This window comes from Rhodococcus sp. NPDC059969 (assembly GCF_042738325.1).
Lineage (GTDB): Bacteria > Actinomycetota > Actinomycetes > Mycobacteriales > Mycobacteriaceae > Rhodococcus_F.
The window spans coordinates 112,397-170,067 of sequence record NZ_JBHWUF010000010.1; the positions used below are offsets into that span (position 1 = coordinate 112,397).

The 57,671-nt window shown below is 63.4% G+C and carries 47 protein-coding genes (2 of these 47 running past the window's edge); 32 read left to right on the top strand and 15 right to left on the bottom strand.

The window, feature by feature from the left end:
• From gmd to ACFWAD_RS23915, 4 genes are all read left to right on the top strand, one after another.
• Window positions 1-57: the end of a GDP-mannose 4,6-dehydratase gene (gmd, locus tag ACFWAD_RS23900; protein ID WP_378548375.1), read on the top strand. The gene continues 975 nt to the left of window position 1, outside the view; 57 of the gene's 1,032 nt are visible here — the last part of the coding sequence; its start codon lies beyond the left edge, outside the window; it ends in the stop codon at window positions 55-57.
• The gene (locus tag ACFWAD_RS23905) at window positions 54-1,022 is read left to right on the top strand and encodes a GDP-L-fucose synthase family protein (RefSeq protein ID WP_378548378.1); all 969 of its coding nucleotides are present in this window, start codon (window positions 54-56) and stop codon (window positions 1,020-1,022) included. Before gmd ends, ACFWAD_RS23905 begins: the two co-directional genes overlap by 4 nt.
• A gap of 55 nt (window positions 1,023-1,077) precedes the next feature.
• Complete coding sequence (locus tag ACFWAD_RS23910; protein WP_378548381.1) at window positions 1,078-2,403, top strand: UDP-glucose dehydrogenase family protein; 1,326 nt, start codon at window positions 1,078-1,080, stop codon at window positions 2,401-2,403.
• Window positions 2,404-2,533: 130 nt separating this feature from the next.
• Window positions 2,534-3,958 (top strand): polysaccharide biosynthesis tyrosine autokinase, encoded by a 1,425-nt coding sequence (locus tag ACFWAD_RS23915; RefSeq protein WP_378548384.1) that lies wholly within the window; start codon window positions 2,534-2,536, stop codon window positions 3,956-3,958.
• Here ACFWAD_RS23915 and ACFWAD_RS23920 read toward each other — a convergent pair.
• Complete coding sequence (locus ACFWAD_RS23920) at window positions 3,930-4,454, bottom strand: low molecular weight phosphatase family protein (protein WP_378548387.1); 525 nt, start codon at window positions 4,452-4,454, stop codon at window positions 3,930-3,932. The two genes, ACFWAD_RS23915 and ACFWAD_RS23920, sit on opposite strands and share 29 nt — an antisense overlap.
• A gap of 108 nt (window positions 4,455-4,562) precedes the next feature.
• Here ACFWAD_RS23920 and ACFWAD_RS23925 point away from each other — a divergent pair, with 108 nt between their 5' ends.
• Window positions 4,563-5,882 carry a UDP-glucose dehydrogenase family protein gene (locus ACFWAD_RS23925; protein ID WP_378548390.1) on the top strand — a complete coding sequence of 440 codons (1,320 nt, stop codon included), beginning with the start codon at window positions 4,563-4,565 and terminating at the stop codon, window positions 5,880-5,882.
• Window positions 5,883-6,031: 149 nt separating this feature from the next.
• A complete protein-coding gene (locus ACFWAD_RS23930; protein ID WP_378548393.1) occupies window positions 6,032-7,711 on the top strand; it encodes an Hsp70 family protein in 1,680 nt (559 codons plus the stop codon).
• A gap of 10 nt (window positions 7,712-7,721) precedes the next feature.
• Here ACFWAD_RS23930 and ACFWAD_RS23935 read toward each other — a convergent pair whose 3' ends face one another.
• Complete coding sequence (locus ACFWAD_RS23935) at window positions 7,722-8,984, bottom strand: YibE/F family protein (RefSeq protein ID WP_378548396.1); 1,263 nt, start codon at window positions 8,982-8,984, stop codon at window positions 7,722-7,724.
• Window positions 8,985-9,499: 515 nt separating this feature from the next.
• Window positions 9,500-10,753, bottom strand: coding sequence for a pyridoxal phosphate-dependent aminotransferase (locus tag ACFWAD_RS23940; RefSeq protein ID WP_378535989.1), 1,254 nt, complete (start codon window positions 10,751-10,753; stop codon window positions 9,500-9,502).
• A gap of 76 nt (window positions 10,754-10,829) precedes the next feature.
• On the opposite strand from ACFWAD_RS23940, the gene ACFWAD_RS23945 reads away from it, so the two are divergent.
• On the top strand, window positions 10,830-12,767 hold the full coding sequence (locus ACFWAD_RS23945; protein WP_378548399.1) for a prolyl oligopeptidase family serine peptidase: 1,938 nt from the start codon (window positions 10,830-10,832) through the stop codon (window positions 12,765-12,767).
• Here the strand turns inward: ACFWAD_RS23945 and ACFWAD_RS23950 are convergent.
• Window positions 12,757-13,683 carry a hypothetical protein gene (locus ACFWAD_RS23950; RefSeq protein WP_378548402.1) on the bottom strand — a complete coding sequence of 309 codons (927 nt, stop codon included), beginning with the start codon at window positions 13,681-13,683 and terminating at the stop codon, window positions 12,757-12,759. The genes ACFWAD_RS23945 and ACFWAD_RS23950 overlap by 11 nt on opposite strands.
• Window positions 13,684-13,927: 244 nt before the next feature.
• Here ACFWAD_RS23950 and ACFWAD_RS23955 point away from each other — a divergent pair, with 244 nt between their 5' ends.
• Window positions 13,928-15,106 carry a DUF6745 domain-containing protein gene (locus ACFWAD_RS23955; RefSeq protein WP_378548405.1) on the top strand — a complete coding sequence of 393 codons (1,179 nt, stop codon included), beginning with the start codon at window positions 13,928-13,930 and terminating at the stop codon, window positions 15,104-15,106.
• A gap of 40 nt (window positions 15,107-15,146) precedes the next feature.
• The gene (locus tag ACFWAD_RS23960) at window positions 15,147-15,602 is read left to right on the top strand and encodes a hypothetical protein (RefSeq protein ID WP_378535997.1); all 456 of its coding nucleotides are present in this window, start codon (window positions 15,147-15,149) and stop codon (window positions 15,600-15,602) included.
• Window positions 15,603-15,776: 174 nt separating this feature from the next.
• On the opposite strand, the gene ACFWAD_RS23965 is transcribed toward ACFWAD_RS23960, so the two are convergent.
• Window positions 15,777-18,797, bottom strand: coding sequence for a (Fe-S)-binding protein (locus tag ACFWAD_RS23965; RefSeq protein ID WP_378548408.1), 3,021 nt, complete (start codon window positions 18,795-18,797; stop codon window positions 15,777-15,779).
• Window positions 18,798-19,156: 359 nt separating this feature from the next.
• On the opposite strand from ACFWAD_RS23965, the gene ACFWAD_RS23970 reads away from it, so the two are divergent.
• Complete coding sequence (locus tag ACFWAD_RS23970) at window positions 19,157-19,807, top strand: glycine zipper family protein (RefSeq protein ID WP_050655717.1); 651 nt, start codon at window positions 19,157-19,159, stop codon at window positions 19,805-19,807.
• A gap of 79 nt (window positions 19,808-19,886) precedes the next feature.
• Here the strand turns inward: ACFWAD_RS23970 and ACFWAD_RS23975 are convergent, their stop codons facing one another.
• The 5 genes from ACFWAD_RS23975 to ACFWAD_RS23995 all read right to left on the bottom strand — a co-directional run bounded on the left by ACFWAD_RS23975 (window position 19,887) and on the right by ACFWAD_RS23995 (window position 28,457).
• Window positions 19,887-21,197, bottom strand: coding sequence for a S1 family peptidase (locus tag ACFWAD_RS23975; RefSeq protein WP_378548413.1), 1,311 nt, complete (start codon window positions 21,195-21,197; stop codon window positions 19,887-19,889).
• A 225-nt stretch (window positions 21,198-21,422) separates the two neighbouring features.
• Window positions 21,423-22,763: a S1 family peptidase gene (locus ACFWAD_RS23980; protein ID WP_347871605.1), complete on the bottom strand. Its 1,341-nt coding sequence runs from the start codon at window positions 22,761-22,763 to the stop codon at window positions 21,423-21,425.
• Window positions 22,764-22,872: 109 nt separating this feature from the next.
• Window positions 22,873-24,174, bottom strand: coding sequence for a hypothetical protein (locus ACFWAD_RS23985; protein ID WP_378548416.1), 1,302 nt, complete (start codon window positions 24,172-24,174; stop codon window positions 22,873-22,875).
• A 111-nt stretch (window positions 24,175-24,285) separates the two neighbouring features.
• Window positions 24,286-26,721, bottom strand: coding sequence for a LuxR C-terminal-related transcriptional regulator (locus ACFWAD_RS23990; RefSeq protein WP_378548419.1), 2,436 nt, complete (start codon window positions 26,719-26,721; stop codon window positions 24,286-24,288).
• Window positions 26,722-26,735: 14 nt separating this feature from the next.
• A complete protein-coding gene (locus ACFWAD_RS23995; RefSeq protein WP_378548422.1) occupies window positions 26,736-28,457 on the bottom strand; it encodes an Hsp70 family protein in 1,722 nt (573 codons plus the stop codon).
• A 346-nt stretch (window positions 28,458-28,803) separates the two neighbouring features.
• On the opposite strand from ACFWAD_RS23995, the gene ACFWAD_RS24000 reads away from it, so the two are divergent.
• The 5 genes from ACFWAD_RS24000 to ACFWAD_RS24020 all read left to right on the top strand — a co-directional run bounded on the left by ACFWAD_RS24000 (window position 28,804) and on the right by ACFWAD_RS24020 (window position 36,960).
• Window positions 28,804-31,119, top strand: coding sequence for an IniB N-terminal domain-containing protein (locus tag ACFWAD_RS24000; RefSeq protein WP_378548425.1), 2,316 nt, complete (start codon window positions 28,804-28,806; stop codon window positions 31,117-31,119).
• Window positions 31,120-31,242: 123 nt separating this feature from the next.
• Complete coding sequence (locus ACFWAD_RS24005) at window positions 31,243-33,111, top strand: dynamin family protein (protein ID WP_378548428.1); 1,869 nt, start codon at window positions 31,243-31,245, stop codon at window positions 33,109-33,111.
• Entirely contained in the window at window positions 33,108-34,592 is a 1,485-nt protein-coding gene (locus tag ACFWAD_RS24010) for a dynamin family protein (RefSeq protein WP_378548431.1), read from the top strand. Before ACFWAD_RS24005 ends, ACFWAD_RS24010 begins: the two co-directional genes overlap by 4 nt.
• Before the next feature lie 104 nt (window positions 34,593-34,696).
• A complete protein-coding gene (locus ACFWAD_RS24015; protein WP_378548434.1) occupies window positions 34,697-36,292 on the top strand; it encodes an MFS transporter in 1,596 nt (531 codons plus the stop codon).
• A 23-nt stretch (window positions 36,293-36,315) separates the two neighbouring features.
• Window positions 36,316-36,960, top strand: coding sequence for an FMN-dependent NADH-azoreductase (locus tag ACFWAD_RS24020; RefSeq protein ID WP_378548437.1), 645 nt, complete (start codon window positions 36,316-36,318; stop codon window positions 36,958-36,960).
• 31 nt (window positions 36,961-36,991) lie between these two features.
• Here ACFWAD_RS24020 and ACFWAD_RS24025 read toward each other — a convergent pair whose 3' ends face one another.
• Together ACFWAD_RS24025 and ACFWAD_RS24030 are read right to left on the bottom strand one after the other, a co-directional pair.
• On the bottom strand, window positions 36,992-37,996 hold the full coding sequence (locus ACFWAD_RS24025) for a TIGR03617 family F420-dependent LLM class oxidoreductase (RefSeq protein WP_378536019.1): 1,005 nt from the start codon (window positions 37,994-37,996) through the stop codon (window positions 36,992-36,994).
• Window positions 37,993-38,568, bottom strand: a complete 576-nt coding sequence (locus tag ACFWAD_RS24030; RefSeq protein ID WP_378536021.1) for a hypothetical protein — start codon at window positions 38,566-38,568, stop codon at window positions 37,993-37,995. The genes ACFWAD_RS24025 and ACFWAD_RS24030 overlap by 4 nt, the downstream gene beginning before the upstream one ends.
• Window positions 38,569-38,830: 262 nt before the next feature.
• Here ACFWAD_RS24030 and dnaK point away from each other — a divergent pair, with 262 nt between their 5' ends.
• The 9 genes from dnaK (at window position 38,831) to ACFWAD_RS24075 (ending at window position 49,158) form a co-directional block, all read left to right on the top strand.
• Entirely contained in the window at window positions 38,831-40,684 is a 1,854-nt protein-coding gene (gene dnaK / locus ACFWAD_RS24035; RefSeq protein ID WP_019749384.1) for a molecular chaperone DnaK, read from the top strand.
• Window positions 40,681-41,277 (top strand): nucleotide exchange factor GrpE, encoded by a 597-nt coding sequence (gene grpE, locus ACFWAD_RS24040; protein WP_249037189.1) that lies wholly within the window; start codon window positions 40,681-40,683, stop codon window positions 41,275-41,277. The genes dnaK and grpE overlap by 4 nt, the downstream gene beginning before the upstream one ends.
• A gap of 22 nt (window positions 41,278-41,299) precedes the next feature.
• The gene (dnaJ, locus tag ACFWAD_RS24045) at window positions 41,300-42,472 is read left to right on the top strand and encodes a molecular chaperone DnaJ (protein ID WP_050656306.1); all 1,173 of its coding nucleotides are present in this window, start codon (window positions 41,300-41,302) and stop codon (window positions 42,470-42,472) included.
• Window positions 42,469-42,879 (top strand): heat shock protein transcriptional repressor HspR, encoded by a 411-nt coding sequence (locus ACFWAD_RS24050; protein ID WP_003944355.1) that lies wholly within the window; start codon window positions 42,469-42,471, stop codon window positions 42,877-42,879. The genes dnaJ and ACFWAD_RS24050 overlap by 4 nt, the downstream gene beginning before the upstream one ends.
• Before the next feature lie 330 nt (window positions 42,880-43,209).
• The gene (locus ACFWAD_RS24055) at window positions 43,210-44,424 is read left to right on the top strand and encodes an ABC transporter substrate-binding protein (protein ID WP_378548440.1); all 1,215 of its coding nucleotides are present in this window, start codon (window positions 43,210-43,212) and stop codon (window positions 44,422-44,424) included.
• Window positions 44,421-45,278: a branched-chain amino acid ABC transporter permease gene (locus ACFWAD_RS24060; RefSeq protein WP_378536030.1), complete on the top strand. Its 858-nt coding sequence runs from the start codon at window positions 44,421-44,423 to the stop codon at window positions 45,276-45,278. The genes ACFWAD_RS24055 and ACFWAD_RS24060 overlap by 4 nt, the downstream gene beginning before the upstream one ends.
• 1 nt (window position 45,279) lies before the next feature.
• Window positions 45,280-47,130 (top strand): ATP-binding cassette domain-containing protein, encoded by a 1,851-nt coding sequence (locus ACFWAD_RS24065; protein ID WP_378548443.1) that lies wholly within the window; start codon window positions 45,280-45,282, stop codon window positions 47,128-47,130.
• Window positions 47,130-47,849, top strand: a complete 720-nt coding sequence (locus ACFWAD_RS24070) for an ABC transporter ATP-binding protein (RefSeq protein WP_138870008.1) — start codon at window positions 47,130-47,132, stop codon at window positions 47,847-47,849. Before ACFWAD_RS24065 ends, ACFWAD_RS24070 begins: the two co-directional genes overlap by 1 nt.
• Window positions 47,850-47,982: 133 nt before the next feature.
• On the top strand, window positions 47,983-49,158 hold the full coding sequence (locus tag ACFWAD_RS24075) for an NADH:flavin oxidoreductase (RefSeq protein WP_378536035.1): 1,176 nt from the start codon (window positions 47,983-47,985) through the stop codon (window positions 49,156-49,158).
• Between the two features lie 88 nt (window positions 49,159-49,246).
• Here ACFWAD_RS24075 and ACFWAD_RS24080 read toward each other — a convergent pair whose 3' ends face one another.
• On the bottom strand, window positions 49,247-49,708 hold the full coding sequence (locus ACFWAD_RS24080) for a hypothetical protein (RefSeq protein WP_283305945.1): 462 nt from the start codon (window positions 49,706-49,708) through the stop codon (window positions 49,247-49,249).
• A gap of 176 nt (window positions 49,709-49,884) precedes the next feature.
• On the opposite strand from ACFWAD_RS24080, the gene ACFWAD_RS24085 reads away from it, so the two are divergent.
• Window positions 49,885-50,544: a response regulator gene (locus ACFWAD_RS24085; RefSeq protein ID WP_378536037.1), complete on the top strand. Its 660-nt coding sequence runs from the start codon at window positions 49,885-49,887 to the stop codon at window positions 50,542-50,544.
• Between the two features lie 7 nt (window positions 50,545-50,551).
• Here ACFWAD_RS24085 and ACFWAD_RS24090 read toward each other — a convergent pair whose 3' ends face one another.
• Window positions 50,552-50,992, bottom strand: coding sequence for a hypothetical protein (locus ACFWAD_RS24090; RefSeq protein WP_378548446.1), 441 nt, complete (start codon window positions 50,990-50,992; stop codon window positions 50,552-50,554).
• Window positions 50,993-51,301: 309 nt separating this feature from the next.
• Between ACFWAD_RS24090 and ACFWAD_RS24095 the strand changes: the two genes are divergently transcribed.
• From ACFWAD_RS24095 to ACFWAD_RS24115, 5 genes are all read left to right on the top strand, one after another.
• Complete coding sequence (locus ACFWAD_RS24095; RefSeq protein WP_378548449.1) at window positions 51,302-52,927, top strand: flavin-containing monooxygenase; 1,626 nt, start codon at window positions 51,302-51,304, stop codon at window positions 52,925-52,927.
• A complete protein-coding gene (locus tag ACFWAD_RS24100; protein ID WP_378548452.1) occupies window positions 52,924-53,721 on the top strand; it encodes a mycofactocin-coupled SDR family oxidoreductase in 798 nt (265 codons plus the stop codon). Before ACFWAD_RS24095 ends, ACFWAD_RS24100 begins: the two co-directional genes overlap by 4 nt.
• 4 nt (window positions 53,722-53,725) lie before the next feature.
• Window positions 53,726-54,556 carry a mycofactocin-coupled SDR family oxidoreductase gene (locus tag ACFWAD_RS24105; RefSeq protein WP_378548455.1) on the top strand — a complete coding sequence of 277 codons (831 nt, stop codon included), beginning with the start codon at window positions 53,726-53,728 and terminating at the stop codon, window positions 54,554-54,556.
• Window positions 54,557-54,623: 67 nt separating this feature from the next.
• Entirely contained in the window at window positions 54,624-54,926 is a 303-nt protein-coding gene (locus tag ACFWAD_RS24110) for a hypothetical protein (RefSeq protein ID WP_378548458.1), read from the top strand.
• Window positions 54,923-55,207, top strand: a complete 285-nt coding sequence (locus tag ACFWAD_RS24115) for a hypothetical protein (protein ID WP_378548461.1) — start codon at window positions 54,923-54,925, stop codon at window positions 55,205-55,207. Before ACFWAD_RS24110 ends, ACFWAD_RS24115 begins: the two co-directional genes overlap by 4 nt.
• Here the strand turns inward: ACFWAD_RS24115 and ACFWAD_RS24120 are convergent.
• Window positions 55,187-56,443, bottom strand: a complete 1,257-nt coding sequence (locus ACFWAD_RS24120) for a hypothetical protein (RefSeq protein WP_378548464.1) — start codon at window positions 56,441-56,443, stop codon at window positions 55,187-55,189. The genes ACFWAD_RS24115 and ACFWAD_RS24120 overlap by 21 nt on opposite strands.
• Window positions 56,444-56,881: 438 nt before the next feature.
• Between ACFWAD_RS24120 and ACFWAD_RS24125 the strand changes: the two genes are divergently transcribed.
• Both ACFWAD_RS24125 and ACFWAD_RS24130 read left to right on the top strand, forming a co-directional pair.
• The gene (locus ACFWAD_RS24125) at window positions 56,882-57,607 is read left to right on the top strand and encodes an anti-sigma factor domain-containing protein (RefSeq protein ID WP_378548467.1); all 726 of its coding nucleotides are present in this window, start codon (window positions 56,882-56,884) and stop codon (window positions 57,605-57,607) included.
• Window positions 57,607-57,671: the 5' portion of a GtrA family protein gene (locus tag ACFWAD_RS24130; protein ID WP_378548470.1), read on the top strand. It continues 409 nt past the right edge of the window; only the first 65 of its 474 coding nucleotides appear in the window; it begins with the start codon at window positions 57,607-57,609; its stop codon lies off the right edge, out of view. Before ACFWAD_RS24125 ends, ACFWAD_RS24130 begins: the two co-directional genes overlap by 1 nt.

The following is a 57,671-nucleotide window of genomic DNA, read 5'->3' on the forward strand; positions in this document are numbered from 1 at the left end:
GAAGGGCGACCGTGGATCGACACTCCGGCACTTCCCGACTGGTTGGCGACGCGATGAGTGATTCGTTCGCGCCGCGACCCCTCGATCGAGACGCACCGTTCTACGTGGCTGGACACCGAGGTTTGGTCGGCTCTTCGGTGTGGCGACACCTGGAATCTGTCGGCTTCTCCAGGTTGCTCGGAAAGACGTCGGCCGAACTCGATCTACGTGACCGGGAAGCTGTTTTCGATTTCTTCGCCCGCGAAAAGCCGACCAATGTGATCCTCGCAGCGGCAAAAGTTGGTGGGATTGCGGCGAACAGCACGTTCCTCGTCGACTTCCTGTCGGAGAATCTGCGCATCCAGGTGAACGTGCTCGACGCCGCCCTCGCGCACGGCGTCGAGCGTCTCCTGTTCCTCGGATCATCGTGCATTTACCCGAAATTGGCGCCGCAACCGATCAAGGAGGAATACCTCCTCACCGGTCATCTCGAGCCGACCAACGACGCCTACGCAATTGCAAAGATCGCGGGAATACTCCACGTCCAAGCTGCCAGGCGGCAGCATGGTCGCCCCTGGATCTCGGCTATGCCCACCAACCTGTACGGCCCGGGAGACAATTTCTCGCCACGCGGATCGCACGTACTTCCCGCACTCGTTCGGCGTTACGACGAGGCGCAGTCGTCCGCAGTCCAGTCGGTTGTCAACTGGGGGAGTGGCAACCCGCGCCGTGAATTCCTGCATGTCGACGATCTGGCGTCGGCGTGTCTACATCTGCTCGAAAACTACGACGGTGCATCGCATGTCAACGTCGGAACCGGCGAGGATCACACAGTTCGTGAGATCGCTTCGATAGTCGCCGCGGAGGTCGGATACACCGGAGAGACGCGGTGGGACACCTCGAAGCCGGACGGAACGATGCAGAAACTTCTGGACGTGAGCATGATTCGTGAACTCGGGTGGCGGCCGACGATCGGATTACGCGAGGGTATCGCGTCGACAGTCTCGTGGTACCGCGACAACATCGGTGCCGTACGCACCTGAATCGCTTTTCCCATCAACACACTTCGCACACTCTCGAGAAAGCAGATCGAGCAACATGAGCACTCGCATAGCAGTATTCGGCACGGGATACCTGGGCGCGACACACGCGGCCTGTATGGCCGAACTCGGTCACGAGGTCCTCGGAGTGGATGTCGATGCGGCAAAGCTGGAGAAACTGGCAGCAGGTGAAGTTCCGTTCTACGAGCCAGGGTTGGGCGAGGTCCTACGAAGAAACATCGATCGAGGGCGACTGAAGTTCACGTCGTCGTACGAGGAAGCCGCAGAATTTGCGGACGTGTTCTTCCTCGGCGTCGGGACGCCGCAGAAGAAGGGCGAGTTCGCCGCGGACATGACCTACGTGGACGCGGTGATCGAGACTTTGGCACCGCTGCTCACCAAACCCTCGGTCATCTTCGGCAAGTCCACGGTGCCGGTGGGAACCGCGGAACGGCTCGGTAAGCGCGCGCGGGAACTGGCACCGATCGGTGACGGCGTCGAAGTCGCGTGGAATCCCGAGTTTCTCCGTGAAGGATTTGCCGTCCAGGACACGTTGCACCCGGACCGGCTGGTGCTCGGGGTCGATCGAAATGTCCGCGGTCGGGCAGAATCTGTTGCGCGCGAAGTTTATGCAGAGCTCATCGATGAGGGGATTCCGTTTCTTGTCACGGACCTTGCGACGGCGGAGTTGGTCAAAGCGTCGGCGAATGCTTTCCTGGCCACGAAGATCTCGTTCATCAACGCGATCTCCGAAGTGTGCGAGGCCGCGGGCGCCGACGTCACGGTGCTCGCCGACGCGATCGGGCACGACGTTCGGATCGGACGTCGATTCCTCAACGCGGGAATTGGTTTCGGCGGAGGATGTTTGCCGAAGGACATCCGTGCCTTCATGGCCCGCGCCGGGGAACTCGGTGCCGACCAAGCACTGACGTTCCTGCGCGAAGTCGACAACATCAATATGCGCAGACGTACCCGAATGGTCGAATTGGCTCGGGAGGCATGCGGGTCGCTGCTCGGCGCGCGAGTTGCAGTTCTGGGTGCCGCATTCAAGCCTGACTCGGACGACGTTCGTGACTCGCCGGCACTCAATGTCGCGGGTCAGATTCAGCTCCAAGGTGCCGCAGTGAATGTGTACGACCCGAAGGCCATGGACAATTCGCGCGCGCTCTTCCCGACACTGACCTACTCGGCAAATGCGTTGGAGGCCTGTGAAGGTGCCGATGTCGTCCTGGTATTGACCGAGTGGCCCGAATTCTTGAAGTTGCAACCGTCTGATCTCGACTCGGTGGTTCGCAAGAAAGTGATCGTCGACGGGCGTAATTGCCTGTCGCCAGCCGGCTGGCGAGGCGCGGGTTGGACATACCGCGGATTGGGACGTCCGTGAGCACAGGGCATGGTGCCTGCTGCAGTTGATCGATATCGAAGTTGAGAAAGCCCGGTTCGCCCTAGCGGCCTGACCGGCAACAACCGCTCAGACCCGCAGTGGGCATGCGTGAGCCGAAGGAGACATCAAGATGGAAATAATCGACTACCTCAAGATATTACAAGCCAGGTGGCGGACAGTCGCGGTCGTAACCGTGCTCGGAATCCTGGGAGCACTTGGTGCGTCCCTTCTTTCGACACCGATCTACCAGGCCTCGACCCGGTTGTTCGTGTCGACGTCGGCGGGAACCTCGGTCAACGAGGCACTTCAAGGTAGCCAGCTGTCGCAGCAGCGAGTTCTGTCGTATACAAAACTTCTGACGGGTCGAACGCTCGCACAGCGGACGATCGACGAACTGGGGCCGAGAGTGGTCGGCGGGATGTCGGCTGACGAGTTGGCCTCCAAGGTCACTGCAACGTCGGCGCCCGACACTGTGTTGATCGACCTCGCGGTCAAGGACGCGTCACCGGAACTCGCACGCGAGATCGCGAACACTCTCTCATCCGAATTCGTCGCATTGGCAAAGGAACTGGAGACACCCGAGAACGGCGGAACACCGCCTGCACGTGTGGTGGTCGAGCAGCAAGCTCAAGAGCCGACTGTTCCCGTGTCACCCAAGACTTCGCGCAACCTCGCGCTCGGAGCAGTGGCGGGACTGCTGTTGGGGATCGCTCTTGCGCTGATTCGCGATCGACTCGACAACACGGTGAAGGATCGTCGAACAGTGGAAGAGATCGCGGGTTCGGCGATGGTGGGCACGATCCCGTTCGACAAGGATGTCGAAGTCAACCACGCGATTGCTTTCAGTGAAGGTAATTCCGTGAGTGCCGAAGCGTTCCGCGAATTGCGCACCAACCTTCAGTTCCTCGAAGTCGATCACCCACCTCGCGCGATTGTCGTCACGAGTTCGCTTCCCTCCGAAGGTAAGACAACCACGGCAGTGAACATCGCATTGGTCTTGGCAGAGGCAGGTAAATCGGTCTGTCTGATGGAAGGTGATCTCCGGAAGCCGCGGGTATCGAAGTACCTGGGATTGATCGGGAGCGTCGGTGTCAGTTCGGTACTCTCAGGTCAAGCGACCCTGGATGACGTGCTGCAGCCGACCGAATTCGCCGGGCTGACCGTGCTGGCCTCGGGACCGATCCCGCCGAACCCGAGCGAACTGCTCGGCACGGACACGGCCAAACACGTTCTGGAGGAGCTGCGGGCGCGATACGACTACGTCGTCATCGACGCCTCTCCGTTGCTACCCGTCACGGACGCTGCAGTTCTGGCTGCCATGTCGGACGGCGCTCTGGTGATCGCCCGACACGGCTCCACGAAGCGTGATCAACTGGCGCGCGCCGTCGGAAACCTGCAGAGCGTGGGAGCGCACGTCCTGGGCACTGTCATCACGATGACGCCGTCTCGAGGACGTAATGCGTACGAGTACAGCTATTCCTACGAATCGGACAAGTCGCTACCGCAGTTGACCGCGGTGACTTCGCTCAGCCCTCACCGAAGCGAAGTCGGCTGAGCAGCGGGCCCACGAGATCGGCGATCTGAAGTCCGATCTCGTGAAAGATGCTCTCCTCCTTACCCATCGGGTCCGTGACGTCCTCGGGCTCGGGGGCACGAAAACGGGGTCGGGCGGCGGCGAGATCGTCGACACTGCCGGCGTCGGCGAGCGTGGCCAACCGTGCGGCCTCTCGAAGGGTGAAGGTGCGCTTCAGTCGGGTCGGAGCCATCGCCAGGACTTTGTCCCGGTGACTTTCGGTCATCGTGAGAATGAGATCGGCTTCCGCAGCCAGCGCCGTCGTCAGACGCCGGGCTTGAAAATCTCCGGGGTCGCCGCCGAGATCCGCGAGAACCCGTGCCGCTGTCGGCTCGATCGGGTGTCCGACCATCGCCCGGGTGCCGGCACTCGAAGCGGTGAATCCGGTGGCCCCGGCTTCGGCGGCATAGGCACGCGCGAGGCGTTCACCGGTAGGTGATCGGCAGATATTTCCCGTACAGACAAAGAGAACGTGCATGGCAGAAGCATAGGTCGCAGGCGCGACGCACTCGTCGTACGCCCGATGTTGGTTTCGCGCCCACCTCGCGTACGCGTATCGGAAAGTTCGGGCGCATACCAACAACACATGAAAATGACCGTGTTCGGAACGGGATACCTGGGGGCGACCCACGCAGTGTGTATGGCTGAACTGGGCCACGACGTGCTGGGAGTCGACATCGACCAGTCCAAGGTCGACAAGTTGTCTCGGGGGGAGGTCCCGTTCTTCGAGCCGGGCCTGACCGAAATGCTCGAGAAGAATCTGGGGGCTGGTCGGCTCCGGTTCACGACGTCCTACGCCGACGCCGCGGAATTCGCCGACATTCATTTTGTCGGGGTGGGGACTCCGCAGAAGAAGGGGGAGTACGCCGCGGATCTGAGTCACGTTCATTCGGTGATCGACATGTTGGCGCCGTTCCTTCTACGGCCTTCGCTTATCGTCGGCAAGTCGACCGTCCCGGTGGGCACGGCTGCGGCTCTCGGCGAGCGACTGCGGGCCACTGCGCCCGCGGGTGGCGCCGTCGAGGTGGCCTGGAATCCGGAGTTTCTGCGTGAGGGGCACGCCATCGCGGACACCCTGAGCCCTGATCGGTTGGTTCTGGGGGTTGATCGTGATCGACCGGGAAATGCCGAAGGTGTTCTTCGTGAGGTGTACGCCGAGATGTTAGGTGCGGGGGTGCCGTTCCTCGTGACCGATCTGGCTACATCCGAGTTGGTCAAAGGATCTGCGAATGCGTTTCTCGCGACCAAGGTGTCCTTCATCAACGCGATTGCGGAGGTGTGTGAGGCCACCGGCGCCGACGTCTCGATGTTGGCGGACGCTCTGGGATACGACGACCGGATCGGCAGGCGGTTTCTGAATGCGGGGTTGGGGTTCGGCGGTGGTTGCCTGCCGAAGGACATTCGGGCATTCATGGCACGCGCCGGCGAGTTGGGTGTAGACCAAGCGCTGTACTTTCTTCGTGAGGTCGACAGCATCAACATGCGGCGACGAACAAAAGCAGTGGAACTGGTGACGGCAGCCTGCGAAGGCGGTTTGCTGGGAGCTAACGTGTCGGTGCTCGGGGCGGCATTCAAACCCGAATCCGACGATGTTCGCGATTCGCCTGCGCTGAACGTGGCGGGAATGATGCAGCTTCACGGGGCGGCAGTTACCGTCTTCGATCCGAAGGCGATGGACAATTCTCGCCGACTGTTTCCCACCCTGCACTACGCAACCTCCACGTCAGACGCCTGTAAGAATGCTGATGTCGTTTTGATCGCGACCGAATGGGACGAGTTCGCCTCACTCGTGCCTGCCGATCTGGAACCCCTTGTTCGTCGACGCGTGATCGTCGACGCCAGAAATTGCCTCGATCCGAAGGTCTGGCGTGCTGCCGGATGGAACTATCGCGGATTAGGTCGCTAGGTCAAACGTCCAGGTTGCGAAAAAGTAGCTGCATCTGGCTGTTAGATGCGACGCGCGAACCTCGCGGACCACCCCTAGTGGGTAGACTTCCGGCCGGGGAATGACGGGGTCTGCTGACAAGACCCGTCCACGGTCGACGAAGGTGGATCATGAACTTGGTTTTGGGCGTGACGGTGGGAGCCAGCGCTGTGCGTTTGGCGCGACCGGGGACGCCTGACCACAGCGGTCCGGTGTTTCGATCGAGATCGGTTGAGTGGGGGCGGGACGTCCCGGAGGACATCGCTGCAGAAGCGACCCGAGTGGCGTTGTCCGAGAATGCCGAACTCAGCAGTCATACGGTCGTCGTCTACCGGGATCAAGCGCAAGCCGGTGCACTCCAGACCGCGTTCGAACAGAAAGGTGTCGACAACTTCGAGTTGGTTCCCGAAGTTTCGGCGACGCTCCGGATGCTCGAGGAACCCGGTGCGCTGACCGACCAGAACACGCTTGTCGTCGTCGACATGGGTAGTTCGGGATCGACGATCAGCGTTGTGGACAGGCATACGAGGTCTACCGTCGTGACCGCTCGGTCGACTCGGGTCAGCGGAGACCACTTCGACGACCTCGTCTACTCCGACCAAACGGTGCGTCGCCGAATTGCGACGCCGGCCGACCCGGGCGGCGACTCCGAACTGCAGGCGCGATGCCGACTTGCCAAGGAACAGCTGTCCACACGGAGCGCCGTGTGCCTGCCCGGCCCTGGTGGGCTTCTCTTGCTGTCGCGGGAAGTCTTCGATTCCCTGGTCATCACGTCGGTGGAGGCATTTGCGCGAGAAATACGCGAGGTCATCGCTACGTCCGGCCGCAACCCGGACGCGATTGTCCTCATCGGCGGCGGCGCGCGCGTCCCGATCGTGCGGGCGACTCTCGCGGCGTGGCTCGATTGCCCCGTCATCGCGCCCGAGCAGCCTGAACTGGTGACCGCACAAGGTGCTGCGCTGATCGCGGAGTTGTCCGTGACGCCGTCGTCACGCCCGGTCGCTGCGCCGGTTCAGGTCCCGGCGGTGGCGCCGATCTTCGCGCCTTATCCGATTCACACACCGGCGGAGGTGCCCGTCCCGGTACAGGCGTTCAGCCATGGAGGAGTCGCGACGCTCCCCGAATCGGAGCGACCGAAAGCTGCGCCGGAGGTTGCTGCCGAGGTGAAGTCTGTTCCGCAGGAACAGGGGTCGAGTCCGTACGCTGCGGAACTGCCGCAGCCACGACCGAACCGACACGAGCAACGATTCGACCAAAGTGCAGATTTTGTCGTCACTGACAGTGAACCGGTCACGGACGGGTTCGGGGCCGAGCAGGACGCCGATACCGTGGCCGTGATGGTTGACGCCCAGGCGTACTCGGCAGTGCGCGAAGACAAGGGAGTCGGAGCAGGGACCGCACACCCGTCGTGGCTCGCCGGAACACAGACTGTGGAAACCACATCCACCGAGCCCAGGAATCCACTGCGTTTTGCCGGCCTCGGCGCCGGTGTGATCGCGGCAGTCGTCATCGTCGGACTGGGGTTGGGCTACGGCGGAAAGGTCTTCGGAGACTCCGAACAAGCCGGACCTGTGGCAACCGACGTGACTACGACAGCCCCGACGACCACGACCACTCCGCCGGCGCCGACCACAACGACGCCGCCTCCGACTACGACCGAGGAAGCCCCACCCGTCGTCGAGGCACCGCCGGTTGTGCAGGACACCTACGTGCCGCCGGCGCCAGCACCTGCGCCTCCGCCGCCCGCGATCTACATTCCCGGACTGCCGCCGATTCTGTTGCCGGTCCTTCCTCCGATTCCTGGACTCTGAGGCCCGGCCCTCAGCGTTTGGAGTGGCGTCCACCTGAAGTCGAACCGGCCTGGACCGCACTACCGGGTGGCCGCGCAAGAATCACGGCGATGGCAGTGGTGAGCGGAACCGAAAGAGCCAGAGCTATTCCGCCGACCGCGGACCTTACGATTTCGATCGCGACGGCGTCACCGACCAAAACGTCCTGAAGCGGGCGCCCGCTGACACTGAAGAGCAGCAGCAACGGCAGAGCCCCGCCCGCGTACGCGAGAACCAAGGTGTAGACCGTGCTGGCGATGTGATCGCGTCCGACCCGCATCGCACCGCTGAAGACTTTTCGGCGGGACGCATGCTTGTCGAGTTCGGCCAACTCGAACGCCGAGGATGCCTGGGTGATGGTGACGTCGTTGAGGACGCCCAGTGAGCCGATGATGAATCCCGCCAACAGCAGGCCGGTGATGTCTATGTGCTCGATGTACGTCTGAACATTGGTGTTCTGCTCTTCGGACAGGCCGGTGAGATGAGTCAGTTCGATACAGAGGTAGGAGAGAACGGCAGCGAGCACCATCGCGGCGAGGGTGCCCAGCAATGCCGAACTGGTTTTCAACGAGACGCCATGCGCCAGATAGAGAACCGCGTACAAGATCACCGCCCCGGCGACCAGTGCAACGGGTATTGCAGGCTTGCCGTCCAGTAAGGCGGGGAGGAGAAATCCGACGACAACGCCGAAGGCGATCACCAGGCCGACAAGTGCGCGCAATCCGCGCCACCGCGCAACGGCGATGATGACGACGGCAAACGCGATGACGATCAGCGCCAGCGGGAGTCCACGCGAATAGTCCTCGAAGGAGTACTGCGTATTGCCGTTCGGGTCCGTCTGACGCACGAGTCGAATGTGGTCACCCACGCGAAGGTCCGGCTGACCGGCACCTGGAATGACCTCGAGCAATGTCTTTGTTCCGGCATTAGGCCCGGATTCGATATCGACGATACTTCGCTGACATTGATAGGCAGAGGTGGGTGGCGGTTGCGGTGCGCCGACGAATACCCTTCCAGCGGAGGAGCTTCCGCAGTCGCCGAGGTCCTGCATCGTGACAGTGCCCGCTTCGGTTTCCACCGAGCTGCCGTCGGCGTTCTGAAACGGGAGCGGGACGGGAATGGTGTTCTTGTCCGGCCACAGCGCGATTGCTGCTGCGACGACGACCATACCGATGACGACGAGCAAGCCGATGACGACGCGGGATGCGGTGGGCCCGATCTGAATGGGTCCGCCGTGGCCGTGGCCGTGACTCATCGGAAACGGAGTGTCGGACTGGGGATTTGCACCGGTGCAATGTTATCGGCTCCGAAGCGGATGATCAGCTTCTGTGGATAGTGTCGATCGACGGCATTGTTGATCAACGGCAGTGTCGGCACAGGCAATAACCGGGAGAGAAGTACCGGAATGTGAAAACTGGGATTGGTCGAGCTGGGTGGCGGGGAACAGGGGGGGTTGTCCCCGCCACCAACCTGGTATCCACAGGGGGGGGAGGGATACCAGGTGCTCGCGGCACCGAAGTGCTGATAACTAATGTACCCAATTTCAAACCGATTTGGCGCGTTGTCCAACTACCAATTTCACAACGAATCACGTACCGGTTGGACCGTTTTCACATCAGGGCAGGTCACTAATTAGTTAAAGTGTCAATCAAACCGCGTGGTTTGCGAAATATGTGACCAAGGTCGCACAAATGCCCCGCCGTTTTACGTTTACGGGGCATTTGTACAACGAATTGTTTACTCGATTTCGCCCGGATTCGGCCGGAGAATCTACTGCTTGTAACTGGTGAGGAAGTTGCCGAATCGTTCGATGGCCACGGCAAGATCTCGGGCCCACGGGAGCGTCACGATTCGAAGGTGATCGTGGTTCGGCCAATTGAATCCGGTGCCCTGAACCATCAGGATCTTCTCCTGGAGAAGCAGGTCCTGAACCAACTTCTCGTCGTCGTGGATCTCGTAGACGTTCGGATCCAGACGAGGGAACGCGTAGAGCGCGCCGCGAGGCTTGACGCACGAGACACCAGGAATCATGTTCAGCCGCTCCCATGCGACGTCGCGCTGCTCGAGGAGGCGGCCGCCGGGCAGGATCAGGTCCTCGATGCTCTGGTGTCCGCCGAGGGCGACCTGAATGGCGTGCTGTCCGGGGACATTAGGGCACAGCCGCGTCGACGCCAGGAGATCGAGCCCCTCGAGGAAGCCGGCCGCATGATCCTTCGGTCCGGTGATCGCCACCCAGCCGGAGCGGTAGCCCGCGACACGGTAGGCCTTCGAGAGGCCGTTGAACGTCAGGCACAGCAGATCAGGGGCAAGCGTCGCCAGTGAGATGTGCTTTGCGTCGTCATAGAGGATCTTGTCGTAGATCTCGTCGGCGAGCAGCAGAAGCTGATGCTTGCGCGCCAGATCGACCAACTGCTGCAGAACTTCCATCGAGTAGACCGCACCCGTGGGATTGTTCGGGTTGATGACGAGGAGAGCCTTGGTCTTGTCGGTGATCTTGGATTCGATATCGGCGATATCGGGATTCCAGTCGTTGGCCTCGTCGCAGAGGTAATGGACGGGTGTGCCGCCGGACAAGCTCGTCATCGCCGTCCACAACGGGTAGTCGGGCGCTGGGATCAGCACCTCGTCGCCGTTGTTGAGGAGAGCTTGCATGGTCATCGTGATCAGCTCGGAAACACCGTTGCCGAGGTAGATGTCGTCGACGTCGAGCTCGGGGAAGCCGGGAACCAGCTCGTATCGCGTCACGATCGCGCGCCGCGCCGACAGAATGCCCTTGGATTCCGAATAGCCCTGCGCATAGGGCAGAGCAGCAATCATGTCCCGCATGATCACATCGGGAGCATCGAATCCGAACGGTGCCGGGTTGCCGATGTTGAGCTTGAGGATCCGGTGCCCTTCCGCCTCCAACCGGGCGGCGTGCGCGTGCACCGGTCCACGGATTTCGTACAGGACGTTCTGGAGCTTCGACGACTGCTCCAGCTCGCGCTGCGGCTGACGATGGCGGGCGGGTTCTGGTGTGCTCACGACTTACATGATCCCACCACTGTGCAAGTGCATTGTCGGGGACCGTCTCGCACGACCCGTTGGCTATTGTCGAGCGATGACCCCGAGCGAGCAGATTGCAGCCCCGTACGGATCGTGGACTTCGCCGATCACAGCAGCTGATCTCGCTGCAGGCGGGCACCCAGTCGAGGGCGGACGATACGTCGGCGACGAGATCTGGTGGGCCGAACTCCGGCCGACCGAGAGCGGTCGGACGTCGATCCGTCGGTCTGGTCTCGACAACCAACCCGTCGACATTCTCCCCGCGCCGTGGAACGCGCGGACCAGGGTTCACGAGTACGGCGGTGGCGCCTGGACCGTTACGGAGTCCGGGAAACTGGTCTTCAGTGAATTCTCCGATCAGCGTGTGTACGTTCTCGACGGCGTCACTCCGCGGGCTCTGACGCCCGCACCGGAGTCGCCGGCCGCGCTGCGGTACGCGGACCTGCAGATCGTGAACGGCGAGGTGTGGGCGGTTAGGGAGGCGCACGCTGTCGACGGGACGATCACTCGCGACATCTGTGCGATACCGCTGGACGGCTCCGGTGAGATTCGCTCGATCGTCGGCGGCTCCGATTTCCTCTCCTCGCCGAGGCTTTCGCCGAGCGGAACCAAGATCGCCTGGATCGCGTGGGATCATCCCCAAATGCCCTGGGACGGTACCGAACTTCGGGTCGCTCCACTCGTCGACGGCGTCGCGCAAGCGTATTCCGTGCTGGTCGGTGGATCCGAAGAGTCTGTCCTGCAACCGGAGTGGATCACCGACGACGAGCTCTACGCAATCAGTGATCGCAGCGGCTGGTGGAACATCTATCGCGTCGGCGCCGAGATCACCCCGATCTGCCCGACGGATGCGGATTTCGGTGGGCCGCAATGGCGATTCGGCGCGCGCTGGTTCGTCGAACTCGACAACGGACACCTTCTCACCGCACGCACCGTGGGAACCGACACACTGGCGGTACTCGACCCGGCGTCGGGAGAACTGCGCGACATCGCGATCCCTGGCGTCACCAGCATCGGCCTCATGCAGGTCCGTGGAGACCGGCTGCTGCTCACCTCGGGCGGAGCAAAGCTGGCGGGTGCGCTACGTGAATTGAACCTCGGTACCGGCGAACTCGAAGAAATCCGTTCTTCGGTCGAAGAATTGCCCGAGTCCGCCTATCTCCCGGAAGCGCGGGCCGTCGTCGCCCACGGACAGGGGCGAGAAGTGCATGCCGTCGCGTATCCGCCGCGCAGTCCGCGATACAAAGGTCTCGACGGTGAACTGCCGCCGTACGTCGCGTTTGTTCACGGTGGCCCGACGGCGCACGTAGCACCGGCACTGAACCTCGTCTACGCCTTCTTCACCAGCCGCGGAATCGGCGTCGTCGACGTGAATTACGGAGGGTCGACCGGTTACGGACGGGAGTATCGCAACCGACTGCGCGGACAGTGGGGCGTCGTCGACGTGCAGGATGTCGTCACCGCCGTCACCGGGTTGGCCGAGCAGGGACTTGCCGATCCGGCCCGCCTTGCCATCGAGGGCGGATCTGCCGGTGGATGGACCGTTCTGGCCGCGCTGACAACCTCCGACGTGTTCGCTTGTGGTGCTTCCTATTTCGGCGTGGCCGAACTGGACCTGTTCGTGCAGGAAACTCACGATTTCGAATCGCGCTACGTCGACGGTTTGATCGGCCCGTTGCCGGAATCTGCCGACCTGTACGCGGAACGTGCTCCGCTCAACAACGTCGACGGGTTGAACTGCCCGGTGTTGCTGCTCCAGGGTCTCGACGATCCGATCGTGCCACCCTCGCAGGCGGAGCGATTCCGAGATGCTTTGGTGGCCAAGGGAATTCCGCACGCGTACCTGGCATATGAGGGTGAATCCCACGGATTCCGCAAGCAGTCGACCATCATCAGCTCACGTAACGCCGAGTTGTCCTTCTACGGGCAGGTACTAGGATTCACCCCACCCGGCATTCCGGCACTGGAGCTGTGGGAGCCGGCTAGTACCTGACCGGCCCGCGCGAGAAGGCCGCCGTGATCCGACCTGCCACGACCGACGGAGTCGACAGGTCGGACCAGGTCCACCTCGCGACCTGCCAACCTGCGTCACGGAGCCGGTCTTCGCGGAGTTTCTCGTTCCAGAGCACGTCCTCGGCGCTGCGACCGGCGGGCACCAGTCGGCCGTACTTGATGCGACCGTCGAACTCTCCGACAGTGCACTGTTCACGCCACAGGAAGTCGACGCGACCGATCAGCCCGCGAGCGTCGCGGATTTCGACCTGGGGCTCGGGGAGCGGCAAGTGCTCGCGGATGAACAGCGCGAGGCTGCGTGATTCGCCGACGCTTTCGAGACGGGAGTCCATCGCAGCGAGGGCGTGAAGCGCGTGTCGATGTCGCGGGTGGTTCGGGCTGAGCGCAATCGAGTCCGTAAGCGCTTCCGTCGTCAATGACGACCGGCGCAGTGCTGAATTACCAACCACGAGAGCCTGTTCGAAAGGCAGCACTCTGGCGAGATCGGCAACGGTGCGAGCCGGAGTCGTGACGCGTAGACCATCGACTTCGGTGATCTCGTTGTCCGTCAGCGATGTCGAGTGCACGTGACGTCGAGCGGACTTTCGGCCACCACCTCGCCGGTTCCGGGACAGGTGGACGACCTCGAGCGGAGTGTTCCAGAGTTCGAAACCGTGCAGCACCGCAGCCGAGATGTGGCTGACAGCGGCACCGGATGAAGCGGCGCAGGCCACGGCCTCGGTCCGCAATCGATGTCGTCCGTATGCGTCGAGGCGGGACAGGTGGCCGCTGTCCACGTACGCACCACGATGGATTCTGGCCCAGGTTCCACTGGCGCAGGCCTGCCGGATCTCGGCATCGGTGCGACCGATCGAAAGTTGGTCCGGCCTGCGGATGATATGTGTCTGTTCCCCCATGTCGATCGATCTTGGTGCACGTGGCGACGAGAGGGAAGTGGTGATCCGGAGGTTGTGGATAAGTTCGAGTGAGCACCACTTGTCCACAGTGCGAACTGGTTTCACCCCGTTGGAGGGGGTGTTGAGTAAACGAAAACGGTGCCAGGTTCTTGACGTTGCGCCCGGGTGTTCCTTGCGTTCGGAGCGTTTGCGTGCCACGCTGTAGAACTATGACTACAGGAAAGGCGGACACCGCCACCGTCGCGTGAGCGCCGCACCGATTCGCTCGTCGTCATCACGTCGAGCGACATTGCCCGAGAACTTCAAATTCTTCGACGAAGACAGTCCGGCCCTGGAAAAGATCCGCGACGTTTGGCTCGAACGCGGATTGTGTACTCGTCCTGCTGATCGAAACACCGCAGAATCCTCTGTCTCGCAACTATATCGGCGGTCCGGATTCCCGAAACCGGAGTTCGTCTGGGTTCCGTCTCCCCGTGCCGGTTCGGACCTGATCGTCACCGAAGGACTGTCGACCAAGATGTCCTTGGACGGCGCCGGACTCGACTGCGCATCTGGGTATATCGCGAGCATGTTTGCGGCATCGCGCCGACGCATGGACGCGCGAATCGAATGTCGGAGAACCTGCTGGCAGATAGAACGCCGGCAGAGGGAGCGCCTGATCAGGGCATCCGTTTGGGAATCGTTGCACACCACGCTGTTCGACGGCGTCGCAGCTGCGATACGAACGATGTTGACCCCGGTGGCCGGCAGGGTGACCTGGTACGGACAGCAAGAAGCCCATCGAATCGCGTACTACGACACGTTCCGCCGATATGGTCTTGCGACATTCGATTCGGAAGACCGTGAGCTTCTGGACGTGCAAACGGCGCTGGCTGACTCGACCGGGTGGTGGTGGGCGTTCGACAATGTGTGCATCATGGCTGAACGACCCACCGCCTTACATGCCGAACCGATTCCGGGCAGCGCGCAGGGAGCGCGGCGGTTGCACCATTCTGATTCCCCCGCAATCGAATTCGACGACGGCACAAACGCGTTCGTTCTGCACGGGGCGATCGTTCCCGACTGGGTGGTGCTCGACCCGAACCCCGACCGGATCGCGCAGGAGCGCAATGTCGAGATCCGCCGATGTGCGATCGAGCGCATCGGCTGGGATACCTACATCGAGATTGCCGGACTGACACTGGTCGACGAAACTGACGATCCCGGCAATGCAGGTTGTCTCCTTCAGCTCTACGCGTCACCGGAAGGCTGGGGCCGAAGTGGGCGAATCCTGCTCGCGGTCAACGGCTCTCTCGAACGCGATGGGCATCGACGGCGATACGGACTTCACGTACCGGGATGGTTCACGTCCGCGATGGATGCCGCCGGATGGACCTACGGCATCACCGGTGCCGACTATGCACGCCTCGTTCGCCGAACCTGAACGTCAAACGCACCCCAACCTCGAACCCCTGGTGATACTTATGAACTCGAACATGACCTTGTCCGCTCTTACCACCCTCACCGGCCTCGATGTCTTCGACTATCTCGACAAGGAAGTGTCCATTCCTGTGGTCGACGGTCTTCAGGCACAGGGCGATCTCATCGTGATCCCGTTCTCGCTGCTTGCAAACATCGTCGCGCCTCTGCCGTGGACTCGATCCGTGAACGTTCCGCTCTCCGGAGTGGAACTGCTGCGAAGTGCGGCGGGCGGGAACCCGCACAGCTTGGTTGCAGATGCAGGGGAGTGCAGGTGGTCGACGCCGGTGAAAGATGCGCGGGGCCTTGCACTCGGCGTGGTCGACACCCGAGTGACTGCGTACCTCATCCATCCGGAGCACGGCGCGACCGGCATCGCTCCGGGGCGGTACGTCATCGGACGGCAGCAGGAAAGGGGTGTCGGGCGTGCGCGCGGTGCGGTGATGCTTGTCGCTGATTGACACGCCGGTCTCGAGTTGGCGGGGGAGTGAGCACCACTTGCGTAGGGCGAGCACCGGTTTCCGCGTGCTGCACGGTGTGTTGGGTCGAGGGAAAGGGTGCTCGGTCGGCTAGGGGTTCCCATACAAACGCGAATGCCCCCACCATGACGGTGAGGGCATTCGCAGGTGGTGCGTCTACTTCTTGCGGCCGGGAGCCTTTGCGCCGGCCTTGAATCCGAGTCCGCCTGCCTTGGGGGCGGGCGGCGCAGCAGCAGGTGCCGGAGCTTCCGCGGGTGCGGACGCCTCAGCAGGTGCTTCTGCCTTCACGGGTTCTGCCTTCACGGGTTCGGCCTCCGCAGCCGGTGCCTCCGCAGCCGGTGCCTGCGCTGCCGGCGCCGGGGCTGCAGCGGGGGCCGCCTTCCGAGCACCGGGAGCCTTTGCGCCCGACTTGAATCCGAGTCCGCCGGCCTTGGCGACCGGTGGAGCCTTCGGAGCTTCCGCCTCGGCGGCCGGAGCCTCTGCCGGTGCAGTCGGTGCAGCGGCGGGTGCTTCGGGCGCAGCGGCAGGTGCTTCAGAAGCAGGGGCTGCCTTCGCTCCAGGAGCCTTGGCCCCGCCCTTCATCTGCAGTCCCTTGCCGCCGGGAGCCTTGGCTCCGCCCGCAAGACCGAGGCCCTTGGGCTTTGCCGCCGGTGCGGCGGGTGCTGCGGCTTCGGCAGAGGGAGCTGCGTCGGCTTCGGCAGGAGCGGCCTTCTTGGCGCCGGGAGCCTTTGCCCCGCCGGCCATTCCGAGTCCCTTGCCGGGTGCCTTGGCTCCGGGAGCTTTCGCTCCGGGTGCCTTGGCAAGGCCCTTCATGGCCAGGCCCTTACCGGCGGGCGCAGCCTTGGCTTCCGGCGTCGCGGCTGCTTCCTCGACTTCGGCGACCCGATCCTGCTCGACGGTTTCGGCCTTTGCCTCAGCAGCGACCGGTGCCTTCTCCCGCGGGATCACCTTGATGTTCTCGGTGAGCTTGGCGGGTTCGAGGCGGGTGACGGAGTTGAGCATCAGCTGTGCGACATCGACAACCTCGACGCCTTCGCCCTGGCCTTGCTCCTGGCGGGCAGTGACGCCGTCGGTGAGCATGACGCGGCAGAACGGGCAACCCGTGGCGATCTTCTTGGGGTTGGTGGAGAGCGCTTCGTCGACGCGGTCGACGTTGATGCGCTTGCCGATGTTCTCTTCCATCCACATGCGGGCGCCACCGGCACCACAGCACATGGAACGTTCACCGTGACGCGGCATTTCGACGAGCTTGGCGCCCGAGGCTTCCATGAGTTCACGGGGAGCGTCGTAGACCTTGTTGTGGCGTCCGAGGAAGCACGGGTCGTGGTAGGTGACGTCTTCGCTCACGGATGCAACGGGGATCAGCTTCTTCTGGCGCACCAGGCGGTTGAGCAGCTGGGTGTGGTGCACGACCTCGTAGTCGCCGCCCACCTCCGGGTACTCGTTGCCGAGGGCGTTGAAGCAGTGCGCACAGGTGACGACGATCTTGCGCTTCTTTTTCTCGATACCGTCGAAGACGGAGTTGAGCATCTCGATGTTCTGCATCGCGAGCTGCTGGAACAAGAACTCGTTGCCGGCACGACGAGCGGAGTCGCCGGTGCAGGTTTCGTCGGCGCCGAGAACCATGAACTTCACTCCCGCGGTGGCGAGGAGCTCGGCAACGGCCTTGGTGGTCTTCTTGGCACGGTCTTCGTAGGCACCGGCGCAGCCGACCCAGAAGAGGTACTCGTAGTCCTCGAAGCTGTCGGCATCCTTGCCGAAGACGGGGATCTCGAAGTCCATCTCGCCTATCCAGTTGAGACGGTCCTTGGAGTTCTGACCCCAGGGGTTGCCCTTGTTCTCGAGGTTCTTGAACAGGCCGGCGAGCTCGGAGGGGAACTCCGACTCGATGAGGACCTGGTAGCGGCGCATGTCGATGATGTGGTCGACGTGTTCGATGTCGACGGGGCACTGCTCGACGCAGGCGCCGCAGTTGGTGCAGCTCCACAGGGTTTCGGCGTCGATGACCGGGGCCATCTCACCTTCGACGGTCTCACCGACGAGCTTGCGGTCGGCCTCGAGTCGTGCGGCCTCCGGGATCGCGGCGAGGGCGCCTTCCTTGACGTTGCCTTCGGCGTCGACGAGACCGATCTCGTCGCCGCCCATGTCCTTGCGTCCACCGGCCAACAGATACGGGGCCTTGGCATAGCCGTGGTCACGCAGCGACATGATGAGCAGCTTGGGGGAGAGCGGCTTTCCGGTGTTCCACGCGGGGCACTGGGACTGGCAACGCCCGCACTCGGTGCAGGTGGTGAAGTCGAGCCAGCCCTTCCATGAGAAGTCTTCGATATTTCCGGCGCCGAGGGTGTCGGTGTCGGGATCGACGTTGTCCATGGTGAGGGCTTTGCCCTTGGACATCATGGGCTTTGCGGCGCCGAGGGCGACGGTGCCGTCGTCCTCACGCTTGAAGTAGATGTTGAAGAACGCCGAGAAGCGGTGCCACGCGACACCCCAGGTGATGTTGCGGCCCACGATCGCGAGCCAGATCATGCCGGTCATCAGCTTGACGAACGCGAACACCGAGATCATGACGGGGCTGGCGGGAAGCAGTTTGGCGACCTGCATGGTGAAGAAGTCGGTCCACGGGTTGGCGTGGCCGTAGGTCGCGATCTTGCCGGCCTTGACCATGATCATGCCCAGGCCCTCGAGCAGGACGATGCCTTCGATGACGTAGGCAGCCTTGAAGTTGGAGCCGCCGAAACGGGACAGGCGCGCGGGCAGACGCGGGTGGTTGAGTTGACGGATCACGATCAGCGTGGTGATACCGATGACGGTGCCAAGGCCGAGGATCTCGTCCCACAGGTGCCACGCCCACGTGTTACCGAAGATGGGCCAGTGGAACTCGGGGTTGAACGTCTGGCCGTAAGCCTCGAACCACAGCAGGAATCCGCCGAGGAAGCCGACCATGACGAGCCAGTGGGCCCAGCCGACGCTGCGGAACTTATTCATGCGCGTGTGCGCGATGAACTCGATGATCATCTGCTTGAAGCGAGGGAAGAACGGGCGCCATCGATCGGGTGCCGACTGGCCGATGCGCACGGTGTTGAACATCCTCAATGCACCTGAGAGGAAGATGTACCAACACACCAAGCTCAGCAGTGCACCAATCGTGCCCAACGTAATCGTCAGGGCATTCATGTCGCGGCCTTTCGTTTCAGGGCGACGCGTCGGCCACCTCGGGACAGCCCACTGATATTAACCTGCGTTATGTTACCCGCCAGTAACTAGCATTACCAGCCTGTAGGTACCGGCTGGTAACCGCTCGTGGCCTGGAGAGATCAATCTTCTGCGTCCGACGGGCTTGGCCAGGCGCAGACATGTCTGGTCGTCACGTTAGGCGGTGCCCATCAGGTGTCCATCTGTCAGGCAGCCCTAACTCGGGTTCCGAGCAGGTGAGGCCAACCGACCGACTGTTATCGTTACGCCCGTCACGCACAGGGGAAACGGGTGGTGTGAGTCATCGACTTGCGCCTGCCCGATCCCGGGGAGGATTGAAAATGTTCATTCGTAAAGCTGCGGCCGTCGCAGCGATGACCATTGCCGCTACGGGCATCGCTGCAGGTACGTCTTACGCAGCTCCGGAGACGTCACCTGACGTTTCGTACACCGCCGAGGTCGTCGACCAGGCTGTCGTCACCACCATCGACGCCGGAGCATTCCGAGTCTCGGGTGACGGAACACACGTCGACCTGCAGAACAGCCAGGGCGCAACTCTCGTGAGCCTGCCGCTCGCGTTCAACCTCGGCGACGTTCAGTTCCCGTTCGACGAGACCGTCAGTGAGGACGGCAAGACCCTCACCCTCAAGCCGAACCTGGATCCGGCCAGCTCCAAGCCGAAGCCGGTCGCTGCCGAGTTCACCCCGGTCGCTTCGCCTGACGAGGATCAGAAGGCCATCGAGAAGTTCCAGTCACAGCTCGGGCTTGCCACGCAGATCGGTAGCCTCACCGGCACGATCGTCGGTGCAGTCATCGGGTGCATCGTGGGTCTGCCCGGCCTGGTTATCGGCTGCCTGCCCGGCATGGTCACCGGCGCCGGTATCGGTGGAGTCGCCGGTACCATCCTCGCCGGCGGTGGAACCGCCATCGTCGCGGGTATGGACCTGATCAAGGTCCTGAACGCTCCGGCTGGAACAACTCTCTTCCAGTAGAACGTCACGAACTCCGAAACGGGCGCCACACCTTCAGAAGGTGTGGCGCCCGTTTTGCTACCTCAGGGAATGTGTGCGATCAGTAGTCGCGAACCTTCAGGCCCGGATTGGCCGCGAGGATGTCGTTGATCGGCGTCGCGTACTGCGTCGGTGCTTCCTGTCCGAACAATGTCTCGGCCTGAGCGATCTCGCACAGGGGCGAGGTGGCGACGTTGGAGGCACTCGTGATGCCCACTGCCAGCGTTCCGGAGACGATGGGGCCACCGCTGTCACCCTGCAGGACGCAGATGTTGGTGGTGAAGCCGTTGTCGAGGGTGTGATCCAAAACCTTGGCGACGCGGTTGACGCCGGTGACGACGCCGCAGCTGAAGCCGGTGGTCGACCCTGCCTTGCAGACCGGGGCGCCCACAACAGGATCGGCGGTACCGGTGATGTTGACCGAGCGGTTGAACGGGACCCGCACGCTGTTGTTCTCGAAGCGGTACTTCGCGTTGTCGTCGATGTTGATGATCGAGTAGTCGCGTCCGTCGAAGCTGCTCTTGGCGAAGTATCCGACGCGGGGTCCGGTCTGGTTGTTCACCATCGGGAAGACCTGGCTGGAGTTCGAGGTGCCGGCGGCGGCGCGGTTGGGATCACAGTGGCCGGCGCTGATGTTGACCGTGCGTCCTGAACCGTCGGTGCCGTTGAAGCCGAACGAACAACGCAGCCCGGTGTTACCGGAGGTTGCGCCGAAGGCGTCTCCGCCCAGTGCGGCGTCGCCGGTGGCGGACCCGGTTGCGGGGATGAGGTCCGCGACGATCGGGGGAACCAGCAGCGGAGCAGCGGTGTGTACAACAGTCCGCTTCAGGAATTCAGGCAATTCGATGCCGGCGGCAGGATCGGCCGTGAGGGCGACTCCGTTGCCGACTACGTCGACGGCAATGCCACGCACGAGGTCAGCGACCTCGGCAGGCTGCGAATCGAGCCACGTGTTGAGCGCCGAGAGCTGACCCTGCAAAGCCTGCTCGCTCTGAGCGACGTCCTTGACCTCGAAGCCGGCCTTCTCGGCGGCCTCGCGGGCGGCGTCCTTGTCTCGACCGTCAGCGAGAGCGACGACGCCCTTGCCGAGGTCGTCGAGCCAGACACCGGCAAAGGTGTCGGGGAACTGGACGCGCGCGATGGCGGCGAACTCGGCGAGCTTCTGCGCGAGCTCGGAACGCGAGACGAACTGGTCGGGCGTCAGCGCCAAGTCATGCTGTAGAGCTTCGGCGAGTTCGACGGGCAGATGGGCTGCCTGATCGGATACCCCGGATTCGTTCGGTTCTGCGTTCGCGACCGCGGTAATCGGTCCGAGGAGCAGCAGCGCGGCCGAACCGAACACTGCGGCACGACGTGCGATGGAGCTTCGCATGAGGGCCTTTCCACTTCGTTGACCGCGTACCACCCCCCTGGGAGCACACGGATACGGCTCACGGACTTGTGGTGAGCCGATCACAGTCGACCATGACTATATGGGTTCGAACGCACTAATCCCACCCGTTACACAAGCGCGCAGCGGGGACTCCGACCGACAACAGCACTGTGCCCGCCGATCGAGAAACGGATCGGCGGGCACAGTGAGTAGCTCAGGGCTGGGTCAACCCGCAGTGCGAACGCGGATTCCGGAACCGACACCGCCGCCGGATGCGCGATCTGCCGCGTCGAGAATGTCGCCGACCGGAATGCCGAGATTCGAGGTTCCGCCCGAGGTCGCCAATACCAGGTTCGCTTCGTTGCAGCTCGGGGCGCCGCTGCTGTTGGAGCCGCTGGTGATGCCCAGCGCCAAGGTTCCGGAAACGATGGCGCCGCCACTGTCGCCGGCGAGGGTGCACGCGGTACCGGCGAATCCGCGGACTGTTCGCGAATCACCGTCTGCCATGACCAGCTGTGTTTCGACGCGATCCGCCGCCACGACGCCACAGGTGAAGGACGACGTCTGGCCCGACTTGCAGATGGGGGCGCCGATCACGGGACGTGCTGTTCCGGTGATCGCGAGGGTGGTTCCGTTGGCGCCGCGGACGGCAGCGCGGTCGAGGCCCGCATCGATGCCCGACTGGTCGAACTTGATGACCGAGTAATCGAGATCGCCGGCGTTGTTGCCGACCGAAGACTGTGAGAAGGCGCCGATCAACTGACTGTCGTCGACGTTCGCGTGATTCGGCAAGTAGACCGGCGACTTCGAACCCTCGGCCGGATTGCAGTGTCCAGCACTGATATTGAGTGCGTTGTTCTGATTGTCGACGGCGTTGAACCCGAACGAGCAGACCGAGATGTTCTCGGTCGGCGTCTCGCGAATGGGGCCCGTCGACGTGATGTAGGTGTCGCCGCCGAGTGCCCGGGGATCAACCGATCCGCCACCGTCCGGGCTGAGAACGATCTTGGTGTTCTCGAGCAGGGTCGGAAGATTGAGTGCCTGCCCGACGGGGCTGTTCGCGACGTCGATGACAACCTGGTTGTTCAGGACGTCGATGGTCGCCGAATTGACTGCGCGTGAGATTTCCTTGGGCAGCCCGGCAATCCATCCGTTGACGTCGGCCAGTGTCTTCTCGAGAGTGTCGGCGGAGACGGGGGCGACGTGCGTGCGGTAACCGTCGTCGGCGGCGATGCGTGCAGCTTCGGTAGTGGTGACGGCTACGACGGGTTGACCGTCGAGTCCCATCCACGAGCCGGCGTAGTCGCCGGGACGCTCGGACTTGAAATCCTGGGCGTACGCACCGAGCTCCTGAGCTTTGGCAGCGCGGTCCAGGTACTCCTGCGGGGAGATCTTCAGATCGCGGGTGATCGCCTCGACAAGCTCAGCCGGAAGCTGGTCGGCTTCGAGCTGTTCGACATGCGTGTCGGAGGCGGGCTCTGCCGATGCCGTCGTGATGAATGGAGCTGCGAGCAGTAGTGCCGAGGCGCCGACCACAGCGGTGCGGATCGCCAACGAGTTACGCATGAAATCCCTTCAAGTCCCCGGCACCGAGCCGGTAGGTACCGCACCCACCATAGGGGAAAAGTTTCGAGGAGGAATGTGCGCCTCCTGTCGAACAGTTGAATCCTTTTGTCTAACCGGGCATTCCGGGTCTCGGGGCCACCAGCATTGCGGGCATGTCGGGATTCGGAACCGCCGGATCGGTTGTGTCGGTCGGGTTGGAGGGCTGTGTCGGCGTCGTCTGTGTATCAGTGGGGTCGGTCACGGTGGGAGTGTCCGGGGTAAGCGGATCGACCGGATCCAGCGGTCTGACGATCGGCGGCAGGTTCTCGATCTGAAGTGGGTCGATCTGCACGGTGATCGGCGATCCCTGCTGCACGGGGGCGTTCGCCGTTGTCGATTTCTCTGCACTGGCGCGCGGACTCTCCGGCGTGGGCTGGGATGCGGATGAGGTCGGATCCGCTTCGGGTGACCACCACTGCGTCGTCGGCTGCGCGCCGAGTGCGGGTACTTCCGGCGGGAGCGAGGTCGCTGATTGCGAAACCGCACCGGACGGACTCGCCGCGGTGGCGGGCGTGGTGCCGGGGGACAAGTGAGATTGTGCGTCGAGAATCCCGGGTGCCGGAACCGTCGGGGTGTGCCCGATGATGACCGCTGCCGCACAGCCAGACACCGTCAGAAAAACTGCGGCGGCTGCTGCGGCGATGATCGGTCGGCGCTCCGACTGCCACTGACGACTGCGCCAACTGCCGACACTCGCTGCTTTCGTGACCGTTGCCTCCACGTCGGATTCCGGCTCCGGTTCGATCAGGACGAACGGCGGAAACTCCTCGGGGGTCTTCTCCGGCTCGGAAAGAGCGGTTGGCTCGGGTTCGGAACAGGCATCGGGTTCGGAACAGGCATCGGGTTCGGAACAGGCATCGGATTCGGAACGGCCAGTGGTGATCGAGAAAGACACGGCCAACGCCGCAGCTCCGCGAGCCGCACTGTCGTCGGCATCCGGATCTGCGAGCCAAGCCGCCGAGGCGTCCTCTTCCGGAATCAGTTCGACGCCGTCGAGATCCATGCTGTCGAGTGCGACGCGCAGTGCGTCGACGGAATCGCTCGACCAACCCGCGGGAATCACTGCCGAGATGTCCAGGTTGTGTTCGGTGAGTGCGCGGACCTCCTTGACCAGGCAATACATAGCCGTCGCTACGAGTTCTTCCCCGCGCGTCATGTGCTCGGAGAAGTTGTCGGTATCGTCAGTTCCGACCCTGTCGAGGAACCCCCGCAACCCGGCGGAACCCGTCGCGGTCTCACCTAGCTGCACGGTGCCGTCAGGGGCGTGGTGCAGCACCGATTCGCGTTTGAGGGTCACCAGCGCCGAGTCAGGTTTCGCGATCGCGGCAATGCTTCGTTTATTGCCGACGGCGAGTCCGACTCCCCAATTCATAGCGATCCCCGTTTCACAGTTACCGAACTTTGCTCGGCATGCATGTCCTGATTCCTGTGAAAACTATCACTTAAACGGATATACGCAACCCTCCGGACAATATTCAGCTAACTATTTGTTCGCCGGTGTCATACTTCGAAGGATGGTGAGCAATTCCGAACGAGACTGCGCCCCGACGCGCCGCTTGATGCGTGCGACATGGTGCTCGACGGTTTTGGCGGATATGTAGAGACGTTCGCCGATTTCCCGATACGTCAGGCCGACGACGACGAGTTCGGCAACTTCTTGTTCGCGCTCGGTCAGTACCGACGGTGGTGTCGCGCTGTCGGCCGAATCGGTTGCGATCGTCTCGGCCGTCGACGTTGTGCGTAGCGAGCGCGCAACGTGGAGCAATGCCGTCGCCGATTTGGTGTCCGGGGTGCGCAGCGCTGCTTCGCCGGCGAGGCGGGCCGCGTCCCAGGGGAGACCGATTCGGCTGAGCGTTCGCGCAGCGGCTTCGACTTCGTCTGCGTCGACGCTTCCCTGCATGAGTAGGAGCCACTGGCGGCCGGCAGTCGCCAAACCGGCTGCGTAAGTGTGGGTTTTGGCTGATTCCGCGAGTGCATGCGCGTGTGGAAGGAGGTCGGCCGGCGACTGCGCGAGGATCGATGCCTGGACGCCGTACCAATGAAGCGGCGAAGACCACAGCGGCGGCTCGCCGAGTGCGCGGAGGAGTGAGCGCGCGTCGTCGACAAGATGCTCGACCTGCTCGGCCTCGTCGAGTCGTACTGCTGCAAGCCACAGTTCGCCGATGGGAAGCAAATTGAAGAGATCCACGCTGCAGGACGAGAGGGCGCCTGCCGCGCCGGACCAAGCCCGACGCAACTGAGCGAGATCGCCGGAGCGCCGAGCGAGACCCACGATCAGAGCATGCAGAAACAGTGCGTCACGTTCGCGGAGGGGGCCGCGGACCACATCGTCCGGTAGGTCGTCGACAGCAGTGTCGTTCCCACGGATCATCGCGATCCAGGCGCCGAGAATGTGAAGCCGCGCCCACGTGTGGCTGCTTGCGTCGTCGCCGGCGATCGCGGCGGTGACAACAGCGGCGGCGCGTTCATGGCCACCGTTGTGCAGGAGCGCCAGAGCGACCAGTGCCGGGGCGGAATCTGGCTGGAATTGCGAGGTGTCGGCGCCGCCGGGGAGGGAGAGCGCGCGTGACATCGTGTTGAGCGCACTCGGTGCACCCCCCGTTACCGATTGCATCAGTCCGTTGGCGAGTGTGGCAGCGCCGACCGTGGTGCTCGACGGTGATCCGGTGTGTCCGGTGAGCGACGTGTTCGCGTCGTCGACCTTGCCGATGCCGAGGAAGGTGATTGCGGCGAAGGGGGATTCGGTTCCGGTGCGCTCTGGCCCGAGCCAGGCGTAGAGATCAGCAGCAGCGCCGAGTTGACCACAGCTAGCGGATGAAGCTGCGCGGACCCGCACTGCCGTCGCCAGTTTCGCGTTGTCGAGATCGGGTTCGGCGATGACGGAATCTGCCAGGCGGCACGCGGTGTCGAGGTCACCACTTCGAGCCGAGACCTGGGCGTACAGCAGCGTGTCGGCCAGGTCGAGAGGCTCGATCGAATGCACACGACGAAAGAGATCTGCCGCGATCGCCGGCATGCTGCCGTCGACTGCGTCTCGTAGCACGGCCGTGAGATCTCGGTGGCGGATGCCGGAGTCGAAAAGCCTTCGTGCTGTGTCGATGTCGAGAGTTCGCGCGTGCGCGCGTGATTCGACGATTCTGATCAGCTCGCTGCGGATACGCCCTGTACTGGTCGACTCTGCCAAAACGCTTGCGACGAGAGGAGATCGTGAACCGAACAGTCCGGACGCCAGAGCGCGGTCGAATGCGGCTGTGAGGCTGAACTTCTCCTGTCCCAGATCGAGTTCGAAAGCGTCGACGTCCGGGACGGCCAGTGAAACCTCGAGGATCTCCCGCTCGATCGGATGCAGAGCAGTGACCTGATGGAGAAAGTGTGTGCGTACAGCCGGCGCCATTTCCGGGCGGCCCGCCGCGGCGGCGGCGAAGTACGCTTCGATTGCCCCGAAGGAACCACCGCCAAGGTGCTCGAGTGTCAGCACAGCACGGTCGTCAAGTGGGATTCTTCGCTCTGCGGCGATCTTCCGAATATCGGATCGGTTCAACGGGTTCAGGTGAAGGACGGTACCGAAACTCGAGATGCTCGCGTAGATCGGTGCGAGTGGAGGATCGATCCGATCGGAGGCGATGACAACTCCGAGGTCGTCGCGTTGAACAAGCTCGTTCAGGGCGCGGATTTCATCGGAGGTCAGAGCCTGCGCGTCCGCGATCACCACAATCGCATCGGCCGGGGCGTCATGTGCGAGCGTGGTGACCACGGGCTTGTCACCCGATTCGATTCTTTTCCGCACTGCCCTCGACACCTGGGGCCGAGCGCTGGCGTCGGTCCCGGTGACGAACAGGCGCAGTGGCGATGCAGTCAGATCGATGCCGCGCAAAAGTCCTGCGATGTACGACGATTCGGTGCCGCTGTCACGGTTCATCGAAAGCCTGCCGGTCAGCGGATCGGCGCGGTGACGCCGCCGACGACACCACCGACCACGTTTCCGACACCACCGACGACGTTACCGAGACCTCCGACCACTCCGCCGACACCGTCCCCGACGCCGTTTACCAAACCGCCGACTCCGTTGCCGATGCCGGTCGCAGCATCACCAATACCGGTTCCGACGCCCGCCCCAGGTGCGGGCGCGGGCGCTGGTGCTGGGGCGGGAGCCGGTGCGGGAGCCGGGGCGCCGGGTGCGGCAGGTGCAGGCGCCGACTGGGCGGTCTCGCCCGGTGCGGGCGCAGATCCAGCTGGTGCGCCGGCAACCGGAACTGCCCCTGGCGCCGTCGTCGAACCGCCTGCGGCAGCAGGAGAACCGGGCTGATTGTTCTGAGTTCCGTTGTTCGCAGTCGTGGATCCGGTACCTGCCGCTTCGGCTGCCGTCGTGCTGCCGGGAGTAGAGCCTGCGGTGGTCGATGCGGTCGAGGAGGTGGACTCGCTCGTGGTGTTCGCTGAACTGGACGGGACGTTGATCTTGTCCATGGCTGTTCCGATTCCGAGCCCGCCTGCGGCGAGCACTATGAATGCTCCAACCACCGCAGCAACTACGCCCACCCTCGACGAGCGTCGAGTCGCCGTGTTCTCTTCCTCGGTCGGCTCGGCAAGCAGCGGAGTGGAGAAGGCAGGAACCGGTGCGGGCTTGCGGGTGGGCTCGGCGGGGACAACAGGGACAGCGAGTGCCGTGGTGGCTGTCATTTCTGTCGCCAGCGTCGCAGCGCCGGACGCCGCGCACGACGCCGGATCGGCGTCGGCGATCACGGGAACACGAAGCTCCGCAGACAATAGTTCGGCGACAAGGGGAATGGACGAACTTCCGCCGGCCAGAACAACCTGATTGACATCGCTGGATTCGACGCCGGCAGATCGCAGGCTTTCGCGAACCAAGGCCACCGATTCAGTGAGGGCGGGGCGGATCAGATCCTCGAGCTCGGAACGAACGAGTCGAACGTCGCTGATTGCACCGGGAAGTGCGACGCGGGCAACGGTTTCCGTCTCGGTGGAAAGCTCCTCCTTGGCTGCGCGAGCATGCTCACGCAGCGTTTCCAGCGCTTCAATCGTCTGGGGAGCAAAGGGATCGAGGGCTGCGAAGTGATCCGACACCGCATCGAGCAGGTGCACGGTGACGAGGTGATCGAATTCGTCACCGCCGATGTCCTCGCTGCGCAGCGGCTTGCCGAAGATCTCGCTCCGTCCGCCGGTCGTGGACATCATCGTGACGTCGAGCGAGCGGGCGCCGAGGTCGTAGACGACGGTCAGACCGTCGTTGACAACAGTTCCGGAGGCGGCGAGCCACGCCATGACGGCCGCGGGTTCGGCGACGAGAGTTGCGCCGTGAACCCCGGCGCCGTCCAGCGCGGACTCCATGGTGCGTGCTGTGTGGCGGTTCCACCCCACAGGGTGAGCCAGGACGACCGTCGGCCCTTCGCCGCTGCCCGCCTGGCCGACGAGCGCGTCTACCGCTGTTGCCGCGAGATCCTCGCCGCGGTACTCGGTGCCGTCGGCGGCAAGTATCGGAATCGGATCGCCGACGCGCTCGACAAATCCGGTGATGACGGATCCGTCGTCCAATTGCAGTGCACTGGGTAAGCGGACCTGTTGCGTTTCACCGGTTGAGCCGTCGCTGACAGCTACGAGAGTGGCCGAACCGATGCTGATGCCGAGCCCTGCCGCCATGAACGAACTCCCCTGGTCGTGGGCGACAGAAGGACTGTCGCGGTTGTCTGCGATGTCGGTTTCAGGACCAAGATCGTTACCGGATTGGAGGCGCTCCGACGAAGTAGGGGGCCGATCCCCTAATCGGGGCAAATCCCCTAATAAGGCCAGTCGTGGCCCGTAGGGGACTTCCCCGTCCGCCCCGGCAGAAGAGGGGGGTGCTCCCCGTTGGCCCCGGTCGCAAAAGTTCTTAGCGTTGATTCCACTCGCTACCTCTGGCAGCGCACCAGTTTCCGGAGCACCGGCAACAACCCACCGGCAACATCACGGTCAACATCACGGTCAACGAACTTCAGGAGAACCCGCCATGGCAACGAACGCCGTACTCGAATTCATCCTCGGGCTACTTCGCGACGACGAGGCAGCTGCCAACTACTGCGCCAACCCGACCGCGGCTCTCAACGCTGCAGGTCTGTGCGACGTCAGCCCCGCCGACATCGTCGCTGTTGCTCCGCTGGTCGCCGAGTCCGGACTCTTTGCCGGTGGCGGCGCCGACCTGTCCGCGATCGTCAACGCCGGCGCGTCCGCTGCCGGTGCGATTGGCGGCGGGCTCGGAATCGGTGGTGGACTCACCGGTGGCCTCGGTGGCGGTCTGGGGGGCAGCCTGGGTCTCGGCGCCGGTGCGGGCCTGGGAGTCGGAGGCGCCCTCGGCGGCCAGTTCGATCTGGTCGGCGACTTCGCAGCAGCCCTCAGTGCTGCGCTTGCCATCGGCGGCGAGATCAGTGCCGACCTCGGCGCAGCCTTCGGCGCCGTCATCGAAGCCGGCCTCGGCCTCGGTGGCGCACTCGACCTCGGCGGCGCACTCGATCTCGGTGCACAGCTCAGCGCGGCTCTGGGTGGTGCGCTCGGAGTGACCGGCGGCCTGACCGCGGAACTGGGAGCAGCGCTCGACGCCGCAATCGGCGCAGTCGGCGGACTCGACCTGACGGCAGGGCTCAGCGGAGCCCTCGCACCCGTCTTCGCCATCGGCGGCGACCTCGGAGCGGACCTCGGACTGGCTCTCGGTGGACTCCTCGGCGGCGCAGCAGACCTCAGTGGTCTCCTCGACATCGGCGGCGAACTGGGTGCAAGCCTGACCGGCGCACTGGAATCCGCCCTTGCCCTCGGCGGCGGCCTGGACCTGGCCGGCGCTCTGACGGGTGACCTCAGCACGGCGTTGTCCGGCGCGCTCTCCGGTGTCCTGGGAGCCGGCGGCACGATCGGCGCTGATCTGGGTGCATCGCTCGGCGGCGTTCTCGGCGCGATCACCGACGTCAGTGTTCTCACGGATATCGCGGGAGGGCTCGATCTCGGTGCTGCCCTCAGCGGCGCCCTCGGCGGAGCACTCGGCGTCAGCGGCGGCTTGGAAACTGCACTCGGAGGCGCACTCGACGCAGCACTGGGCCTCGGCGGCGGACTCGACCTCGACGCAGTGCTCGGCGGCGGCGCAGACCTCGGCGCTCAGCTCAGCGCGGCACTTTCCGGCGCTCTCGGTGCCGGCGGAACGGTCGGAGCCGACCTGGGCGGCGCACTCGGCGGACTGCTCGGGGGAGCACTCGACCTCGAAGGCGGACTCGGCGCCGACCTCGCGGCGGCTCTGGGCGGAGGCGTGAATCTGTCGACGGCCCTCGAAGGCGTCCTCGGTTCGGCGCTCGGCGTCGATGCCGGGCTCGCGGGCGGCCTCGGCGGCGCACTCGACGCAGCACTGGGCGCAGGCGGACTTACCGGAATCGACGTCGGTGGTGCACTCGGCCTGGGCGGCGAAGCAGGCTTGGCTGCCGGTGTGGCGGCGGCTCTCGACTCCGCTCTCACAGGTGCAGGCGGCCTGGGTGCTGTCGGTTCCGTGGGCACGGACCTCACCGGTGCACTCGACGGTGCACTGGGCGCAGGCCTCGGGGCTGGATTGGGCGGCTCTCTCGACAGCATTCTCGGTGCCGAAGGTGCCCTCGGTGGAGCGCTGGACACCGCACTGAACATCGGCGGAATCGGCACCGGTGCGATCGGCGCCGACCTGCCTTCCGTCGACCTCGGCGCAGTGAACCTCGGCCCGATCTCCGCTGAACTGCCTTCAGTCGACCTCGGAAGCATCGCGGCGGACGGCCTGAACCTCGGCGCTGTGACCGGCGATCTCGGAGCAACGGTGGGCGGCGCTCTGGACGCAACAGCAGGTCTCGACGCAACCGCAGGTCTCGATGCAGCCACGAACGCGGCGGCCGGCTTGGGTGGGTCGCTCGGCGGTGCAGTGGGCGGGTCGCTCGGCGGAGCACTGAACGGTGTCACTGACCTCGGTGGATCGCTCGGCGGGGCTGTCGGAGCAGTCACCGACGCGACCGGTTCGATCGGTGCAGACGCAACCGCGGCTGCCGGTGGCACCGTCGACGGCGGCGGTACCGTTGGCGGCGGTGGAGTCGCTGACCTGGGTGGATCCCTCGGTGGAGCGGTCAGCGGAGTGTCCGACCTGACGAGTTCGTTGACCGGTGCGCTGAACCCGTGGTCGTCGATCGATGCGACCGACGCTTTCGGTTCGGGTTCCGCTTCGGGACTGAGCGCCGATACCGGACACTCGCTCTTCGCCGAGGATTCTGTTGCAGCACCGGTCGATCACATCGACCCGGTTGCGGTTGTCGATCACCTGCATCCCTGATCTGCTGACGCAGGAACTGAAATCGGTCAAAATGACCTGATGTAACAAATCCGGCCCTGCGCGCGCTATGCGTTCGCAGGGCCGGATATTCGAGTCGGGAAGAATTGCGGGTCAACGTAGCTCATGAGTGATTCAGCGAGTCAGGTAAGCAACCGGAAGGCGCGCGTCGCGTCGTCGACGGCGTCATTGCTCGAACGGACAGCCGCAGTGGCGAAGGATTTCGGGCGCACGGATCTGGTGCGTCGACTCGAGAACGCTCAGGTCAGAGTCAACGACCCGCGTATTCGCATCGTGGTGGTCGGCCCCCTCAAGCAGGGCAAGAGCCAGTTCGTCAATTCGCTGCTCGGCATCGACGTCTGCTCGGTCGGTGACGACGAGACCACTGCCGTGGCGACAGTCGTGCAGTACGCGGAGACCGCGGTAGCCGAACTTATTCTCGCCGATCCGGGCGCGGCGCCCATCCGGGTACCACTTCCGCTCGAAGAACTCATGGGGATCACCCCGGCCACACCTCGCGCCGAAGGGCGCGAGGTGTTGCGCGTCGAGGTCGGTGTGCCCAGTCCGCTGTTGGCCGACGGTTTGGTACTGATCGACACCCCTGGCGTCGGCGGTCATGGAAATCCGCATGCTGCAGGAACATTGGGTTTGATCACCGCGGCCGATGCCGTGTTGGTTCTGTCGGACTCCAGCCAGGAGTTCACCGAACCGGAGCTTGGATTCATCCGCCAGGTCGTCAATCTGTGTCCTGCGGTGGCCGGGCTGATAAGCAAGACCGATCTGTACCCGCACTGGCGGCAGATCCTCGACGCCGACCGCGGACACCTCCAGCGCGCCGGGTTGGACCTGCCACTCATCCCGATCTCCTCGGTACTGCGCTCGCACGCGTTGAGGCTGGGGGACAAAGAACTCGAAGCGGAATCCGGCTTCCTGGACCTCTATCAGTTCCTGCGGGACAACGTCGTTGCGCGTGCCGAGTCGAACACCCGACGCGCGGTAGCGATGGACGTGCGTTCTGCGGCAGCGCATCTGACGTTGGAGATGGGTAGTGAGCTTGCGGCGCTGAAGGACCCGTCGACTGCTCAGGCAGCGGTCGCGGGGCTGCAGCGCGCCCGGGCAGCGGCCGAGGAACTGCACAAGAAGACCTCACTCTGGCAACAGAGCCTCGGCGACGGCATCGCAGACCTCGCCGCCGACATCGATCACGACCTCCGCGACCGGTTGCGCCGGGTCACCCGCCAGGCCGAGGAGACGGTCGACGAAGGCGATCCCGGTAAGGACTGGGACGTCGTGGGGGAGTGGCTCGAGCAGGAGATCGCCACCGCGATCGGTGACAACTTCGTGTGGGCTCACGACCGTGCACAGTGGTTGGCAGAAGTTGTGGCACAGCACTTTGCGGAGACCGGTGATGTCGCACTACCGCATCTCGACGTTGCCGACACCGACGGTTTCCTGGAACCGGTCGGCGCATTGTCGGATCTCGAATCCGGCCGAATCGGCATCACTCAAAAGGTTCTGGTCGGTATGCGCGGCTCGTACGGCGGCGTGCTCATGTTCGGCTTGATCACCACGATGATGGGCATGGCTCTGGTCAACCCGATCTCCATCGGCGCCGGGGTTCTGCTGGGCACCAAGGCTTATCGTGAAGACAAGCAGGCTCAGGTACTCAAGCGTCGGGCCGAGGCGAAAGCGGCCATCCGACGGTTTGCCGACGACGTCAGCTTCCAGGTGGGCAAGGAATCGAAGGATCGACTCCGCCTGGTGCAGCGGCTGTTGCGTGATCACTTCACCGACATCGCCGAGCAGGCGTTGCGCTCGATCAACGAATCCCTTCGCGCCACGCAGGAAGCCGCGCAGCTGGAGTCGAGCGAACATGCCGCTCGTATCAAGCGTCTGGAGACCGATATGCGCGTCGTCGCGGAGCTCGACGCCGTTGCCGGAACGCTGATCGGTGAAACTCCCGCTCCTGCTTCGGCAAAGGTGACCAACGCATGAATGCAACGACCGCCGTGACTGCTGTGGAGTCGGCACACGCACTGATCGACCACGCCAGACGGGTCTACTCCGATCAACCACAGACGCGCGCCCAGTTGGAAGAATGCGCGGCCAGGCTCGACGAGCCGCTGAGGGTGGCGCTCGCCGGCTCCCTCAAGGCGGGTAAATCGACGCTGCTCAATTCGCTTGTCGGACAGGATATAGCGCCGACCGACGCGACCGAGTGCACGCGCGTCGTCACCTGGTATCGGAACGGGACAACGCCGCAGGTGACCGCGACGGCCGAGAACGGCGCCGAGTTCAACGTGCCGGTGACACGCCGCGACGGCAGGCTCACCTTCGATCTGGGTGATTACACCGCAGACTCGGTGGACCGCATCGACGTCGACTGGCCGTCTTCGGCTTTGGCGCGTACGACGATCATCGACACACCGGGTACCTCGTCGCTCTCGACCGAGGTTTCGGCCCGCACGTGGGACATGCTTGTTCCCGACGGCGGGGCGCCGGGCGCGGATGCAGTGGTCTATCTCCTGCGGGCCCTGAACGCCAGTGACATGCAGTTTCTCGGGAAGATCGCGGATCACGTGGGCGGAGAATCCGGGCCGCTCGGAGTGATCGGTGTTCTCTCGCGTGCCGACGAGGTCGGCGCAGGCAGGCTCGACGCGTTGTCTTCGGCGAAGGACGTCGCGGCACGATTTGCCGAGGAGTTGGAGCGAACCGGCCTGTGCCAGTCGGTGGTTCCGGTGGCAGGTCTGCTCGCGCTCGCTGCTCGGACGATGAGACAGAGTGAGTTCGCGGCCTTCTCGGCGCTCGCGCAGGTTCCGGCCGAGGATCTGAGCCTGGCGCTCCTCTCCGCGGATCGCTTTGCCAGGCAGGACAGTCCGCTGCCGGTCGATGCGGCCATGCGGGCGCAATTGGCCGATCGGTTCGGGCTCTTCGGAATTCGCCTCGCCGTGACGTCGATCAAGTTGGGGGCCACTGATTCGCCGTCCCTGGCGGCCGAATTGTTGGAGCGCAGCGGCCTGGACGAACTGCGTCAGGTGATCGACGTTCAATTCGGTCAACGGGCAGATCAGCTCAAATCGCATACAGCGCTGGTGACGCTGGGAAGAATCCTCGAAGCCGATCCGAGCGAGGAAGGCGATCAGATCGCGGCGGAGGCGCAACGGTTGCTCGCCGATGTTCACGGTTTCCACGAACTTCGCCTGCTCGGGCGTCTTCGTTCGGTACACACAGATCTGCCCCCCGACGACCTGGCACAACTGCAAAGACTGATCGGTGGCTACGGAATCCGGGCCAGTGACCGGCTGGGCTGCGAACCGGAAGAATCGCCGGAGGTGCAGCGTGCGCGGGCTACTGCGGCGGTCCGGCGATGGCGCGAACTGTCCAGACATCCGCTCTTCGACAGATTCACCTCGCGCGCCTGCCTGGTTGCTGCCCGCAGCGCCGAGGGCGTCCTGGCTGAAATTGTGCCCGAATAGGGACCCGTTCACTATGCGAGCGCCGGAAGAGGGTTCTATCTTGAGTTCGGGATGATCCGGACATAACTCCCAGGTTCGGGTCCCACCTCGATGGGAGCACGCGCATGGCGAGTGACATCAAGTCCGCATCACCGGATCGAGCCACCTTCGTCCTGGGGACGCTCATCCTGGTGGCTGCGGTCGCGAACCTCAATCTCTCGGTCGCGAACGTCGCGCTACCCGACATCGGGCGGGCTTTCGACGCCAGTCAGACGCAACTGAATCTGATAGCGGTCGGCTACTCGCTTGGCCTGGCCGGAACGGTGCTCTACCTGGGGGCCTTGGGAGACCGATACGGTCGCAAGATGCTGCTGGTCACCGGCATGGCGTTGTCCATTCCGGCGTCGATCGTGGCGGGATTCGCCGGAAACTTCGAAGTTCTCTTCCTCGCCCGAATAGTCGGAGGCGTCTCGGCAGGTCTGGCATTCCCGACGACGCTGGCCATCATCACAGCGCTGTGGGCAGGACCGGCACGAACCAAAGCGATAGCCATGTGGTCGGCCATCGGCGGCGCGATCTCGGCACTGGGGCCGATCGTCGCGGGCGCGTTGCTCGAGCAGTTTCACTGGGGATCGGTCTTCTTCGTCACCCTTCCGTTGGCTCTCGTGGCACTCATCTGCTCACTGATGTTGGTGCCCGCTCACGTCAACGAGACGACCGAGCGAGTCGATCATCTCGGCGGCATCGTTTCGATCGTCTTCATCGGGGCGCTGGTGCTGTCCATCAACTTCGCGCCGGTCAAGGGTTCGGGCACGATGGCACTCGTGCTCGGTGCGATCGCGCTCGTCGCGGGCATCGGGTTTTTCCTGCAGCAACGACGCGCGGTCAATCCACTGTTCGACCTTCACGTAGCTGCGCGCCCAACTTTCTGGGTCGCAGCCGTGGGCGGATTGGTGGTGTTCGGTTCGCTCATGGGCGCGATGTTCATCGGCCAGCAGTTCCTGCAGAACGTACTGAGTTACTCGACGCTGGCAGCCGGTGCGGCCATCATTCCGGCGGCCCTGGCGATGGTGATCGTTGCGCCGCGTTCGGCGACCATGATCGAAAGGTACGGCGCCCGAGTCACTCTGCTCTCCGGGTACCTGTTTGTGGTTCTCGGATTGTTTGTCGCGCTGTTCATGTGGAACGAAAGCACGCAGTATTGGCAGGTTGCGTTGGCCTACGCACTTGTCGGCATCGGCGTCGGACTCGCCGGCACACCGGCATCGCGCTCCCTCACCGGATCCGTTCCCGTGCATCGCGCGGGTATGGCGTCGGGAACGTCGGACCTGCAACGCGACCTGGGTGGCGCCATCATGCAGTCGATTCTCGGCGGCATACTCACCGCCGGGTACGCAAAATCGTTGGGGAATGCGATCTCGTCCTCGCCGAACGCATCCGAGGTGACTCCCGAAACTCAAGCCGCGCTCACCAAATCCTTCTCCAGCGCTGAAGTTCTGGCGGAACGCTACCCGCAATACGCGGACCAAATCATGACCGCCGCCAAAAACGCCTTCCTGGACGGGGATACACATGCCTACATCGCGGCGATCATCATCGTGTGCGCCGGTGCCGCAGTGGTGACGTTCTTCTATCCGCATTGCGAGCGTGAGCGTGTCCTTCTGGCGGAGTACGCGGCCGAATCCGATCTCGCCGCGGAGAAGAGTGCGGAGAAGAGTTGAGCACGCTCTGGTACTGATGAGGGATGCCACAACTACTTCACATCGATTCGTCTGCCGAACTCCGCAACTCGACCTCGCGTGACCTGACCGCACTGTTCGCTGCGCAGTGGTCGGAGATCAGCCCTAATCACACGACGGTGACGTTGGACCTGCACCGAGATCCCTTGCCGCACCTCGCGGACGCGGCCCTGCACTACGCACCACGCTTGCGCGTCGACGGAGAGAGTCCGGACGCCGACGCAGAAACACTGCAGGCTCGGGTCATCGAGCAACTCGCCGCGGCGGACGTAGTCGTGATCGGTGCACCGATGTACAACTGGTCGATCCCGTCCACGTTGAAAGCGTGGATCGATTACGTACACGTCCTGGGTACAACGGTGCCTTTCGACACTCGCACTCAGCCCATGGCAGGCAAGCCCGTGGTGATCGTGTCCAGTCGCGGAAACACCTATGCGCCGGGTTCGGGGAACGAGGCCGACGATCACACCGTCCCGCCGCTCGTTCAGGTATTGGGGGTGTCGATGGGCATGGATGTCTCCGTCATCACCGCGGAACTGACCTTGGCGCAGCGTATTCCGGCGATGGCGCCGCTGATCGAGCAGGGTGAGGCGAGCCTGCGGGCTGCCCGGGAGTCGTTGACCGAGCTGGCCCGTACCTTAGGAGCCTGATCAGGGGCTTGATCAGGGCGCCTGACCAGGTTCAGGCGAGAGCCGAGATCATCGACGCCACGTCTTTCGGCTCTGCGTCGTAACCGGGGAAGTAGCAGCACACTTCGTCGGCATGCTCGCCGAACCGCCGCCGAATCTCGGTCGCACATTCTTCCGGGGTGCCGACGACGGCGAGTGTGGTCAGCATCGGATCGGTGATCAACGAGGCCATGTCGGCGTAGCCGCCTCGCTTCGACAGGGTATTGAGTTCCGGCTGGACCTCCCCCCACCCTTCGACGTCGAGCACCGGACGGTATGCGGGCGTCGATCCGTAGAACGAGAGCAGCGCCCGGACGCCTCGGGCGGCCGCGGCGAGTTGATCGTCGCTGCGGCCGACGCCGACGATGACCTGCGGGATGATCGTGAATTCGTCTCGGGTGCGTCCGGATTCGCGAAGGCCTGTATCGACGGCCGGAAGTGTGCGCTCGAGGAAATGTCGCTCCGAGTGGAACGGCATGACCAGTAGTCCGTCGGCAACCTCCGCGGCGGTACGGGTCATCACCGGCCCGAGTGCCCCCATCAGGATGGGCGGCGGTCCATAGGGATTGGGGCCGGGGTCGAATGTCGGCGGCATCAGAGTGTGGGTGAAGAACTCGCCGCGGAAGTTCAGCGTCGAGGTGTTCTCCCACGCCGTGAAGATCGCCTTGACCGCGGCGACGGTCTCCTTCATGCGGGCCGCTGGACGCGACCACGTTGCGCTGTAGCGTTTTTCGATGTGCGGTTTGATCTGCGACCCGAGACCGAGCCGAAAGTGGCCGCGACTGAGCAACTGCAGGTCGTTGGCCGAATGCGCCAGATGCATGGGACTGCGGGGGAACGCGATGGCGACGTTGGTCATCAGGTCGAGGTCGACGGCCGAAGCGGCTTCGACGAGTGGGAAGAACACGTCGTGCGGCCCCTCGAACGTGAACAGGCCGCCGGCGCCGGTCTCCGCGAGTTCACGGCTGCGAGCAGCGCCTGCGCCCGGTGCGGAGTCGAGTTGTACGTGAATCTTCATCGGCGTGCTCGCAGCCAGTCACTGACACCGGGAGCAAATGGCGCGATCGCCGCCACCGCGACAAGGACGCAGTAGAGAATCGGACCCCACGTCAGGACTCCAGCGCCGATATCCGCTGCGCCGTCGACCAGGGACATGAAGCCGAGCCCGGCCGCGATGCTCGAGGCTCCGACGATCGCCGTCATCACCCGCCCGGCGTTCTTGCGTGCGCGGAGGAGTTGAAGGCTCAAAAGTGCGAGCAGGGCCAGGACGAGAGCGCCGCCGCCGCTGCCCGCGAGTACGACGGTCACGGCGTCGGAGATGTCGGTGGACGAGTATCCGGGGTTGTCGCGCGCAGTCGATTCTTCGAGAGCGGATCGGACGTCGTCGAGGCTGGTGACTACCACTCCGGCGATTCCGGCCAGCACGACGAACGAGCCGATCCAGGCAGAAGCAGACAAGGTCACGGCTTTGGGCGTCTCGTCGCTCGCCGGCGCTCGGAGTGGCCGAACCGAGACGTCGGGTCGCTCGGGTGCCGGGCGTGGAGGTGACGGGCGAGCAGGTCGAGCGGGGGAATTGTCGGGATCGGTCACTGGCCGATCGTAGCCATTTGGAGAGATGCGGAAGTGATGTGGCGCACTTTTTCGCCTTTTCGGGGAAGGCGGGAACAAATCTACGTGGGCTGTAGTTGACCATTTCGACAAGCTTGAGCGCCCCCGGCTCAACTTCAAGTTGACTCCCGGCCACGGTCGGAGGCAAACTTGAGCGGAGGACGCTCACCAAGCGAAAAACTCGCGGTCATGTTCGAGATCAACCACTCGGGCAGAGAACCGCAGAACGAAAGGTAGGAACACTATGGCTCGTGCAGTCGGTATCGATCTCGGTACGACCAACTCGGTAGTTGCAGTGCTGGAGGGCGGCGAGCCCGTAGTGGTCGCCAACGCCGAAGGCTCACGTACCACCCCCTCGGTGGTCGCATTTGCCAAGAACGGCGAGGTTCTCGTCGGTCAGCCCGCGAAGAACCAGGCAGTCACGAACGTCGACCGCACCCTCCGTTCCGTCAAGCGCCACATCGGCACTGACTGGAACGTTGAAATCGACGGCAAGAAGTACACGCCGCAGGAAATCAGCGCCCGCACGCTCATGAAGCTCAAGCGTGACGCGGAGGCTTACCTCGGCGAAGACATCACCGACGCCGTCATCACCGTCCCCGCGTACTTCGAGGACGCACAGCGTCAGGCAACCAAGGAAGCCGGCCAGATCGCCGGCCTCAACGTCCTTCGTATCGTCAACGAGCCCACCGCGGCTGCACTGGCATACGGACTGGACAAGGGCGACACCGAGCAGACCATCCTGGTCTTCGACCTCGGTGGCGGCACCTTCGACGTCTCCCTGCTCGAAATCGGCGACGGCGTCGTCGAGGTTCGTGCAACCTCCGGTGACAACCACCTCGGTGGCGACGACTGGGACGAGCGCGTCGTCGCTTGGCTGGTCGACAAGTTCAAGGCTCAGAACGGCATCGATCTGACCAAGGACAAGATGGCCCTGCAGCGTCTGCGTGAGGCTGCGGAGAAGGCGAAGATCGAGCTCTCCAGCTCGCAGAGCACCTCCATCAACCTCCCGTACATCACGGTCGACGCGGACAAGAACCCGCTCTTCCTGGACGAGCAACTCTCCCGCAGCGAGTTCCAGAAGATCACCTCCGACCTGCTCGATCGCACCCGTGCGCCGTTCCAGGCAGTGATCAAGGACAGCGGAATCGCCGTCAAGGACATCGACCATGTCGTGCTCGTCGGTGGCTCCACCCGTATGCCGGCCGTCTCCGATCTGGTTCGTGAACTGACCGGTGGCCGTGAGCCCAACAAGGGTGTCAACCCGGACGAGGTCGTCGCCGTCGGCGCCGCACTCCAGGCCGGCGTGCTCAAGGGCGAGGTCAAGGACGTTCTGCTCCTCGACGTCACGCCGCTTTCCCTCGGTATCGAAACCAAGGGTGGCGTGATGACCAAGCTCATCGAGCGCAACACCACCATCCCCACGAAGCGTTCCGAGACCTTCACCACGGCTGACGACAATCAGCCTTCGGTGCAGATCCAGGTCTTCCAGGGTGAGCGCGAAATCGCTTCGCACAACAAGCTGCTCGGCTCCTTCGAGCTCACCGATCTGCCGCCCGCCCCGCGTGGCGTTCCGCAGATCGAGGTCACGTTCGACATCGACGCCAACGGCATCGTGCACGTGACGGCGAAGGACAAGGGCACCGGCAAGGAAAACACGATCAAGATCCAGGACGGCTCCGGTCTGTCCAAGGAAGAGATCGAGCGCATGGTCAAGGACGCCGAGGCTCACGCCGAGGAAGACAAGGCCCGTCGCGAAGAGGCAGAGGTCCGCAACCAGGCCGAGTCGCTGGTCCACCAGACGGAGAAGTTCGTCAAGGAGCAGCGTGAAGGTGAGAACGCGGGCAAGGTCTCCGAGGAGATCCTGACCAAGGTCGAGGCAGCGGTCAAGGACGTCAACGACGCCCTGGCAGGCACCGACATCGCTGCAGTGAAGACCGCAGTGGAGAAGCTGGGCACCGAGTCGCAGGCTCTGGGCCAGGCCATCTACGAGGCTTCCGCTGCAAACGAGGCCGGAAACACCGACGGCGCAGGCAATGACGACGACGTCGTCGACGCCGAGGTTGTCGACGAGCCCACCGACTCGGACAAGAAGTGACCTCGGACAACTCCGAGAACAACCCGGTCGACCCCGAGACCGGTGCACAGGGAGAGGCGGCGGGGGAATCCCTGCCGCCGCTCGACTCGGAAGACACAGGGGTAGTTCAGGAAGCAGAGTCGATCGTGGAGGAAGCATCCGCCACCGATCAGCTCGCCGAACGAACTGCGGATCTGCAGCGCTTGCAGGCGGAGTTCACCAACTACCGTCGTCGCGTCGAGCGTGACAAGCAGGTCATCAAGGAAACCGCGCGGGCTTCGGTCATCACCGAGCTCATCGGAATCCTCGACGATCTGGATCGCGCTCGGGCGCACGGTGATCTGGAAACAGGTCCGTTGCGTGCGCTCGCGGACAAGCTCAACACGACCCTGACGGGTCTGGGTTTGACCGACTTCGGTAACGAGGGTGACGATTTCGATCCCGCGCTCCACGAAGCGGTGCAGCATGAAGGCGAAGGCCACGACCCCGTACTCGGGACGGTCATGCGCAAGGGTTACAAGCTCGGCGACCGGGTCCTTCGGACCGCGATGGTGGCCGTGACGGACCGGGTGGGCGACAAGCCTGCAGACGGTTCAGAGGAAGAAGCGAAGTAAGAGTGAGAGGAGGAGACGCCCAGTGAGTCAACGGGAGTGGATCGAGAAGGACTTCTACAAGGAGCTGGGCGTCTCGTCCACCGCCACGGCCGACGAGATCAAGAAGGCGTATCGCAAGCTGGCCCGGGATCTGCATCCCGATGCCAACCCTGACGACGCGAAGGCCGAAGAGCGTTTCAAGACAGTCAGCGAAGCTCATGCAGTGCTCTCCGATCCGGAAAAGCGCAAGGAGTACGACGAAGCCAGGCGGCTGTTTGCCAGCGGCGGCTTCGGTCCCCGCGCGCAAGGCGGCGGCGGATTCAACCCCGGCGCTGGTGGTTTCGACATCAACGACCTGTTCGGCGGCGGCGCCGGTGGACAGGACTCGGGACTCGGAGACATCTTCGGCGGATTGTTCAACCGTGGGGGAGCGGGCCAGCGCACAGCTGCACCCAACCGCCCGCGTCGAGGCAAGGATCTCGAGACCGAGACGACGCTCGCCTTCCGCGAAGCAGCGCTCGGTGTCACCGTCCCACTTCGTCTGACCAGCCCGACGTCGTGCACCACGTGTCACGGCAGCGGCGCAAAGCCAGGCACCAGCCCGCGAGTGTGCCCGCATTGCAACGGAACCGGCGTAGTGAGCCGGAACCAGGGCGCTTTCGGATTCAGTGAGCCGTGTGACGACTGCCGGGGAACCGGCTCGATCATCGACTCGCCTTGCGAGGACTGCCACGGTAGCGGCGTCACCAATCGCACACGGACCATCACGGTACGGGTGCCTGCCGGTGTGAGCGATGGCCAGAAGATCAGACTCAAGGGCAAGGGTGAAGCGGGGCTCCGCGGAGCTCCGGCCGGCGACCTGTTCGTCAACATCCGCGTCAAGCCGGACAGCGTCTTCGGCCGCAACGGTGACGACCTGACATTGACGGTTCCGGTGAGCTACGGCGAGCTGGTACTGGGTACGACCCTGTCGGTGCCGACGTTGGACGGCCGTGTCGGAGTGAAGGTTCCGGCCGGAACGGTGGACGGACGTATTCTGCGAGTTCGCGGACGTGGCATCCCCAAGCGTCCCGAGGGCGCTGGTGACCTTCTGGTCACCGTCAAGGTATCCGTCCCGCAGAAGTTGGACGACCCGGCGATCGAAGCGCTGAAAACCTATCTCGAGGCCGAGAAGGCGAGCGGGTTCGATCCACGGGCCGGGTGGGCCGGTGCATGATGACCGAGCGACCGCAGAATCAATGGGATGCGACGGTCGATCCTGACGCTCAGATCTTCGTGATCTCGGTGGCAGCCGAGTTGGCCGGAATGCATGCGCAGACCTTGCGTAACTACGACCGGCTCGGGTTGGTCACCCCGCACCGAACCACCGGTGGTGGACGACGGTACTCCCCGCGTGATGTTGCCCTTCTTCGTGAAGTGCAACGGCTTTCGCAGGACGAGGGCGTCAACCTTGCCGGAATCAAACGGATCATCGAACTGACCAACCAGGTCGAGGCTCTGCAGCACCGCGTCCGTGAATTGGCCGAGGAAATCGCGAAAGTCCATGCGGGCTATCGCCGGGACCTCGTGCCGATCCCGCGCAACAACGCGTTGGTGGTTTGGAAGCCTCGCAACCAACGCTAGTCGGAACTCTGGAAACACGGCCCCGCGCCTAGTGGGATTCACTTCGTCGAATCCCCTGAGCGTGGGGCCGTTTTGTGTTTCCACCCAGCGGGAATCGATCTGTTGACGCGACTCCGATGTGCATAGCGTCCGCTTTCATGACTCCTCTTTTGCGCGTTTGACGTTATCCAGATCACATTCTATGCTCCAACCCAAGCAACTGCTTGCTAGATCATCAAGCGGGTGCTTGGTTGGCTGGTGCTCGAAATCAGGCGTGTCCACCGGCCGACCCTTCTTTCGTCAGGTATTCGCCTGACGTTCGGTGCATACATGTGTTCTAGGAGTGCAGACATGAATCGTCGGCCCATTCTTGTTGCGGCAGTAGCCGTGACGGCTCTGGCTCTTGCAGGGTGTAGTGGTTCTTCGGAGTCCGATGGTGGCGCGGACTCGCCTTACCGAGTTCTGCTGACCGGCGGAATCAGTGCACAGGGAGTCCTCGCGGCGAACTCGCAGACCTCGCTGCTCGCAACCAAGGCGGGAGTTCAGGTCCAGAACGAGGCCGGGGGAATCGGTGGCCGTCAGATCGAACTCACCACGGTGGACGACGCAGGTGATGCAACGATCGCCGTCACCAAGCTGCGCGAAGCCATCAACTCGGGTAACAAGCCTGACCTCTACCTCAACTCGGGTCCTTCGTCGATCGCGGCTGCGGTTCTCCCGATCCTCAAGCAGAACAACATCCTCTCACTGAGCATGGCGCCTTCTCCTGATTCGACGGACCCGTCGAAGTTCCCGCTGAACTTCGACCTGGCTCCAGGTGCGACGGACACTGCTCGCGGAATCTCCGAGTATGCAAAGACCAAGGGCTACAGCAGCGTCGGAGTGCTGCACGGCAGTACCGCCTACGGTGAGCTGTTCGGCGAAGAGATGACCAGCGCTCTGCAGTCTGCCGGTCTGAAAGCTGCCGGAAACGAGGAGTACGACGCCGCCGCGCTGGACATGACGGCGCAGTTGCAATCGCTCAAGAATGCCGGTGCCGCGGCAATCGCCTTGGACGCGTACGGCGCTCCCCTCGGATATGTTCTGCAGAGCCTCGAGCGTCTCGGCTGGGACGTACCGCTGGTCGGAAACACCTCGGTCTCTGCCACCAACCTGATCGCGAACGATCCGCCGGCCGGTGTGCTCGGCACGCCCCAGGTGAAGAACCTTGTGACACAGGTGTTCACCAGCACGGTGTTCGATCCGAACAATGCGCTCGTCAGCACCATGGTGGACACGATGGCGTCGCTGGGCTCCATCCCGTCGACACTCATCCTTGCCGACAACTACGACGCTTTCCCCCTCGTCGCGGCGGCAGCGGAGAAGGTCGGCAGTTCGACCGATCCGAAGAAACTCGCCGAGGCGCTGGAAACCTCGGAGGTCCAGGAGAATGCCAAGACTGCCTTCCTCTCGCGCTACAACTTCAGCTCCGACAACCACGGCCCGAACCCGGACACCAGTGAGCTGAAGTTCATCAGTCCGACGAAGATCCTCAACGGTCAGTTCGGAAACCCGGCCGCATCATGACCATTCTGTGGTCCGGTTTGGCACTCGGCGCGGTCTACGTGCTGGTTGCCATCGGGTACAACATCGTTTTCGTTTCCTCCAACACTTTCAACTTCGCTCAAGCTCAGCTGATGATGGTGGGCACCTTTGTCGCCTACACGGGTCTGGTGACCCTGAAACTCCCTGTTCTCGTGGTGGCCGTCATGGCGACCGTGACCGTGATGCTCCTCGCATCGGTCGAGGAGATCGTCGCGATCAGACCGGTGGCCGACCACCAGAACCAATTGGTCACGACGTTGGGTGTTGCCACTCTGCTCAACGGCGCCACCCAATTGATCTGGGGCGGTGAACCTCTCACGGTTCCATTCTTCGGATCGAACGAACCGATCACCCTGCTCGGCGGCCGTACCTACCCGGTCGAGATCGCTCTGCTGGTGGCGGCGATCGCACTGGTCATCGGGTTGAGTTACGTCTCGAAGAAGACAATGACGGGTCTGGCTCTGATCGGTATCTCCGAGGATCGTGAAGCGGCGATGCTGCGCGGAGTCAACGTACGACGGTTGGCGTTGGGTGCGTTTGCCTTCTCGGGTGCCTTGGCCGGAGTCCTCGGACTCCTTGTCGGTCCCAAGACGTTTGCGGTTGCGACGTTGGGTGCCGCACTGGCACTCAAGGGGTTCGTGGCGCTGGCGATCGGCGGGTTCGGCTCTCTGCCAGGCGCTTTGATCGGCGGGTTGACCGTCGGCCTGGTGGAGTCGTTCACCGCCCTGTGGGCGGGAAGTCAGTACAGCAATATCGCCGTCTTCACGGTGCTGATCGTCATCTTGATGGTCAAACCTGCCGGCTTGTTCGGCAATGTCCGAGAACGGGTGGTGTGAGATGGTAAGTGCGTGGCGGACTTTCCGTTCCCTTCCGAGCTGGATCATCCCGCTGGTCCTGGCCGTGGTGATCTTGCTGCTCCCGGTCCTCGGGCTCGATCTGTCGACATCACGGCAGATTCAATTGGCCTGCATCCTGGCGCTTGTCGTCAGTGGCCTGAACCTGAGCCTCGGCTTTGCCGGTGAACTGGCCCTCGGCCAGGCCGCGATGTACGCGGCCGGTGCCTACACCGCAGGTCTGATGTCCCAGGCAGGTCACACCGACATCCTGCTCCAGCTTGCTGCTTCCGGTGCGGTGGCACTGGCTGTCGGCATCCTGACCGGTGTTCCCGGTCTGCGCCTGGGCAACTGGTCTCTGGCGATGACGTCGTTCTTCCTGGTGCTGCTGGTACCGGACGTACTGGCGATCTTCGGCGGCAAGACCGGTGGCCGAAACGGCCTCACCGGTATGGAGCCGCCGACGCTCTTCGGTTCCGAACTCGACACCCAGCAGTACTACATGGTGGTAGTCGTCGTGACCGTCCTCTGGTTCGCTGTGATGCGCAACCTGGTGGTCTCGCGCCACGGCATCGCGTTCCGCACACTCAAGCAGTCGCCGGTTCTGGCGTCGTCGCAGGGTGTGTCGGTCTTCCGGATGAAGCTGCTCGGGTATGCCATCGGTGCGTTCCCGGCCGGTCTGGCGGGTGCGCTGTTTGCCAACACCGACCTGTTCATCTCGCCGGAGGCCTTCGGGTTCACCTTTGCCACAGCAGTTCTGGCGGCGTCGATCCTCGGCGGTGCGGCAAGTGTGTACGGCGCCGTGGTCGGTGCCGCGATCATGCAGCTCGGTCCCAACCAGTCGACGGCGTTCCAGGAGTATTCGCTGATCTTCTACGGCGGCTTCCTGATCATCGGCGGTGTGCTTCTCTCCGGGGGTTTGACCAAGGTCGGGCGAGCGATCGTCTCGAAACTCGATCGCAAGGCCGGCCTGGGCGTAGTCACCGCAAAGGAAAACAGCGGTGGGACACCGGAACTGGCGCCGATCAACGGAGCACGGTTGGTGGTCGACGGAGTGTCCAAAGCGTTCGGTGGCAACCAGGCGCTCAATGCGGCAACCCTGACCGCAGAGGCCGGTAAGGTCACCGCGTTGATCGGGCCCAACGGTTCGGGTAAGACGACCATGCTCAACATGATCTGCGGCTTCTACACCGCAGATGCGGGCGTGATCACGATCGGTGACACGGTGGTCTCGCAGTCGTCGCCGCACAAGGTGGCGCGCGTGGGTGTGGCGCGGACGTTCCAAACTCCGACGATTCCGGAGAACATCACGGTTCTGGAAGCGGTTGCATCCGGACGTTATTCGGTGCACCGTGCGTCGATGGCGTCGGCCGTGCTTCGCCTTCCCAGCTTCCGCAAGATCGCGAAGGCCGACATCGTCGAGGCCGAGCGTGTCCTCGAACTCGTGGGGATGTCGCACTTGCGCAACGAGATCGCGACCTCACTGCCACTGGGGATGCGTCGCATGCTCGAGGTTGCTCGGGCCGTGATAGCCGAGCCGAGGGTGGTCCTCTTCGACGAGGTGGCATCGGGACTCGACGAGGACGAACTCGAACGCCTGGCAGATCTGATCCGGGTACTGCGAGATGCCGGGGCCACAGTGGTGTTGGTGGAGCACAACTTCCGCCTCGTGCTCTCGTTGGCCGACGAGATAGTCGTGCTGGCACAAGGGCAGGTGATCGCTACCGGTGATGCCGCGACGATCGAACATCACCCGCGCGTGTTGAGCGAGTATCTCGGAGTCAAGTCCGGTGACGAAGAAGCGCTTCTCGAAGAAATCGGCGCAGTAGACCATCAGACCAGCGAGGTGAAGTGATGGAACCGATTCTCAAGGTCCGGAACCTGCAGACAGGGTACGGCGATCTGCGCGTCGTCTGGGATGTGTCGTTCGACGTCTATCCCGGTCAGGTGACCGCTCTGCTCGGACGCAACGGGGCAGGCAAGACGAGCACGCTCCGCGCCCTGTCCGGCCTCAACAAAGTGGCTTCGGGCACCGTTGAGATGGACGGCGCCGACATCACCGGAGTTCCCGCGCACAAGCGGGTGCGGCAGGGGATGGCGTACGTGCAGGAAGGCAAGCGGGTCTTTCACAAGCAGACCGTCGAGCAGAACCTCCTGCTCGGCGGGTACACCCGCAAGGTGAAGCGCAGCGAACTCATGGAGTCTGTCGAGTCCATGTACGAGATGTTCCCGATCTTGGGGGAAAAGCGTTCGCTTCCCGCCGGTTCCATGTCGGGCGGTCAGCAACAGATGCTCGCGATCGGTGCGGCGCTGATGGCGCAGCCCCGATTGCTCCTGCTCGACGAACCTTCGGGAGGGCTGGCTCCCGTGATTGTCGGCGAGGTGATGGACCGCGTGCAGCTACTCAAGGAAACCGGGCTCGCGGTCCTGCTGGTGGAGCAGGCGGTGGAGGCCGCGATGAGCGTCGCCGATCACGTGACAGTCCTCGACATCGGCAAGGTGGTTCTCGACGCCGACGCGAAGGACATCGACGACCTGGCAGTTCTCAAGGACGCGTACTTCGGACGCGTCTGAACAGCAGTGACGTACTTCAGCCCGGCCACCTCGGCCGGGCTGAAGTCGTTTCCCGCTCCGTGGCACGGGCCCTAGCCGGCTCGGGGCCATCGATCTACCGTCCTGCACACAACTCCTGCGAGAGGCAAACTTGATGACCGCTGCTCCCGACGTACTTGCCCCGGCAAAGCTAGGCCCGGTGACCCTTCGAAATCGAATCATCAAGTCCGCGACGTTCGAAGGCAAAACTCCCGACGCCCTGGTCACCGACGAACTGATCGAGTTCCATCGCCGCCCGGCAGCCGGGGGAGTCGGGATGTCCACCGTCGCGTACTGCGCCGTCGCACCGGAAGGGCGCACCGAATACGGCCAGCTGTGGATGCGGCCCGAAGCGCTCCCCGGGCTGCGACGACTCACCGATGCCATTCACGCCGAAGGGGCTGCTGCGTCGGCGCAGCTCGGGCATGCCGGTCCGGTGGCAAATCAGAAGTCGACCGGTCTGCCCGCGCTGGCACCGTCGAGTTCGTTCAATCCATTGAGCATGAGGATGATTCGCACTGCCACCACAGCGGACATCACCAGAATTGCGGCGGCACACGGGAGCGCTGCACGACTTGCCGTCGAGGCAGGATTCGACGCCGTCGAGATTCACTTCGGTCACAACTATTTCGCGAGCTCGTTCCTGAGCCCGAAACTCAACCGTCGTAAGGATTCCTACGGCGGATCACTGGAGAACCGCGCCCGCGTCGTACTCGAAACTGCGCGCAGTGTGCGCGATGCCGTCGGCGACAAGATCGCGATCTTGGCCAAGCTGAACATGGATGACGGTGTGCCAGGCGGATTCTGGGTGGACGAAGCAATCCAGGTTGCGCAGTGGCTCGAAGCATCCGGAAGCGTCGACGCGCTCGAATTGACGATGGGCAGCTCACTGCTCAACCCGATGTACCTGTTCAAGGGCGATGCGCCGATCCGCGAGTTCGCCGCCGCGATGCCGCAACCAGTTCGACTCGGTGTGCAGTTGGTGGGCAAGAGCATGTTGCATACCTATCCGTACAAGCCGCTGTTCATGCTGGAAGAGGCTCGGCAGATCCGTGCTGCGGTGAAGTTACCGCTCGTGCTCCTCGGCGGCGTCACGGACAAAGCGGGTATGGATACGGCGATGGCGGAGGGATTCGAGTTTGTCGCCATGGCGCGGGCGCTGCTCAGAGAACCTGATCTGATCAATCGGATCGCAGCCGAATCTGATACTCATTCACTGTGCATCCACTGCAACAAGTGCATGCCTACGATCTTCAGTGGCGCCCGCTGCGTGTTGGTCGAGCGGGTCTAGGGCCGGCACACACCACGTCCCGACATCCATGTGGATACCGGGTCGTGGGCCGTAGCGAAACAAGTTTGTTTGATTCAGCCTGTCTGGTTCAGTTCTGGGTGAAGACGTCGTACGACGCGTTCATCGTGGGGTAGCCGGTGGCCATGTAATCGGTGAGGATGACGTGCGTCGGGTCGCCGATGATGCGAGTCCCGTCGAGAGTGGGGTTGCCGGCGTAGTTGTTGGCCGCCATGACGGTCTGTACACCGTCGGCCACGTTGTAGGTGACATCGACGCCGATACCGCGGGGATCGCTGCTGTAGGCGGTGACGATTTCGGTTGTGTGCGGGGCCAGGTAGGAGCGGGGGCCGTTGATCCACTGTCCGTAGGGGTTGGACGCGCTGTCCAGCAGCATCGGGTTGTCGGTGTTGTTGGTGATGGTCATGGCAACCGTCGGGCCGTCGGTCGGCATGGTGCCGGCGTTGGCGACCGCTGCCGTTCCCAGTGCGGTTCCGCCGACAGCTAGGGCGATTGCGGTGACTGCTACGAAGCGAGTGGTGTTGGTACGCATGATGTCTGCTCCTGGGATGGTGTGTGGTTGCCGTTCTCGGCGATGAATCAATCTTGTCGCGAATGAGTGCTGCTGTATGTCCGCCGACGGGGCCTTGGCGGGGTTGAATCGTCTGTCCCCCGATCGGGGGAGGCGTAAGTGCTCGCATTGCTGGTACGGGCGTGAGAAAGTGAGCAATGCGCGAAGGCACGAAGCCGCTGGCCGGCAAGGTTTCCGTGGTGGTCGGCGACGATCACCCGTTGTTCCGTGAGGGCGTGGTTCGGGCTCTGACCGGCAGTGACAGCATCAACGTCCTGGGCGAGGCCGACGACGGCGCAGCAGCGCTCACAATGATTCGCGAACTACGCCCGCAGGTCGCGCTGCTCGACTTCCGGATGCCGCATCTGGACGGAACTCAGGTCGCCGCCGCAGTGGTTCGAGACGAGCTTCCGACGCGGGTGCTGCTGCTCAGTGCTCACGACGAGTCGTCCGTCGTCTATCAGGCTCTGCAAGCCGGTGCTGCCGGATTCTTGCCGAAGGAATCCACTCGCGCCGAGATCGTGAGCGCCGTGCTCGACTGTGCTGCGGGCCGAGATGTGTTGCCGCCCAGTATCGCCGCCGGATTGGTGGGAGAGGTTCGGCGTCGCAGTGAACCGTCCGGCCCGACGCTCAGCGCCCGTGAGCGTGAGGTTCTCGGATTGATCGCGCAGGGCGCCAGCATCCCCGCCATCGCCTCTCAGCTCTTTCTCGCGCCGTCCACCGTCAAAACCCACGTTCAGCGCCTCTACGAGAAACTCGGAGTCAACGATCGAGGCGCTGCCGTCGCCGCCGCGATGCGGCAGGGTCTGTTGGAGTGAGCAGGCGTCACCGGAGGACGTACGTGACGTTCATGGCCGGGTAACCCGAGGTCATCGTCACCGTGACGTCGTGGCCATCGGTGGCGTACGTTCCGCCGGCATCCGCCCTGGTCTTCGAGTTGGTGGCACTGAAGACAAATACTCCACCGTCGTCGGAGCGGTACGTGAGCACGATGGGGAAGTCGTTCTGGTTCTTGCTCGTGGCGACAACGTTCACGTTCATGTTCGGGAGGATGTAGTCGGCCGGCGGGACGATCCAGTCGCCGTTCGGGTTGGATGCGTCGACCAGATACAGGGCACCGAAGCCCGAATTGCTGATCATCGCCGTCGTGACGGAGGTGTCGGTCATCGACTTCACGGCGTTCGCACCGGCGGCGCGGGCGACCAGAGCTGCCATGCTGAGGCCGGAAAAGGTAACCGCTTCGGGTCGAATTGTGTTGGTGCTCATGATGTTTCTCCTCGTGTTTGTCGGTCTCGGTGACCGTGTGTTTCGGTGATGAGATAACTATGGCCCCGAAATCCTTTCGGGTCTGTCCACCTACGGGTCCGAGTGCTGGATGACATCGGTGTCCCCCGATCGGTGGACACCAACGCTCTCCACTGCCGTAGCCCACCCAGTGTCATGGGGTGGAGGCTCCGCCCACCCAGTGTCAGGGGGTGGAGGCTCCGCCCACCCAGTGTCAGGGGGTGGAGGCTCCGCCCACCCAGCGGGAGACCCCGTTCCTCTATGAACCAGTCCACTCATAGCGTGACCACCATGACCGATCCTGACTTCTCCACCGCACCACTCGACGTCGTAGTCATCGGCGCAGGCGTCGCCGGCATGTACGCCATGCACCGACTTCGCGAGCAGGGGCTGCGTGTCCACGGCTTCGAGGCGGGCTCCGGAGTGGGCGGAACATGGTATTTCAACCGTTACCCGGGCGCACGCTGCGATGTCGAGAGTTTCGACTACTCCTACTCGTTCTCCGAAGAGCTGCAACAGGATTGGGACTGGAGCGAGAAGTACGCGGCGCAGCCGGAAATCCTGTCGTACCTCGATCATGTTGCCGATCGCTTCGACCTGCGCAGTGGGTTCACTTTCGATACCCGTGTCCAGAGCGCACAGTTCGACGAGGGCTCGTCGACGTGGCGAGTGCACACCGACGGTGGTCATGATGTGACCGCACGCTTCGTTGTCTGCGCCACCGGCAGCCTCTCGACCGCGAACGTCCCGAACATCACAGGGCGGGAGACTTTCGGCGGCGAGGTGTTCCACACCGGCTTCTGGCCGCACGAGGGCGTCGATTTCACCGGCAAGCGAGTCGGGGTAATCGGCACCGGATCGTCGGGCATCCAGTCCGTTCCTCTGATCGCCGAGCAGGCCGATCACCTCTTCGTGTTCCAGCGGTCCGCGAATTACAGTGTGCCGGCGGGAAACACACCCCTCGATGACCAGCGACGCGCCGAGATCAAGGCCGACTACGCAGAGCGTCGAGCGCAGTCCAAGCGCAGTGGCGGCGGATCACCGTTCGTCTCGGACCCGCGCAGTGCACTCGAGGTGTCCGAGGCCGAGAGGAACGCGGCCTACGAGGAGCGGTGGAAGCTCGGCGGTGTTCTGTTCGCCAAGACCTTCGCAGACCAGACCAGCAACATCGACGCCAACGCGACGGCGGCAGCGTTTGCCGAGGCCAAGATCAGATCAGTGGTCGAAGATCAGGCCATCGCAGACCTGCTGATCCCGAACGACCACCCCATCGGGACCAAGCGGATCGTGACGGACACTGACTATTACCAGAGCTACAACCGTGACAACGTGAGCCTGGTCGATCTCAAGAGCGCACCGATCGAGGCAATCGACGAGGCCGGGATCAAGACGGCCGACTCGCACTACGAACTCGACGCATTGGTGTTCGCCACCGGTTTCGACGCGATGACCGGGGCACTCGATCGCATCGAGATCCGAGGACGCGGCGGCGAGACCTTGCGGGAGAATTGGCACGCAGGCCCGAGAACGTACCTCGGGTTGGGCATGCACGGCTTCCCGAACCTGTTCATCGTCACCGGGCCGGGTAGCCCGAGTGTGCTGTCCAACATGATTCTCGCTGCCGAGCAGCACGTCGACTGGATCGCCGACGCGATCGGCCATCTCGATTCCAACGGCATCGACACGATCGAACCCAGCGCAGAAGCTGTGAACAGCTGGCTCGAGGAGTGCTCGCGCCGGGCGTCGGCAACGCTGTTTCCATCCGCGAACTCCTGGTACATGGGAGCCAACATCCCGGGAAAGCCGAGGATATTCATGCCATTCATCGGGGGCTTCGGTGTCTACTCCGACATTTGTGCTGACGTGGCAGCAGCGGGATACCGAGGCTTCGAGCTGAACAGTGCGGTGCACGCATGAGTCGGCTGGAGGGCAAGCGCGTACTGGTGACCGGTGCGGCCGGCGGAATGGGGCGCTCACACTGCGAGCGGCTCGCCGAAGAAGGCGCGTCCGTGATCGCGCTGGATGTCGAACAGGCGCAGTCGGGTTTGGCGGAAACCGCTCAGGCAGTGCGTGATCGAGGTGGCGTTGCGGTCACCGGCGTCGCGGACATTCGGGACTTCGACGGCTTGGCCGCCGTAGTGGCAGAGTGCGTTGCCGAACTCGGGGGTCTGGACGTCGTGGTCGCCAACGCCGGCGTCTACGACACGCCTGGACCGACGTGGACCATCGAACCGGCGGTCTGGAACCGTTCGCTCGACGTCAATCTCACCGGGGCGTGGCACACGGTCAAGGCCTGTGTTCCGCATTTCGCCGACGGTGGGTCTGTCGTTCTGGTCAGCTCGACCGCGGGAATCAAAGGTATTGCCGGAGCGGGTCATTACAGTGCTGCCAAGCACGCCGTGGTGGGTCTGGCCAGAACGTTGGCCAACGAGTTGGGGACGGAAGGCATTCGGGTCAACTCCGTGCATCCGGGTTCGGTACGTACTCCGATGATCATCAACGAGCGAGTGTTCGCGAACCTGTGCCCGGACATCGAGAATCCCACCGAAGCAGACGCTGCTGCAGTGCTCAGCGCTCGCAACTTGCTGCCCGTTCCCTGGGTCGATCCGGTGGACGTCAGTAATGCGGTCCTGTTTCTCGCATCCGCGGAGTCCCGCTACATGACCGGCTGTCAGTTGGTTGTCGACGCCGGCCTGACCCAGAAAGTGTGAATTGATGACTTCTCGATTGGAAGGCAAGATCGCGCTGATCACGGGTGCGGCACGAGGAATCGGGCGGGCTCAGGCCGTGCGTTTTGCCGAAGAGGGCGCGGACATCATCGCGGTCGACGTGTGCGCCTCGGTGGAAACCACAGTCACGCCGCCCGCGACGGAGGCCGATCTGGCCGAGACCGTCGCGCAGATCCAGGCGCTGGGGCGAAAGGTCGAATCCGCTGTAGTGGACGTTCGGGATCTCGAGGCGCTGCGAAGTGCCGTCGACTCGGCCGTCGAAGCGCTCGGTGGTCTCGACATCGTCTGCGCTACAGCCGGTATCACGTCCTCTGACGGGGCGCTGACCATGTCGGAAACGATGTGGCAGACCATGCTGGACGTGAACCTGACCGGCGTGTGGCACACCACCACCGTTGCGGCTCCGCATTTGATCGAGCGAGGTGGGGGATCGATGACACTCACCAGTTCCATCGCCGGACTGCGGGGGTTGGTCGGGGTTGCGCACTACACAGCGGCCAAGCACGGTGTGGTCGGTTTGATGCGCTCGCTGGCAAAGGAATTGGCGCCGTACAACGTGCGCGTCAACACTGTTCATCCCACCAACGTCGACACCCCGATGATTCAGAACCCGTTGGTTCGCGGCAAGTTCCGCCCGGACCTCGAGAACCCCACCCGCGAGGAATTTGCTGCCGCGGCGATGACGATGAACATGCTCGCCATTCCGTGGATCGAACCGGTGGACGTGGCGAACGCTGCACTGTTCCTGTCCTCCGACGAGGCCCGCTACATCACGTCTGTCGCCCTGCCAGTGGATGCGGGCAGTTCGTCCCGCTGACGTTTGGACACGCTGAGTTCCGCCACGGTGTGTAGCGTCGGTTTCACCCAACCGAAAGGCACACACCGTGGCGGAACGACGCTATCTGGAAGTCACCGTCGGGCCCAACATCGTGATGGTCCTCGACCACCGCACTGTGGAGGTCTTCGACCGCACCGCCGCGAGCACGAGTGAAGTGGCCCGCTGGCACGTCGAACACATTGCAGTGAAGGCAAAACCGTCGAAGTCGGGACTGAAGCTCACTATCGGGAACAGGCTCGCCGACGACTCCATCGCGGTAGCGGGGCCACGAGCATCGCTCACCGTTCCGCCGGAGGACGAAGCCGCCGTTGTCGCGTTCTTCGACGAGGTCAAGGCCGCTCGGGTTTGAATCGACAGACAACCTTCGGGGCAGATGATTCGGTTTCACTCGTCGAGCACGTCTTACGGTGCCACGAAGACCGCGTCGGACGCACGATTGTCGGGATCTCGGGAATCGAGGCGTCCGGAAAATCGACGATTACCGATGAGTTGGCTGACGGTATCTCGACTTCGGGCCATGACGTCATCACGATCCGTGGCGACGAGTTCTCGACTGCGAAAGCCATACGAAACAACAATCCTGACACGGTGGGTTACGCGCGTGGTTGTCTACTGGAGTTCGGTCGATAGTGCAGTGAGAGTTCGGGTTTCGTTAGCCGGATCGGGTGTGCTGGCCCGGACCGCTTTGAGGACGCTGTCGATCCGGTCGTCGAGTGCGCCCCAAACGGTTGCGTCGAGGGGGCGCAGGGATGTTTCGTCGTCGTCCCAAGCGGTTTCGAGATCTTTGATCCGTGCAACCGCGCCGGTGTGGTCACCGGCTTGTACCTTTGTCAGCGTGTCCTGCGTGATGGTGCGAAAGTTGGCGATGTCTGTGGACGGGAACACGGCGCTGGCCTGCCCTGGCGTGAGGGTCGCGCCCGCCGCCGCCGTGCCGGTTTCCTCTTCGCCCGCCAGGGCCTCGTGCGGCTGTGCGGAGGCCCAGACGAGCAGTGCGGCGGCAGCGACGGCGACTGCGGCGTAATAGCCGAGCATGATCCGCTCGCGACCTTGATGCGGTGTGCCGGCCGGAGGGCGTGGGAGTTCGGGCTCGGTGACGACGTCGCGGCGGGTCATCGTGAGGTAGACGACCGTCGCCACAATCGCGAGGAGGAAGATTGCGCTGGTGAGAGCCGTACCTGCACCGAGACCACGATCGGTGGACGAGGACGCAACCCAGTCGCCGAGGTTGGCGCCGAGCGGGCGAGTCAGCACGTACGCGAGCCAGAAGGAGAGCACCGCGTTCGCGCCCAGCCGCCAGCCGATCACGATCAAGACGATCAACCCGGCAGGTAGCAGGACCGAGATGCCTGGCCCCCATCCGGTGATCTCGAGTGTCCAATCGCCCGCGGCGGTGCCGAGGGCGAATGTGACCAGAACGGCGAGCCAGTAGAACAACTCGCGCGCCGGCGAGACGATGCTGTGAATCGACAAGGTTCCTTCACGGGCGAACCAGACACCGAAGACCACAGCCAGGGCCGCGGCGAAGACGCTCGTACTCACCGCGAGCGGCACACCCAGATCGTCGGTCAGGATGTCGGTGTAGAGGGTGCCGGCGACGCTGAGCACCACAACCGCCAGCCAGTAGACGAACGGTACGTAGCGGTTCAGACGCAACTGCCACACCAGGACAACGGCAAGTACTACCGTGAAAATGAGGGCGGTCGCGTTCAGACCTAGACCCAAGGTCATGTTGATCCAGTCGGCGAAACTCTCGCCGACAGTCGTGCACAGGATCTTGATGATCCAGAACCAGACCGTGATCTCGGGGACCTTACTCAGCATCGCTCGCCTGGTCGGGGCGGCTTCAGATCTCGTCGTCTCACTCACAGATCCGACCGTAGAGACACGATGCTGAAAACGCCCTGAGAGGAGCCGAGCCCTTGGTCGTGCGATCCATGCTCAGAGCCTTCACAGCTGCCGACTTCGATACTGGAAGTAGAACCACATCCGGGTCCTCGGCGTCGGCGTACGGTGCGTCGGTCCGCGTGAACCTGGTCGGGAGGGCCCACGAATTGATCGCTTCGAGACGGTTTCTTTGCGAAAAGCCTTGTGTGCTTGGCCATCCACAGCGTCGTCGGCAACGAATGCCATTCAGCAGCTTTACCTGCATCCATCTCGAGTTGCTAGGAGGTGCTCTGGTGGTACTTGATCGAGGACAATGCGAGCAATACAGCGATTCGCTCAAAAATCGTCCTGATCGGCGACACGGGGCGAGTTGGTCACTCCCCGCGCTGTCGTGTACTGCGCCGCACCCGGATTCTTGCAATGGATGAGGACGCCGAATTCCTCCTCGCCACAGACGTTCTAGCCAGTCTTTATGCGCTCGACGCAGTCTCGCGCGACGAGAGACTGCAGATCGAGCGGTGGCTCGATCTGGCTGATTCAGTGCGGAGAGACGATTTCTTACGCGAGGTCGCTACGGTGAGGTCGACGATGGACGTCCTCGCAGCGATGACTTCGGTCGATCCCCCACCGCGTTTGCGTCGACGGTTGCTTGAGCGGGTGTTGCGGCTTCGGCACTCAAGTCTGTACAGCGGTGAAAGTGCCCAACCGATACACAGGGACTTCCCGACAAAAGCGGCTGCGATGGTGGCGGTGGCGATCGTCATCCTCGGCGGAGTTGGCGGGGCGGTCGCATTCGATCGTGAGGGTGAGATTCCGAGTTCGGCACAGATTGTGGCAGCTCCGGATGCGCGGAAGATAACCACTGACGTCGTCGATGGCGGAACCATCGCAGCGACTGTGTCGGATCTACTTCGATCAGTGACGGTGGAGGTACACGGACTCGAAGATGTGGTGCGTGGAGGGTCGGAATTTCAGTTGTGGCTGGTCTCGACAGCGGAACCCTCGACCGTTGATGCAGGCCGATTGGACGACCGACGAGTGATCACGGGGATCGAGGGCGTCGATGCTCTCATGGTGACCGTAGAACCTGCCGGAGGGTCGAAACAGCCGACACAGCGGCCGGTTGCCGTCATATGGTTGGCGTGATGGTCGATATCCGAAAGCGTGGGACAAGTTCTGTCGGGATGCACGAGACCTGGCGTACGCGAGC

Excerpts from the sequence above, each read along its gene's own strand:
- ACFWAD_RS23990 (WP_378548419.1), bottom strand. The coding sequence starts at position 26,721 with ATGAACCGTGACAGCGGCACCGAATCGTCGTACATCGCAGGACTTTTG.
- ACFWAD_RS23965 (WP_378548408.1), bottom strand. The coding sequence starts at position 18,797 with ATGAATGCCCTGACGATTACGTTGGGCACGATTGGTGCACTGCTGAGC.
- ACFWAD_RS24005 (WP_378548428.1), top strand. The coding sequence starts at position 31,243 with ATGAGTGATTCAGCGAGTCAGGTAAGCAACCGGAAGGCGCGCGTCGCG.
- ACFWAD_RS24085 (WP_378536037.1), top strand. The coding sequence starts at position 49,885 with ATGCGCGAAGGCACGAAGCCGCTGGCCGGCAAGGTTTCCGTGGTGGTC.
- ACFWAD_RS23975 (WP_378548413.1), bottom strand. The coding sequence starts at position 21,197 with ATGCGAAGCTCCATCGCACGTCGTGCCGCAGTGTTCGGTTCGGCCGCG.
- ACFWAD_RS24025 (WP_378536019.1), bottom strand. The coding sequence starts at position 37,996 with ATGAAGATTCACGTACAACTCGACTCCGCACCGGGCGCAGGCGCTGCT.
- ACFWAD_RS23930 (WP_378548393.1), top strand. The coding sequence starts at position 6,032 with ATGAACTTGGTTTTGGGCGTGACGGTGGGAGCCAGCGCTGTGCGTTTG.
- ACFWAD_RS24000 (WP_378548425.1), top strand. The coding sequence starts at position 28,804 with ATGGCAACGAACGCCGTACTCGAATTCATCCTCGGGCTACTTCGCGAC.
- ACFWAD_RS24015 (WP_378548434.1), top strand. The coding sequence starts at position 34,697 with ATGGCGAGTGACATCAAGTCCGCATCACCGGATCGAGCCACCTTCGTC.
- ACFWAD_RS23905 (WP_378548378.1), top strand. The coding sequence starts at position 54 with ATGAGTGATTCGTTCGCGCCGCGACCCCTCGATCGAGACGCACCGTTC.
- ACFWAD_RS24070 (WP_138870008.1), top strand. The coding sequence starts at position 47,130 with ATGGAACCGATTCTCAAGGTCCGGAACCTGCAGACAGGGTACGGCGAT.
- ACFWAD_RS23950 (WP_378548402.1), bottom strand. The coding sequence starts at position 13,683 with ATGGGGGAACAGACACATATCATCCGCAGGCCGGACCAACTTTCGATC.
- ACFWAD_RS24100 (WP_378548452.1), top strand. The coding sequence starts at position 52,924 with ATGAGTCGGCTGGAGGGCAAGCGCGTACTGGTGACCGGTGCGGCCGGC.
- dnaK (WP_019749384.1), top strand. The coding sequence starts at position 38,831 with ATGGCTCGTGCAGTCGGTATCGATCTCGGTACGACCAACTCGGTAGTT.
- ACFWAD_RS23985 (WP_378548416.1), bottom strand. The coding sequence starts at position 24,174 with ATGAATTGGGGAGTCGGACTCGCCGTCGGCAATAAACGAAGCATTGCC.
- ACFWAD_RS23980 (WP_347871605.1), bottom strand. The coding sequence starts at position 22,763 with ATGCGTAACTCGTTGGCGATCCGCACCGCTGTGGTCGGCGCCTCGGCA.
- ACFWAD_RS24080 (WP_283305945.1), bottom strand. The coding sequence starts at position 49,708 with ATGCGTACCAACACCACTCGCTTCGTAGCAGTCACCGCAATCGCCCTA.
- ACFWAD_RS23935 (WP_378548396.1), bottom strand. The coding sequence starts at position 8,984 with ATGAGTCACGGCCACGGCCACGGCGGACCCATTCAGATCGGGCCCACC.
- ACFWAD_RS24055 (WP_378548440.1), top strand. The coding sequence starts at position 43,210 with ATGAATCGTCGGCCCATTCTTGTTGCGGCAGTAGCCGTGACGGCTCTG.
- ACFWAD_RS24090 (WP_378548446.1), bottom strand. The coding sequence starts at position 50,992 with ATGAGCACCAACACAATTCGACCCGAAGCGGTTACCTTTTCCGGCCTC.
- ACFWAD_RS23960 (WP_378535997.1), top strand. The coding sequence starts at position 15,147 with ATGAACTCGAACATGACCTTGTCCGCTCTTACCACCCTCACCGGCCTC.
- ACFWAD_RS24075 (WP_378536035.1), top strand. The coding sequence starts at position 47,983 with ATGACCGCTGCTCCCGACGTACTTGCCCCGGCAAAGCTAGGCCCGGTG.
- ACFWAD_RS23995 (WP_378548422.1), bottom strand. The coding sequence starts at position 28,457 with ATGGCGGCAGGGCTCGGCATCAGCATCGGTTCGGCCACTCTCGTAGCT.
- ACFWAD_RS24095 (WP_378548449.1), top strand. The coding sequence starts at position 51,302 with ATGACCGATCCTGACTTCTCCACCGCACCACTCGACGTCGTAGTCATC.
- ACFWAD_RS24020 (WP_378548437.1), top strand. The coding sequence starts at position 36,316 with ATGCCACAACTACTTCACATCGATTCGTCTGCCGAACTCCGCAACTCG.
- ACFWAD_RS23945 (WP_378548399.1), top strand. The coding sequence starts at position 10,830 with ATGACCCCGAGCGAGCAGATTGCAGCCCCGTACGGATCGTGGACTTCG.
- ACFWAD_RS23970 (WP_050655717.1), top strand. The coding sequence starts at position 19,157 with ATGTTCATTCGTAAAGCTGCGGCCGTCGCAGCGATGACCATTGCCGCT.
- ACFWAD_RS24060 (WP_378536030.1), top strand. The coding sequence starts at position 44,421 with ATGACCATTCTGTGGTCCGGTTTGGCACTCGGCGCGGTCTACGTGCTG.
- ACFWAD_RS23925 (WP_378548390.1), top strand. The coding sequence starts at position 4,563 with ATGAAAATGACCGTGTTCGGAACGGGATACCTGGGGGCGACCCACGCA.
- ACFWAD_RS24010 (WP_378548431.1), top strand. The coding sequence starts at position 33,108 with ATGAATGCAACGACCGCCGTGACTGCTGTGGAGTCGGCACACGCACTG.
- ACFWAD_RS23910 (WP_378548381.1), top strand. The coding sequence starts at position 1,078 with ATGAGCACTCGCATAGCAGTATTCGGCACGGGATACCTGGGCGCGACA.
- ACFWAD_RS24125 (WP_378548467.1), top strand. The coding sequence starts at position 56,882 with ATGGATGAGGACGCCGAATTCCTCCTCGCCACAGACGTTCTAGCCAGT.
- ACFWAD_RS23915 (WP_378548384.1), top strand. The coding sequence starts at position 2,534 with ATGGAAATAATCGACTACCTCAAGATATTACAAGCCAGGTGGCGGACA.
- ACFWAD_RS23920 (WP_378548387.1), bottom strand. The coding sequence starts at position 4,454 with ATGCACGTTCTCTTTGTCTGTACGGGAAATATCTGCCGATCACCTACC.
- ACFWAD_RS24105 (WP_378548455.1), top strand. The coding sequence starts at position 53,726 with ATGACTTCTCGATTGGAAGGCAAGATCGCGCTGATCACGGGTGCGGCA.
- ACFWAD_RS24050 (WP_003944355.1), top strand. The coding sequence starts at position 42,469 with ATGATGACCGAGCGACCGCAGAATCAATGGGATGCGACGGTCGATCCT.
- ACFWAD_RS24065 (WP_378548443.1), top strand. The coding sequence starts at position 45,280 with ATGGTAAGTGCGTGGCGGACTTTCCGTTCCCTTCCGAGCTGGATCATC.